The following is a 57,671-nucleotide window of genomic DNA, read 5'->3' as shown; positions in this document are numbered from 1 at the left end:
GTACGCTTCGCACCATCTGCACTCCGATATGAAATTTCTCCGCTCGGTCGAAACTACGATTGTCGACCAGACGAGCGGAATTGACGGTGAACATGCCTGGATCCTGACGAGAACCGAGACGAGCGGGACCTTCGGTAAAAAGACCATTGATCTCACGGGAACCGAGACGATGCTCCTGAGGAAGTCGCCGGAGGGGTGGAAGATCATCCACATCCATTGGTCGTCACGCTCGAGGAGCGCGGATCACTGACGAGTACCATCTCAAAAGGAGCTGCATCATGAACTTCCAGAGCGCGCTTGCACTGCTCGTTGTCGTGTCGATCGGATGCGCACCCGTACAGTCGGCGAACGACGGCGCGGCGGGCACTTCATCCTCGGAAGCGAGCGTCGATTACCAGTCGCTGATTACGCATCTCCGTGACTCGGGGTTGGGCGTCGAACCAGCCGGAGAGGTCGAGCAACCGTTCTTCACACCGAAGGCAAAGGTCATCCGTATCGAAGACTCAGGTGAGGCACAGGTCTACCAGTACGCGCCGCGCGGCATCATCGATGATGCTTGGATCGAGCGTGGTGTAGTCCCACCACTCGGGAGTGATCTTGCTCACCCGCCGCGTCATCGGACGTCTCCGGGGAGAGGACGAGACGGATCGAGCGCGAAATCGGTGAGCGCCTCGCGCAGCAGATTGTGCTGCGGGTAACCGTGGCCGAGGTGCTGGCGGAACCCTTCGGCGTATTGCACGCCGCATCGAGAACCGTGCTCGCGCGCGAAACTCTCGTTCGTGGCCAAATAGTCATCGATGGCGTGTTGTGCGCGCAGCCACTCGCGTTGACTGGCGTGGCAGGCGAGCGCGCGCTGCCGGACATCGAACGTCGAGGTCACGTCGATCCAGAACGAAGCGACGACGGGATTGCCGTATTTGTCCTTCCCCTCGAACGCGTCGGCGTAGTAGAGCGCGGGAACGCCATTGCGTGTCGGAGGCTCGGCACTGGGAAAAAGCGGAATGCAGGCGCCGAAGCACGCCATCCGGACGAGTTTCGCGGTCTCCTCGTGGTCGATCATGTAGCAGTCCGGCGAGTGGGTGATGACGATGTCGGGAGCGAATTCGCGGAGCGCGTCGGTGACTTTCTCGAGCTGTTCGGGACAGTAGTAGATCGCCAGGTCGCTGAGACCAGCCCACCGATAGCTGCCACCGATCGTCTCCGCCGCGCGTCGCGCTTCTTCGGTGCGCGTCACGCGGACCTCCTCGCGACGTCCCGACGGCGCCCCCATGTCGCCGCCGCTGAGCGTGATGGAGCGAAGCTCCCAGCCGCACTCGGCGAGAAGACGGAGAGTTCCCGCGCAGAGGAACTCCGCGTCGTCAGGATGCGCCATCGCGGCGAGCACTCTCATGCGGCTATCACTCTCGATTGCATGCGGAGCGACCACGACGTGCAAGTTGCGACGACTGTGCCTACAAGTTGAAGGAGCCAATGCTGACAGCGGAACACGCGTCACTCGACAGATTCAGGGACGCGGGTCAGGGAATGCACGTTGCACCGAACTGGGTCGGAGGGAACATACAGCATGAAACGATTCGCGCCTTTTACAGGATTCATTCTCGTTCTGCTCTTTGCCGCCGCAGGATTTGCGAACACCCCGGCGAACGATAGCGCCGGAATGGCGGGCATGCATGGGATGATGCACGGTAGTGATGGGACAGGCGGAATGATGGGTACCTGTCCGATGATGCAGGGCGGCATGGGGATGGGGATGATGATGGTGATGATGCTGCTGATGATCGCATTCTGGATCGCCGCAATCGCCGCGCTCATTGCCCTCACCGTCTTTCTGGTGCGCAAGAGCCGGCAGCTCACACAACCGCCGACTCCATAGAGCTGACGGATGCGATGGGCCGCCTGGATGATCGCTGTCTTCGCGATGCACTTCGCGTGGGAGATGGCGCAGGCGAAGTGGTTTGCGAACATGACGGAGCTGCCGTTCTGGACAGCTACGCTGGTATGCCTTCAGGCCAGCGCCGGGGATGTGGTGATCACCCTGGTGGCTTTCTTCGCCGCGGCCGCAATTGTCGGAACCTCGAAGTGGCCGGTAACACATCTCGCCGCCAGTCCCGTGACGGTCTACCTCACCACGGGTCTCGTCATTACGATCGTGATCGAGATCATCGCCTTGCGTGCCGGCCGCTGGTCGTACGCCGATGACATGCCGACCATTGTCGGCATCGGCGCCCTTCCGCTCGCGCAGTGGATCATCCTCCCGGTCATCGGTCTGGCGCTATTTCGTCTCATCTGGACCCGAGGCCATGAGCAGCTGCTCAGTGGCCGCTGAATGGCGTACGGTTCGCCACGCCCGCACCCCAGACAGCCGACAGTAATTTTGAATCTGGACCGCCGAGACGGAACTGAATCTCATCACAGAGCGGCAGTGGTCGTTCTGTTGTGAATGTCCCGGACCTTACGGAGAGCGTGCGTTGGATCAACTCAGCCAATTTCCGACTGACACACTGGTCAGGGCAGTGGCGCGCGGGAAGGACTACTAGTTGAGTTTTTGACGCGGGTACGCGGCTTCCTGCGCAATCGAGTGATCTTCTATGAGACTACAGACGCAATCGCGGGTCTGAGCCCGGCTCTCCTGTGCTTCGTGCCACAACTGCTGCAGGTCTGCACGGAATAACTGGAGAGCCCGGATCTGCTCATCGACCCAATTGATTTTCTCCTTAGTGAGATTCAGAACGCGATCGCATGGCGACTCGCCTCGGTCGTGCAGGCTCAGGATCTCCCGAATCTCGGCGAGCCTGAGTCCCAGGCCCTTCGCCTTCGTGATGAACCGCAGACGCAGGACTGCCGCGCCGTCGTAAGTCGGTAACCGTTTTCGCTGCGCGGGGGTGGAGGAAGCAGACCACTACTCTCGTAGTATCGTATCGTCACCACTGCGCACGCTTCTGCAAGCTCAGGGCGGTGCCCTGATGCCACGAGCTCGGGGCTGACGAGTATCGGTACGAGTGCGAGAGCGAGAAGAGAAAGAAGCTGGAAACGACGAGCAAGACCCCTGAGTGGTGGGCAAAGACTGGATGGAACGTCAGACCTAGATTTCTGCCGCGTTACGAGCGCCACCATTCACCCAGGCCATGCGCGAAATCACCGGTCGCGAAGACGAGGTTCAGCGCGTCATAAACGGTCCATCGCGGATCAACGATCATACTTCTTCATCTGGCATCGCCCCAGGCTGAGCGGCACGCTCGCGGCGCAGCAACTCCTGCTTGCGCGACGTTCCCCAGCGATATCTTCCGATGCCGCCGCCAGAGGGGACAGCGCGATGGCACGGGATGAGATAGGCAACGCGGTTGCTCGCGCACGCGTTTCCGACGGCCCTAGCGGCGCCCGGCTCGCCGATCTCACTGGCGATCTCGCGGTAGGAACGCGTCGAGCCAGCCGGAATAGCGCGCAGCGCGTTCCAGACGCGCATCTGAAACGTCGTCGCGGCGACTTCCAGGGGAATCCGCTCGGTGCCCGAATCAAACTCGATCGCGCCAATGACGTCGAGCACGAGCTGCCGCATTTCGTCGCCGGCTGCCGGCTGCACATCCGCGTTAGGAAACTCACCGCGGATCATTTCTTCGAGCTCGGCGTCTGTATCACCGAACCAGACAGCGCAGATGCCTCGAACGGTGCCGGCAACGAGAAGGCGTCCGAGCGATGACGCAGCGATGACGTATCGAATACTCAGGTCGGTGCCGCCCCGACGGTAGACTCCGGGAGTCATTCCCAGCGCTTCGCTGCCGCGCTCGTAAATTCTGCTGGTTGATCCGTAGCCCGCCGCGTACGTCGCCGTCAGCACATCGGCCCCGGCCTTGAGGTGCTGCCGCATACTCTCGATCTGTCGCGCTGCCAGATACTGCTTGGGCGACAGACCGAAAGTTTTCTTGAACGTGCGCTGGAGGTGAAATCGGCTCACGCTCAATCTTCTCGCGAGCTGCTCGAGCGACGGTGGGTCGTCGAGGCTCGCCTCGAGCATCTGCCGAGCACGTTCGCTCAGCGAAACTGACTCGTCCCTCGGGTCGCAGCGAAGGCACGGCCGGAAGGCCTCGCTTTCGGCCGCAGCGGGAGTCTCGAAGAAGCGCACATTCTCTCGTCGCGGGCGCCGCGAGGCGCACGACGGCCGGCAATAGATCGAGGTCGTCGTCACGGCGTAAACGAACTCGCCGTCGAAGCGTCTGTCGCGCTCTGCTACAGCCTTCCATGCGAGGTCATGGGTAATCACACTACGATCATAGGGATGCCGGCGCGTCTGGTCCATCCGATTGTTGCGGCGCAATTCGCGAATGAGACAGGCGCTGATGAATTCGACCGCAAGAAGCGGATGGCGACAACTTTTTCGAGCTCTCAAGATGAGTTCAACAAGGAGACAGCCTGTGAATATGCGTATCGTACCGATTCCAACCGCAGTTGCCGAGAGCGTGCGCAGCACGCTTCGCTCTCCGAAATATGGGCATCCCGCGCACACCGAGGTGGCGAAAGGCTACGGGCCCTGCCGTCACTGTCTCCGCTACTTCGATGTCGGAAACGAGGAGCGCATCCTCTTCACCTACGACGCCTTCAGCGATTTGAAGGCGCTGCCGCAGCCCGGCCCTGTGTACATCCATGCGGAACCGTGTCCGCGTTACGAGGAAGACGCCGGCTTCCCGAATCATCTGCTCGCACATCCGCTCACGCTGGTCGCCTATGGCGCGCCACGTGAGCATAGAGAGCAGATCGCGATCGACGGAACAATGCCTGACCTGGCGGTGAAGCGTCTTCTTTCCCGAAATGACGTCGCATATGTTCAAGTGTACGACACGGAAGCGGGATGCTTTGATTTCCGCATTGAACGTGAGGATTCCGAAGGCGCTGGATCGGTCGAGGAGTTCTCTTGTTGATGACACGATTCGACGACGCGCTGGCCGACGACGAATGGCAACAGACCCTGCGGCAGCAGCCATTCGGGCAGCTCATCGCCGTCGGTCCGGATCGGCTTCCGATGGTCGTGCCAGCGCACTTCCGCTATGACGACGCGGGTTTCATCGAGCTTCATCTGCGACGTGACAATCCGATCCTTCCGCTGCTCATGGAGGAGCCGAAGGCGATGTTCACGACGCTCGACGCGCATGTCTACATTCCGTCGACATGGAACGGAGAAGCGGGGCTCCCCAGCGAATGGCGGGCACCAACGAGTTACTACGCATCCGTACAGATAACTGGAAAGGTCGAGGTGATCGGCGATCCTGATGGGATCGCGCAGATTCTTCAGCGGCAGATTGCGCAGATGCAGCCGGAGGGTGGGTACGGCATGATCGCGACCGGAAGCTCACCTTACGGCCGGATGCTGGCCGCGATTCGAGGAGTGCGGCTCGACATCGAGCATGTTCGCTCGAAGTTCAAGTTCGGCGGGAACAAGAGCGACGAGTATGCGGATGCAATCGCGGCGCGGCTTCTCGAGCGAGGAGGCGAGGGAGACGCGCGAGCGCGCGAGCATCTGCTTCGGCGACGCGGCTGACGCACTGGTCAGTGCAGCTGTGTGCGGGAAGGACTACTAGTTGAGTTTTTGACGCGGGTACGCGGCTTCCTGCGCAATCGAGTGATCTTCTATGAGACTACAGACGCAATCGCGGGTCTGAGCCCGGCTCTCCTGTGCTTCGTGCCACAACTGCTGCAGGTCTGTACGGAATAACTGGAGAGCCCGGATCTGCTCATCGACCCAATTGATTTTCTCCTTAGTGAGATTCAGAACGCGATCGCATGGCGACTCGCCTCGGTCGTGCAGGCTCAGGATCTCCCGAATCTCGGCGAGCCTGAGTCCCAGGCCCTTCGCCTTCGTGATGAACCGCAGACGCAGGACTGCCGCGCCGTCGTAACGTCGGTATCCATTTTCGCTGCGCGGTGGTGGAGGAAGCAGCCCGATACTCTCGTAGTACCGTATCGTCTTCGTTCCCACTGCGCACACTTCTGCCAGTTCACCGATCCGAAGCATATGCGCGTCCTTCTGCGTTCGATATGCGTGCAGGGTGCCACTCCTCCTTAAGTCGTAGATCGACGGAACCGCCAGCCACTATCCCGGCTACTGAGCAGCCTTTCTCTGCTCTCTCCGCTCGAACTCTCTCAGATAAAGCGCCCTCGGCTCGTTCACCTTCCGCTCTTCGGGGACGAACCCGCTCACGACGATCTCGTGCTCGGGCGGACGCTTCCGCAGCCGTCGCACCGCGCCTTCCGATTTCGGATCGTCGACGAGAATGTAGATCAAGTCCTGACCCGTCACTCGAAAGGCGACCTGACCGGCTTCCCTGTGAGAGACGATGGTTCCGGCGACCTCGACCTCCGCCCCCCTGGGCGTGAATCCGCTGTCGGTGGCAATTTGCCGGACCTGTTCAATGGTCACCTCGTTGCCTTCCTTCAGCCGGACGTCGGCGATTCCTTCGTTGAGTGAGACTCGTACCGAGTCGACTCCTTCGATCTTCTGCAGGGCCACGCGCACGGCGTGGGCGCAGACCGCTCAGTCCATGCCGAAGATGGTCTGCCGGATCGAGAGAATCTCGGCGCTGGCGCTCAGCGGCGTCAGGATGAGCACGAGTGCCGCAGCAACAATGACTCGTATGATTCGCTTCATGGGAACACTCTCCTCAGAACCAGTAGGTAAAGTTCACGACGAACCGGTAGTTCTCCTCCGGCTGGTCGCCATTCAAATCGCTGTAGACCGGGAAGACCGGTCCCCCGGAGATCCCCCAGGGTCCATAGAGACCGAGCACCGTAGGACCAATGAACACCTGCTCGCCCCCCCGGTTCGCCAATTCAATTCCATTCCGGATGTCCGGCTGACGCCACTCTCCGATCGCTTCCACGAACAGACGCCAGTCGGGATGTGGCAGTTCCTGGCGAAAGACCTGAGGCCTGTACCCCAAGACCAGACTGACCATCCCGAGATCGCCGATGTGATCGGCGGTAGCGCTGCGCGGGCTCATCGATCTCTGGTAGAGTCCGCCAGCCCATGCGTAGATGCTGCGGGATGCATATCCCGTGACCACGCCGCCGAGAACTCCTGGTGACGTTCGCACCCCGGCACGTACCGAGTCGGTCGGATACTCGAGGCCGAAGAAGGCGGTACTCTCGAACCGTGCGCCGACGTCCGTTCCCTCTCGGTGGAATCGCCAGTTGACCATGAACTCCACGTCGGGAGTTCCAGGCATCATCGCCATCGCCCGCTCCGGTTGCAAACCCTCCTCACGGTAAATCGCAACGGGAACCGAGAACGACAGCTGAAGGTCCTCGGTGATCCCGTACCCTACCATCGGTCGCGCCATCACGCTCTCCCGATCCACCTCCTCCGAGCGCACCATGATTGCGGTGTCGAGGCTCCATCCTCCTTTTCCCAGGGTTGGCGTTGCGAGTCCGTAAACGGGGCCGTGTCCTGATGCCATCAGATCGGGGCCGACGGCTATCAATGCGAGTGCGAGAGCGAGAAGAGAAATAACCTGTTTCATCATCCAAACCTCATCAGTAATGGTCCGAGAATGAAGGCCACGAAAAATCCAGCCGCCCACACAGCCGCGGAGATCCAGAGCGTGACGCGGCTGAAACGAGTGGCGACGTCACATGCCTCCGGAGCGGAGGGATCGCAGGAGAGCTGATGAGCCCGAAGACGCGGCCCCACTGAATAGACGTAGAAGAAATTTGCACCGATCATCAGCCCCGAGCCAAGGAACATCCACTCCTTATTGCGCGACAGGGTCACGAGCCACGGGGCTGCCGAGAGTGTCGAGGCAACCGTCGCACCGAGACCGATGAGAACCAGAAGCGAAGGGAGAGCACAACAGAGGAGCGTGCCGACCGATGTAAAAAGAGAAAAGAAACTGCCCACGCTGCTGGTGGTTCTCGAACGGGTGAGACTCGCGTTTCGAACCATATTCACGTTCGGCCTCCATCACTGGCCTGGATTGTCGAAGCGACGAAGCCGACGCCACCATCTCGGGTCTTGCCGATCGAGCCGGTGACCTGGAGGCGCTGTCCGAGCTGGAATGACCGGGCGCTGAGGCCGGTCGGCGCGCGGTCGATTGCCACCACGAGAGAACTGCTGAGCAGGTCCGTGGGACTGAGCTTTCGCGATTTCAGCGTCTGCACGATGTCACTCCTTCGGAGTTTTTACACGACCCTCGAATCCGAGCTCCTCGACGAGCGCGATCAGATCCGCTTTGCTGATCCTCGTCTCGTCGAAGCGAATGCGAGCTTCCTTCGATTCGAAGACCACGTCAGCCGCCAGTACTCCGTCAGTATTGTTCAGGACCGTCATCAGCGATTTCGCACAATTCCCGCAGTGCATGCCCTCGACGTGCAGCACCAGCTCAACCGGAATGGCTTTCGCCTCTTCATTCGGTCGCTTCTTCTGCGGCTCCTGCGTGACGGTCAACGCCGACAAACCGATGGCGCTGAAGAGAACCAGAACTCCCGCGGCGATACGTTTCCCATTCAACATGCTCAGCTCCTCTGCTCCTGATTTTTTGTACGACAGTGAGGGTAACGATCCCTGTACCGCGGTACATATTCCCATCGAGCTGGAGAGCCATCACCGCCCCGGGAAGGGCGCACGAGCACCGGGCATTCGAGCAGGGGCCGCTAAAAGTTCTACCCGACCATCGCGCGGCATGCCTCGGCGCATCGCCGAGACGCTTCGGCGCACTCCCGCAGCGCGTCGCCAAGATCCTGCAACTCATCGCAAAGATCGGCACACCTCTCACACACCTCAGCGCACTCCGGGCATGGGGCGCTTTCGGAACCGCGACTGAGCATTTTTGCGCAGGCGATGCAGAGGTCGAGACAGTCGAGGCAGGCGCGGATGCACTCCGACGCGCGCTTCGCATCCGCCCGCAGACATTCGTCGATGCACCGCGAAACCACCTGAACCATCTCTACACATCGGTCGATACATTCCTGTCGATTCGATTGCTTCGTGGCCGTAGCTGGACTCATGACTCCTCCTTCTGTCGGTTGGTGGCTACGTTTGCTGAGTGAAAAATGCAATTTAATGCTTCCATTCGAGTGGAAGGTCAAGCGGCGATGAACTTTGACCTTTCAGTCGACTCGAAGGTGTATAAGGTGCAGATCCTGATTCGAGCGAAAGATGTTGAAAGGAGGATCGGCGGATGAATAGCACCCGGAGCACCGAAGAAGTTTTCGAGGACCATCTGCGAGAGTCGCAAACGGGCAGCGTAGACGACGATCTGGGTCGAAACTATGCGAGTGATGCGGTCCTGCTGACGAGCTTCGGAACATTTCACGGGCACGACGGCGTGCGCAAGGCGGCCGCTCTGCTGAACCGTCAGCTTCCAGATGCTCGTTTCCGTTACAAAGTGAAGAGAACGGCGGGAGAGGTCGCGCTGCTGGTATGGGACGGAGAATCGGATGCGTCATTCGTTCACGAGGGCGTCGATTCCTTCGTCATCCGTGGCGGAAAGATCCAACAGCAGACAATACACTACCAGGTGAAATCAGGAAGAGCGGGGACGTGATTGACTCCCCGTACACTCCCTCCGCCGCTTGCTTGACCTTCCAGTCGGATGGAAGTGCTACGGTTGGTCGAACATTTTGAATGGAGGAGCGATGAGACGTGCTGCACTGATGGTATTGCTGATCTTGATCCTGGTTACGGTCGATGCAGAGCTGCTGGAGATGCGTCAGACGATCTTCGGCATGGACTGAGCCGTCTGCGCTCACGCCGTGCGCGTGGCACTAGAGAAGATTGATGGCGTCGAATCGGTGGAAGTTTCCCTGAACGAGGGAATTGCCACAATTCAATTCAAGCCGGAGAATGAGGTCACTGTCGACGAGATCCGCCAGGTGGCGATCGACAGCGGCTTCACTCCGAAGCATGCGACCGTCCGCATCGCGGGCACGGCGATTCATCGCGAACTGCCGGCGCTTGAGGTGACCGGCTCCGGCATCGTTTATCTACTCGAAGACCACCCTTCTTCGAAAGGCATCGCAAAGGAGATTCATGATGGCTTTTCCGGCAAACAAATCGTCGTGACGGGGATCATCCGTGAAGACCGAGGCGACGAGCTCCCGCGGATGCTTCATGTGAGGGAGTTCGCTCTGCGCTCGGAGGCGAAAGGGACGCGGGACTGATGAACGCTGACAACGGAAAAGGCTCGATGCCGAGGCTCGTCCGGTGAGCAAAACCACGTTCGACAATTTACCAATCACCTGCGACGGGTGCTCGGAGATGATCCGGAACGAAATGGAGGAGGTTGAGGGGATCGAGATGCTCGAGGTCGACACGGTCGGCCGCAGCGTGACGATCGAGCATGATAAATCGGTCGTCTCGCAGGAGGAGCTCGCGCGGCGACTGAGCGACGCGGGTTTTCCACCGAGGAGCGAACCCTCTCCGGGACCGGTCGCCCGTTCGCGGCCCTACCTCTTCATCATCGGAGCGCTGATACTCCTTGCCCTCGTCGGCTATGCCGGCTATGAGCTCTACCCCCGCTTTGATCTTCCCGCCGTCGATTTTTCGGGTCTGATCGTTCTTTCGATCGGTGCGGGGGTCGCATCGTTTTTTTCTCCGTGCGTGTTCCCGCTGCTGGTGACGCTCCTGGCTCGTGAATCCGGCCGCGGTCCGGGGACGGCCCGCCGCGCTGTCCTTTTTGCCACGTCGCTTTCGATCGGAGCGGCACTCTTCCTGATCCTCGCCGGAGCGGCGATTGCTTTCGGCGCGGGAACGCTGTTCGCCGGCGTTACATTCACCAGCACTGCCGGCCGGACGATCAGGACGACTGTCGGTATCTTTCTGATCGTGCTCGGTCTCGTCCAGATGGGGATCTTGCCGAACCCTCTCCACCGGCTCGGCGTGATGGGTCGTCCGTTCATGCGGGCCCAGGCGCGTAGACGCCGGGATCATCCGGTGCTGTCGTTCGGGCTTTTCGGATTCGGCTATCTTCTTGCGGGGTTTGGCTGAACGGGGCCTATTCTGACCGGTCTGGCCGGACATGCCCTCACAATCGGCAGTGCCGCCTCGGCGCTGGGAGCCTTCGCCGTCGCCGCACTGGCGATCGTCATTCTGATGTTTTCACTTTCCTTCTCCATTGCAAGCGCACAGGAACAGGTTCTCGAGCGGATGCAGGCCCGGGCGAAGGACGTCAAGCGGATCGGAGGCTGGATTCTCGTCACAGTGGGCACGTGGCTCCTCATTCTCGCGATCTTCGCGCAGGAGTTCTCTCGCGTCTTCACCGTTTGATGCAGGAAAAAAGGAGAAATCGATGAATCGTATGAACATGGCATCTCGCCTTCTGATCATCAGTGCGGCCGCGCTGGTCGCCGCGGCATGCGAGAAGCCAGCGGCCGATGCCGGTCCGGACCCGCAGGCACAACGGTGCAGGCTCGTACTGCCCAGGATCTCGGCTTTACTCTCGAGGAAGTTCACGATCTTCTGGAAATGCGATCCGCACGCGGAATCGATCGCGATCAGATCCGTCTGATGGCGCAACAGAAGATCGACAGCGTCAAGGATAAGATCCGGCAGCTCCAGTCGATCCGAAGAGCGCTGGATGCTCTGGTCGTTTCCTGCGCCTGCGCCACCGACGATGTTGAATGTCCGATCCTCGAAGCTCTCGAAGATGAGGAGAACTCTACGTGACTCCACTGTGGAGCGACAGCGGGAAGAGAGAAACCTGATTCGTGGAAGTCACCATGGCCGGCATCCTTCTAGTGTTCGTTATCGCCGTCGCGGTGAATCTCGCGTGGGAGATGCTGCAGTTTCCGCTTTATGGATGCAGCGAGACGGGTCGCGCCGGCTGCGCCGGTGTCTCATTGCATCTCTGGGAGACGGTCTCATGATCGTTTTGATTCTGATCGCCGGCTGGATCGCCTTCGGAACGGTCGCGTGGTTCGTCGTCATGGACTGGATGAGACTGGCGCTTATCCTCGTCACCGGGCTCGTGCTCGCGTTCCTGGTCGAGCTTATCGCCGTGCACCGTCTCCGTCGATGGGAGTACGGCGATCGAATGCCCCGGATCCCCGGGCTTCGTGTCGGATGGATTCCGATTCTGCAGATGCTCGTCCTACCATCCCTGATCTTCTGGACTGCCGGAAGGATTCTGATCCATGTCGCCGGTTGAGCTGATCGCGCGTTTTTCCGATGCGATCGCGGGAGCCCCGGGACTCGCGATTCTGATAGGGCTCGTCGCTGGATTACTCTCGACCGCGACGTGACCATTCACCATTCCCGCAGGTGCGGGAATCGCGGGGTACGTGGGTGCAGACAGCTCCGGAGCCCACAGCCGCAATCGCAGCCTTGTCCTGTCGGCCTCGTTCTTCGCCGCGGTGATCAGTGTTCTCGTGATCCTCGGGACGGTCGCCGCGTATGCCGGACAGGTCCTCAGGCAGTACGACGTCCTATTCACCTTCACCATCGCGGCGATCTCTTTCCTTGCTGGACTGATCGCCGTCATTCCGCGGCGGTCCCGTACGATCCGTCCGCCGCAATGGGGAGTCGCGGGTGCATTCGCATACGGGGCCGTCTACAGCATTGCGGCCGTGACAACCTCGGCCGGCCCGCTGATGCTCCTGTTGACTCTCTCCGCGGCGGTCGGGAAGCCAGCCTGGGGAGCATTTCTCTCGCTCGCGTATGCGATCGGACGAGGCCTTCCCTTCCTCCTCGTCGGCTGGTTCGCCGGTGCGGCATCACGAGCCATCTTCCGCATCCGCCGTTCTCAGCGACCGATCGAGCTCGCCAGCGCCATCATTCTCTTCGCCGTCGCCATCTGGTTCGCATGGTCGGGGCTGGTCATGATGCGCGCGTCCGGCTGAGGAAAGAATGCCGTTCGTCACGGTTGTATCCCCCCTGGGGGGTCCGGTACCAAACGTGCACCCCCGCCAGCTATGAACGCGAGATTCGAGGTCGTGGTGATCGGTACCGGGGCGACAGGACAGACCGCTGCGGTGCGCTGTGCCGCAGCTGGACGGAAGGTACTGATCACGGACGAGCTTCCCTACGGCGGGACCTGTGCACTGCGCGGGTGTGATCCGAAGAAGATCCTCGTCGCGGCAGCCGAAGCGATCGACTGGACCCGGCGGATGCGAGGATCGGGAGTGCGCAGCGAATCCGTGGAGATCGATTGGGCGGAGCTTCAGCGCTTCAAGCGGAGCTTCACTGATCCGGTACCTGAGAAGAGTGAGCGACGGCTGCAGAAGGCTGGCGTGGAGACACGGCATGCACGGGCGCGTTTCAAAGGACCGGGCACACTCGATCTCGAGGGCATCGAGGTACGCGCCGACCAGATCGTGATCGCGACAGGGGCCGAGCCGTTCCCGTTTCCGTTCGAGGGAGCCAGCCATCTGATGACCAGCACCGACTTTCTCGATGTCGAGTCGCTACCGCGAGACGTCACCTTCGTCGGTGGTGGATTCATCAGCTTCGAATTTGCGCACGTCGCCGCCCGCGCTGGATCACGGGTGAGAATCCTGGAGATGGCGCAAAGGCCGCTCGGACCCTTCGAACCAGAGCTGGTCGAGACGCTGGTCGAGGCGACCCGAAGCCTCGGAATCGAAATCCTGACGGAAACAAAGGTGGTCGGGGTGAGCTCGCGCGGGGACGGATTCGATGTAGCGATCGAAGGTCCGGAAGGTTCTGCGACGGTACCGACCGAGCTCGTGGTTCATGGCGGAGGTCGTGTTGCGCGAATCGATCCTCTCGATCTCGAAGCAGGAGGAGTCGAGGCCACTCCTCGAGGCATCACGGTCGATCGCACCCTGCGAAGCGTCTCGAACAGTGCAGTATGGGCTGGTGGGGACGCCGCCGACGCCGGCATTCCACTCACACCCGTTGCCGTCGCTCACGGGCACATCATCGGGTCGAACATCGTGAAGGAGGGAGCGCGGGAAGCCACGCATGAGGTGATTCCCAGTGTCGTCTTCACGATACCCCCCCTCGCCCGCGTCGGCCTGAGCGAGAAGGACGCACGTGACAGCGGTGTCGAGATCGAGGTTCAGATGCAGCAGACCTCCGGCTGGTTCAGCTCGCGCCGCATCGGTGAAGACGCGGCGATGCACAAGGTGCTCGTCGAGCGCGCTACCGGACGCATCGTGGGGGCGCACCTCCTCGGTCACGGCTCCGAAGAGCTGATCAACCTGTTTGCGCTGGCGATGCAGAGCGGGATTCCAGCGGGGGAGCTGAAGCAGGTCATGTGGGCGTATCCCACGAAGGGCTCGGATCTGCCCTACATGGTGTAACCCCACTCGAATGAAATCAGACAGCCAGGATCGCCGTTGTACAGCATGATCCCCCGTGGGGGGATGTGGAGGAGAGACTTCACATGACCGAACATTCAGCGGCACCGGCATCGGCCTCCTCGCGAAGTGTGGGTCTGGCAATCATTACGGCAGTCGGAGCGTCGCTCTGCTGTATAGGGCCTATTCTCGCTGCAACGTTCGGCGTGTCGAGTCTCGCCGCTCTTTCGAAATATGGGTTTCTTCGGCCATGGCTGGCGGTGCTGACTGTGGTGCTGCTGGGAATCTCGTTCTACCTCGCCTATCGCAAACCGAAGGAGTGCAGAACCGGATCGGTCTGCGAGACACACGGCACGGATCGTATCCAGCGCTGGAATCGGGTCGTGTTGTGGACCGCAACGATCATCATTGCGCTGGTGCTGACGTTTCCCGAATGGTCGGTTCTGATTCTGTGAAGCCGAATACTAACGAACGTGAAATGAAAGGAATGACATGAAGCGAATCGCAGTAGTGACAGTTCTGCTCGCAGTCACGGCCGTGCTGGCCGGGCTCTTCGGACCCGAGGCGGCAGGGGTGCATGAGGAGCAGACCGTTCTGAAGATCGAAGGGATGACGTGCGGCGGATGTGCCGTCTCGGTCAAGGCGGTCGTGAAGAAGATCGATGGCGTTCACGATGCGAAGGTCGACTGGAAGAAAGGTCGCGCGATCGTCACGTTCGATCCGGAGCGGGTGACTGCTGAACAGATCGCCAGGACGATTCAGGAAAAGCTCACCTACGAGACTGAAGTCCTCGACGAGGGAAACGACAGTGACTGAGTCCGGAAGCGATCGGACTGCTCCTGGCTCCTGCCCTCGATGTGGTCAGCCAGGGACGGCGGTATCCGACACGATCGTCAGGATCATGGCAACCCCCGAAGCCCTGGCAGAAGGCATGCCCGGAGATCCGCTCTTCTGCCGGACGACAGATTGTTCCGTCGTCTACTTCGACGGCAGCGGCGAGGAGATCGTATCCACCGGTTCAGTTCGCGTGCCCGTCTTCTCGAAAGCTCCCGACAGTGGCAGTACTCCCGTATGCTATTGCTTCGGTCACTCCGTCGGCGCGATCCGGCAGCGTGCCGGAGGAGAGCAGATCGTTTCGGATGAAATCCGCGAGTTGGTTCGGGTCGGGCGATGTGCCTGCGAGCTTCGAAACCCAAAAGGGAGCTGCTGTCTGGGCGACGTGATGAATCTGGAACGAGCCGCGTTCGAAACGGCTCAGGGAGGAAGCAATGCCGAAGAAGCGGAGACCTGTTGCCGAGTCTGATCACTATCTGACGGCGGAATCGCAGAAGGCGCTGGCGGACCGGCTGGCGCGCGCGGAGGGGCACCTGCGGAGCGTGAGGCAGATGGTGATCGATCATCGCTGCGCGGACGAGATTCTTCTGCAGATTTCGGCCGTGAAAGCAGCGATCAATCGCGTCGCCGCGATTCTCGTGGAGGAAGAGATGCGCTCATGCGTCACCTCCTGCATGCCGGGGAGTGAAGAAGAGCGGCTCGACAGGATCACGAGAGCTCTCGGCGCAATACTGAACTCGAAGTGACCTGACCTCTTAGAGACACCCGTCCGAACACGACAACTTACGATCCAAACACGACATGACGCGGGACCGCATCGCCACGGGGACGGCCGCGAACCAGCCGAATCACACCCGCATGGCGCGCAGCCGCAGGGAATTCAGAATCACCGAGACGGAGCTGAAGCTCATGGCAGCGGCGGCGATGATCGGGGTCAGAAGAATCCCGAAGAACGGATACAGAACGCCCGCCGCCACTGGTACTCCGAGTGCATTGTAGGCAAACGCCCAGAAGAGATTCTGGCGGATGTTGCGCATGGTGGCGCGGCTGATCCTTCGTGCCCGGACGATACCGCGCAGGTCGCCTTTCACGAGCGTCACCCCGGCGCTTTCCATCGCGACATCCGTTCCGGTGCCCATCGCGATTCCGACCTGCGCCTGCGCGAGCGCCGGGGCGTCGTTGATCCCGTCCCCGGCCATCGCCACGATCCGCCCTTCCCCCTGCAGCTTCTCGATCGCCGCTGCCTTCTGTTCCGGCAGCACCTCGGCCATGACTTCGTCGATCCCGAGCTTTTTCGCCACGGCCTCTGCCGTCGTTCTGCTGTCGCCGGTCAGCATCACGATCCGCATCCCCTCTTCATGGAGTTGTTGGATCGCCTCGGGTGTCGAATCTTTGATCGGGTCCGCGACGGCGATCACGCCGGCCGCGCGACCGTCGATGACGACGAACATCGCCGTCTGTCCCTCGCCACGCAGCGCTTCCGCGCGGCCCTCGAGGTCGGCAGGATCAATCCCGAGCTCCGTCAGGAGCGCGCGGTTCCCGAGTGCGACATCACGTCCTTCGACGCTCCCTCGTACTCCCTTGCCCGTCACGGACGAGAAGTCCTCGACGCCCGACAGTTTGATACCACGCTCCTGCACTCCCTCGACGATCGCTTCGGCCAGAGGATGCTCGCTCGCGCGTTCGAGTGACGCGGCGAGACGCAGGAGCTCATCCTCCTCCACGGCACCGGAGGCGACGACGCTGACGAGCTTCGGCTCTCCGAGGGTGAGGGTTCCGGTCTTGTCGACGACCAATGTATCGACGGTGCGGAGCGTTTCGATCGCCTCGGCGTCTTTGAAGAGAACTCCCCCGGTTGCCGCTTTCCCGGCGGCGACCATGATCGACATCGGCGTCGCGAGTCCGAGTGCGCAGGGGCAGGCGATGATCAGGACGGCGACCGCGTTGACGATCGCGAACGCGAGCGAAGGAGCTGGTCCGAACATCCACCAGATCACGAACGAGAGGATCGCGATCACGATCACGGCCGGGACGAACCATGCAGAGACGACGTCGGCTAGTCGCTGAATCGGCGCCCGGCTGCGTTGCGCCTTCGCCACCATCTGGACGATCTGCGAGAGCAGCGTGTCGGCACCCACTCTGTCCGCGCGCATGATCAGCGAGCCGGTCCGATTCACCGTTGCTCCGATCAATGGGTCGTCAGCTTCCTTTTCCACGGGCAACGGTTCACCCGACACCATCGACTCGTCAACACTGCTCGTCCCCTCGGTGACGGTGCCGTCGACGGGGATCTTCTCGCCCGGCCGCACGCGCAACATATCTCCAGGCTGAACCTGATCCAGCGGAATGTCGTGCTCGCTTCCGTCCGGCTCGATTCTTCGCGCCGTCTTCGGTGCCAGCCCGAGGAGGGCCTTGATCGCCGCGCCGGTCTGACTGCGCGCTCGCAGCTCCATGACCTGCCCGAGGAGAACGAGCGTTACGATCACCGCGGCCACTTCGAAGTAGACGCCGACGCGCCCGTGCCCGTCACGGAACGACGCGGGAAAGAGGTCCGGAAACAGAGTGGCCACGACACTGTAGATGTACGCGACGCCGACACCGAGGGCAATCAGCGTGAACATGTTGAGACTGCGGTTGACGAGCGAGTACCAGCCGCGCTGGAAAAATGGCCACCCTCCCCAGATGACGACCGGTGTCGCGAGCGCGAGCTCGAGCCACTGGCCCAGTCGCGACTCCGTCATCGCGCCGAAAAACTCGAGCCCCACGTGGGGCCCCATCACGAAGAGAACGAGTGGAACGCTCAGAATCGCACTGACGATGAACTTCCTCCGCATGTCGCGAAGCTCGTGGCTCTCTTCGTCCTCGAGCGAGACGACGCGCGGCTCGAGCGCCATCCCGCAGATCGGACAGCTGCCGGGTGCGTCGCGGATGATCTCCGGGTGCATCGGACAGGTCCATTCGGTTCTCTCCGGCGTGAGCTGCGGGCGCTCCGGCTCGAGGGCCATCCCGCACTTCGGACAGGGGCCCGGCTTCTCCGAACGCACCTCCGGGTCCATCGGGCAGATGTAGGAGCTCGCGCTGCTCGCCGATGACGCATCTGCATCCTCTTCCTCTCCTGCAGCTGCCAGATACTTCTCGGGATCGGCGTCGAACCTCTCCTTACAGTTTACTGAGCAGAAGTAGTACGTCTGGTCGCGGTACCTGGAATCTCCCGCAGCACGGGACGGATCGACTGTCATTCCGCAGACGGGGTCGACGTGACGTGGTTCTGGATCGGAGTCGGGTGATGGTGTCGTTGTACTCATCTCATTCTTCCTTCCTGTCAGATCCACCGCTGCCAGGACCCGTACTGTTCACGAACGAGACCACGCCGGATCGAGAGCGAGATGAGAAGCACACCAGCAACGGCCCCGTTCCACCGATCGGCCGCACCCGAAGGGTCCAGTACAAATGGCGCGATGACGATCCAGGCGCCAAACGCGACATTGAAGAACCTCGCCGCGCGTCCGGCCTCAGCCAGTGCGAGGACGGAGAAGGTCGTCACCATCGCTCCGGTGATGTAGTTGCTGTTCGCCATTGCGCCGCTACTGCCCAGAACCGCCGGAGCGGCGAGTAGCCAGACACCGAGGAGCGCCGCTGCCATGATGTTCCACGGGAGCGTGACTCCCCACGTCATCGCTCGCCACTGATCGCGCAAGGATGCAGTAAACGGGACCGTGCGCTCGTCGCGCTCGCCTTCGATGCTCCCGCCCATCCAGAAGATCGACCAGAGCGGCTTCTTTTCGCGGCGCGCCTGCATCATGAACTGTCCCATTGCGATCACTTCGTCGAGCGCCAGAGGGATCATGATGAGCATCGCCACGGCGGTGACCAGACAGAGAGTGCACCAGGCGCCAACCATCACCGGCTGCATCATGACGAGCACGATACTGGTGACGCCGAGTGGCACGACGAGCAGAAAGAACATCAGCACCATCCAGGGCATGGTTCTCCATCGGTCCCGCCCGCCCATGAACCCGGACAGCGCTTCGAGCATGTACGTCGCAGCGCCGAGACCGGCGTCGGAGACCGGCCACGCCTTCGACACGTCCGAATCGAGCACCCGTACCGTGCCGTTGCCGAAGAACGGGTCCCAGGCCCAGCCGGTGTGACCGAGTTGGTAGGCCGTCAGGTATCGCGCAAGGAAGAACCCGAAAAAGGCCAGCGCGATCATCGGAAATCGCTGCTGCCAGCTCGAGGGGTTGTAGGTCCACCCCGGCGGGATCTCCGCGCCCGGCATCTTCATCATGCCCGGCATGCCCGGAATGAGTACCGAAAGAGCGATCACCAGCGCACCGACGAGTGTGTCGTTCGCGTAGCTCGCGGCGCTGCGAGCCCAGAAGACGAGTGGCGCCATAAGAAGAGCGATGCCGACGAAACAGCTCCCCCATGGCGCCCATAGTCTCCGGCCATTCACGGAGAGAACTCCAAACACCACGAGGAGCAGGCCCGCGAGCATTTGGCTTCCTGCGTAGATGTCGAGCGGCTGCCCGAAAGCGACCGGACTGCTGAGGAGCCACAGTCCCAGGATAGCGATCGCGAAATGGCACCAGAGATACTTCTCATGATGTTTCCGCATCATGTCGTGGTGGCCTTCGGAGTTTTCCATCAGGTCATGGTGTGTCTTCATGTTCATCTCTGCTCCCGAATCATCGCGATCTTCGCGAAGAGAACCCGGCGGCGGGAGGTTGTTCTCCCGATACCACTTTCCGGGATCATCGCGCAATGAAATGATCATCTCGGGAATGGTCTCTCGCAGCGAATGTCGCGGTGTCCAGCCGAGGGTTTTCTGTGCGAGCGATATGTCGAGCGGATAGTGATCATCCGCGCGATCGATCATCCACGGCTTGATGAACGTTTCTTTGACCACGGGCAACTGCTGCTGCAGCCATGCCCCGGCTTTGGCGACCGTTTTCGGCAGACGCATCACTCGCCATGGCTTGCCGTGAAGATGAAGGCCGAACAGCCGCTGTAGTTTCTCGTAGCTGACCGGATCTGGCTCTCCGATGAGCAGCGCCAGCTCGGGCGGCAACGTCTTCCGGCGCTCCACGGCGAGAAGGATCGCCTCGATCACGTCCTCGAGATGAACAAACGACTGCCCGTGTGATGGATTGCCCGGAAAGAAATGACTGAGCGGATCGCGCTCCTCGATCCGCTGCATCTGGTGTGCGAGCGGGATCGAGTGCGTCATGCCGTCATAGACGCCGGCGATGCGCATCAAGAGCACTGGAATGTTTTCACGCTTCCGGCGGATCAGCGCCTCCGTCCTTACCTTCGACTTCGGATAGGGCCAGGAGGGCGCCAAAGAGCTCGTCTCGGAAATCCGCTCGCCAGCGCTGGATGGCGCGTGCACGAGCATCGTGCTCGAGAAGAGAAACTGCTCGACCTCGAACTGCTGAAGGTGACGGAGGAGACGCTCGGTACCGCCGACCGTGATCTCGTCATACTTCGGACTCGGCTCTCCCGAAAAATCGTAGTAAGCGGCCAGGTGAATCACCGATGCGATGCGCTCGCCGTAGGTTCGCCGCACCTCGTCGAACGCGGCCGCGGTCTGCTCCTCCGATGTGATGTCCATCGTTATGCAATGCGCCGAAGGAGGAGGGTGCGGCGGTCCTGCCCGATCGAAACCGACGACCGCGAACTCCTGTGACAGGCGGGCAGCGAGCGGATAGCCGATCAGGCCGCTGCTCCCTGTGACGATGATGACGTCGGTTGCTGTGACTGCCGATTCCATGGGGCTACGACCGTGCGCAGGCGGCGTCACTCGCGGTCTGCCGAACCGTTTCGGTCGACGGGACGTCAGCAAACCACGCGCCGTCCTCGGCTCGGCGAAGTTCCGTCTCGTGACGGCCATGCATGCCATGTCGGATCATCGTCCGCATCATCAGCAGACATCCAATGACAGGAATTGCCAGTAGCAGCAGATAGAACCAGTCCGTCGTTCTCTCCTTTTCGATGCCGGGGGACTCACGAGCTGCACAGTCGAGCTGCCGTGCGGCAGGAGCTCCACACCAAGACCTTCGCGCTCGATGAGTCTTCTGAGTAGAGACGACAGGGGCTCGTCGCTTTCGATGACGAGAACTGTTCTACTGTTGCGCATGGAGGCTCCTCCCTGTCCTGCGTTTCACCCGGTCCTGCCGGGTCAGGCTGGCAAAAATAATCCGGCGGCGGTCGTGCCCGCCGCCGAGATCAAGCTGCTCTACGACTTGGCACTCCTGCGGAGGTACTTCTGCGGGTCCTTCTCGAACTGCGCCTTCTCCTCAGCGGAGCAGAAGTAATACGTCTTTCCCTCGTACGTCGCACTCGGCGCCGTCTCCGGGTCGACCTTCATGCCACAGACAGGATCGACCGCGGCTGCCGCCGCGTCTTCGCCGGAGTGCATCATGCCGTGGCCCATCATCCCTTCACCGCCATGCATGCCGCTCATGCCCTCGCCGTGCATCCCGCTCATGCCCTCGCCGTGCATCATGTCCATCATGTCCATCATCTTCATGCACATCGACATCCGCTCCTGCATCATGCCGAGGGGCGCGTCGGCCTGTTCGATCGCCTCACGCATCTGCGCCGGATCATTGGACTCACGAGCGTCCGCGAGAGACTTCCGAACCTCACCCATCGAAGCTGCGGTCTTCTCGCAGTGCTCACGACACTCGCTCATCATCTCGTGCATTCCGGACATCATTCCGTCATTTTTCTGGTCACTCTTCTTTTCCCCGTGCGCCATCACAGTGACTGGAACTGAGACCGCCAGCAGGGCGGTTAAGATCAGATTCATAGTTCGCTTTTTCATTTTGTTACTCCTTTCACTTTCATCTGCTTCATAGGGGGTGTTGACCCCCGGTTCAATGGCCCGCCGAGCCGAACTTCGCGCCGGGTTGCGGCTCGGCGGGAGCCTCGCCCTCCCGTTTCGCCGAATCCGACAGCTTGGCTCAGGCCATTACTCTCAGTTGCTCTGGACTACGATGGTCCCCTTCATCATCTTCATTCCGCACGTGAAGGTGAGCTCTCCGCTCTTCTTTGGTGTGAATTCCACGATCGTCGTTTCTCCGGCTGGCAGGTCCCGTGCGATCTCGAGCTCCGGAAAGAGCACCTTTCCGCCACAGGTCGGCTTTTCATCGCGGACGAGCTCCATCCGCACCGGAACTCCTTCAGTGACGGTCACCTCGGCCGGCGAGTAGCTCATGCCCGAGACATTCACGGTCACCGTCTGTGTCTCCGCCGCCACGACCGCTCCGGCGAACGCCATCACGACTGCTGCAGTCAAAACAAGAATTTTCGTCTTCATCATTGGGTCTCCTTTTCGATTGTGTTCAGTCAACCACTCTTCCCGTTCACGCGGGGGCTTCAGATTCCTCTGATACCAGGGCTTCCTTTTCAGTTTCCTCGGCTGGAAGTCTCCGACTTTTCCATATGGCGAAGATCGCGGGATAGACAGTCAGCTCCAGAAGGAATGAGGTCACCAGACCCCCGACCATCGGAGCCGCGATCCGCTTCATCACGTCCGCTCCCGACCCGGTGCTCCAGAGAATCGGAATCAGTCCGATCATCATCGCCATCACGGTCATCAGCTTCGGCCGGACACGCTTCGCCGCTCCCTCGACGATCGCCTCGCGCAGATCCGCAAAGCTCCGGAGCCTTCCGCTGTCACGCCAGCGGCCGTGCGCCAGAGTGAGATACAGAAGCATCACGACACCGGTCTCGGCATCGAGTCCCGCGAGGGCGATGATGCCGACCCAGACCGCCACGCTCATGTTGTAATCGAGCAGGTAGATCAGCCATATCGCACCGATCAGCGAAAATGGGACCGCGAGAAGTACGATGCCTGTCTCGATCATAGACTTCGTGTTCATGTACAGCAGGAGAACGACGATCAGAAGTGTGATCGGGACGACGACCTTGAGCTGCGCCTTCGCCCTTTCGAAGTACTTGTACTGGCCGACCCAGGCGAGCCGGACCCCCGCCGGGAGGTCGACATTCTCCTCGACCGCGGCGCGGGCTTCTTCAACGTAGTCGGCAATTGGCCTGTCAGTGTCGACGAAGACGAAGCCGACGAGCTTTCCGTCCTCGCTGCGAATCATCGGCGGCCCGGTCATCATCCGGATGTCGGCCACCTGGTCCAGAGGGACCTGGGCACCCGATGGCGTCGCGATCAGAACCTGTTTCAGTAGCTCCGGATCGTCACGATACTCGCGTCCGTACCGCACGTTGATCGGATAACGCTCGCGGCCCTCGACCGTTTCGTCGATGTTCATCCCACCGATGCCCGACATCACGACCTGGTTGACATCGGCCACAGTCAGCCCGTGCCGCGCCGCTTCTTCACGATCGACCACGATGTCGACGAAGAAACCGCCGGTCGATCGCTCCGCAAATGCACTGCGCGTCCCGGGAACTTCGGACACCGCCTTTTCGATCGCGACCGCGGTTCGCTCGATCTCCGCGATGTCATCGGCGAACACCTGAATGCCGAGAGGACTGCGTACGCCGGTCGAAAGCATCTCGGTACGCGTCTGAATCGGCATCCACCAGATGTTCGGCATCCCCGGATACTGGAGCTCCTGATCCATCTCGCGGATCAGCTTGTCCCACGTCATTCCCTCCCGCCACTGCTCGCGCGGCTTGAGAACGACTGTCGTCTCGACCATGCCGATCGGTGCCGGATCGGTGGCAGAACGCGCCCGCCCGATCTTGCCGAAGACGCTGACGACCTCGGGAAACTGCATCAGCTCCCGATCCATCTGCTGAAGAACGTTCGACGCCTCCGTCAGCGACATTCCCGGAGGTGCCGTCGGCATGTAGAGGATCGCACCTTCGTTGAGTGGCGGCATGAACTCATTGCCGACGCGGAAGAAGGCCGGCACGGTGAAGATCATCAGGATGACAGCGAAGACGATCACCCCCCACCGGTGCTTCACTACGAACCTCACGACCGGTGCGTAGAGCCTGATCAGCCAACGGTTCAACGGGTTGTGCTCCTCACCTTTGATCCGGCCCCGGATCACCAGAACCGCCAGAGCGGGTACCAGCGTGATCGCCAGGATCGCGGAAAAGCCCATCGAATACGTCTTCGTGTAGGCGAGGGGCTTGAAGAGCCGCCCCTCCGTCCCGGTGAGGGTGAAAACCGGCATGAACGAGACGGTGATCACGACCAGCGCGAAGAAGATCGAAGGACCGACCTCCTGCATCGCCCGGATGATCACGTCCCGGCGCTCCCCCTGCTTCCCGCCGGAACCCCACATGGCCAGCTTCTGGTGCACGTTCTCGATGATGATGATCGCGGCATCGACCATCGCGCCGATCGCGACGGCGATACCTCCCAGCGACATGATGTTCGCCGTCAATCCCTGGTAGTACATCGGTATGAACGCCAGGATGACTCCGATCGGGATCGTGATGATCGCTACCAGCGCACTGCGTGCGTGGAGCAGGAAGAGGAAGATGACCAGGGAGACGACGATCATCTCCTCGATCAGCGTGTGCGAGAGCGTCTCGATCGAGTCCTTGATCAGTCCGGACCGATCGTAGGTCACGACAACCTCGACCCCGTCGGGAAGGCTTCGTTCGACTTCCTCTATCCGCTCTTTTACGGCGTCGATCACACGCAGGGCATTCTCCCCATAACGCATGACCACGATGCCTCCGACCACCTCACCCTCACCGTTCAGTTCCGCAATTCCGCGGCGGACATCGGGGCCTATGGTTACCGAAGCCACATCTTTGACGTACACCGGGACGCCGTGATCCGACCTGAGCGGAATATTCTCGAGATCGGCGGTCTCCTTCACGTACCCTCGGCCACGGATCATGAACTCGTGACCTGCCATCTCGAGGGTTCTTCCACCGACGTCCTCATTCGAGCGACGGATTGCCTCTACGACACGACCGATCGGGATTCCGTACGACAGCAGCTTGTTCGGGTCGACGTTCACCTGGTACTGCTTCACGAAGCCGCCGATGGAGGCCACTTCCGCGACGCCGGGGACGCTCTCGAGTGCATAACGGACGTTCCAGTCCTGCATCGAGCGAAGCTGCTGCAGATCGTGTTCGCCGCTGCGGTCGACCAGAGCGTACTCGAAGACCCAGCCCACGCCGGTCGCGTCGGGACCGAGCGTCGGATTCACGTCCTCGGGAAGCTTCGACTGCACCGTGTTGAGATACTCGAGGACGCGGCTCCGCGCCCAATACATATCGGTTCCGTCCTCGAAGATGACGTAGACGAACGAAAGCCCGAAAAACGACTGCCCTCGTACGAATTTGACCTCCGGCGCCGCGAGAAGCGACGACGAGATCGGATAGGTGATCTGATCCTCGACCAGATCAGGACTCCTCCCCGCCCATTCGGTGAAAACAATCACCTGGACGTCGGAGAGGTCTGGAATCGCATCCAGAGGAGCTCGTTTCAGTGCAACAAGTCCCCATACCGCAAATCCGACGACGAGGAGAATGGTCAGAAGAGGATTACGGGCAGAGCCCGCGATCACACGCTGGATCAGACCGTCCTGGTGATCACTCGGCTTCATCGTCACTCCCCCAGAACTGCTCGGCCGATCGGATCCGGCTCTCGGACGAGATCAGGAAGTTCGCGGAAGAGACGATACGGTCTCCTTCGTTCAGCCCGCTCAGCACCTGATACCAGTTGCCCCTCTTATCGCCGACCTGGATGCTCTTCGGCTTGAACCGTCCCTCACCGAGATCGACGAACACGATCTGTCGTCTGCCCGTGTCGAGTACTGCTGATGCCGGGATGGCGAGAGTCGATTCGCCTCCGCCGATCTGAACCTCGACATCGGCGTACATCTCCGGCCGGAGCTCGAGATTCCGGTTCGGAAGCTCGATCCGGATGCGACCGGTGCGTGTGGCCGGATCGAGCCAGGGGTAGATGTAGGAGATTTCGCCCTGGTACGTTTTGCCGGGAACATACGGCAGCTTCACCGTCACAGGCTGACCCGTGCGGACCTTGCCCAGATCTGATTCATACACGTCTGCCTCGACCCAGATGTTGTCGAGCGACGCAATCCGGAGGATTCGCTGGCCCGCCTGAACGGCAGCTCCTTCGTTCACTTCTTTCGACACCACATAGCCGCTATAGGGTGAGTAGATCGGAACCCTTTCGAGCGGTTGGCCTTTGCTGGCGAGCTGGTCGATCTGGCGGTCGGAGAAATCCCACAGCTTCAGCCGCTGCCGGGATGCTCGCACGAGGTAGTCCGCCCGATCCGGAGCTCCTGTTTCTCGAGCCGTCCGCTGACTCTGCAGCGCGAGAAGATACTCCTGCTGCGCCGCATAGAGCTCGGGGCTGTACAGCGCGAGAAGCGCCTGTCCCCGCCGAACCGCCTGTCCGGTCTCGTTGACGTACATCTTTTCGATCCAGCCGCTCAGCTTCAGTGTCACATCGCGGACGTTGCTTTCGTCGTACGTCGTGCGCCCGACGGCACGGACGGTATCAGTGAGCGGCCTTCGACTGACCTCCACGATACGCACCCCGATCTTTTGTGTGCGGACGGGATCGACCCTGATGATGCCGCTCTCGAGCTCCTCGTGTGTGACCGGAGTCAGATCCATGCTGCAGATGGGGCAAGTACCTGGTTGATCCTGCTTGACACTCGGATGCATCGAGCACGTGTAGTAAGCCGCGTCCCCTCCGTGCGCATGCCGATCCGCCACAGCACCGGTGAGCGCGTCGCCCCACTCGGACTCCGAGCCACACGATTCCATCGCGGTTCCCATGTAGGGGTTCGACGTCGACTCGGCTGTCTGCATCCACTTGTTGAATCCACTGATCATGGGGCAGGCGAACACGTGCCACCCCTCCTGAAGCCTTCTGTCGGACGCACCGAGAGACATCAGAAATCGACTCAGCTCAGCGAACTGCGCTCGCGCCTCATCGATCGTCGAGGCCGCGGCCAGACGGTTCGCGGCAATCGCTCCGTCCGCGAGGCACTGGCTCACCTCGGAAGCTGATCCCGGGGTGGTCTGACCGGCCCGCTCGAGAGCTCGTGCAATCGAGTCGGCATGGAGGGCGACTCCGCCAATGCGGTCGGCCGCCAGGAGTGCCCGCGCCTTCTCATACGACGCAAACGCTCGTCGCAACTCCTCGAGTGTTTCCGCAGGGAAGGTGAACGTGGGACCGTTCGACGCTCCCCCGGCTCCATCAAGCGCGACGAGGCCGGCGGTGCCTACCGTTAGGTTATAACGGGCCTGACCCGCCCCCGCTTCAGAGCGGATATCGACCGTCAGCGTCCAGGAGCCACCCATCGGCAGATCGAACGCCGCTTCGTACCGGCCGTCGCCCTTCTCCCGGACATCGGCCTCGCCACGCATTTCAGCCATCGCGCCCATCGCCGGCATCAGATACGTGACCTCGACCTCGGCATCCTCCACCGGCTTCTGTTCCGGATCGAGGATCGTCAGAAGCATTGTGTTTCCCTTCTGGCGAGGTGGATCAGGCCGCAATGCGGCGTCGACGGAGAAATCTCCCGCACGGACTTCGGTCGCTTCCGATGCCTCATCTCCCATCGGCTCGAGGCTGAACCACGAGACGAGTGGTTTTGCGAACAACACGAGAGCGATGGCCAGAGCCAGGACCGAAACGATCGCGATCGTGACTCTTCTCGCGTGCGGCGAGAGCTCCTGATATTTTTCATTCAGTTTCATGGGTGATCTCCCTCGTCAGCTCCGTAGGTTGGAGGCCGACGGCTCTCTCGAGGCGCGAGGTGGCTGTCATCAACGCTGCGATCGCCTCTTCGTATCGGAGCTCGACGCTCCGCAGGTTTTTTTCCGCTTCGACGACGGCGACGAAGCTGTTTCGGTCCGCAATGAATCCGGCATGGGCCGCTGCGACCTGATCGCGAGCAGCAGGCAGCAGCCGATCTGAGTAGAGCTCTATGACGTGGCGGGCCTCAGCGATTTCCAGCCAGGCCCGTTCCACTTCACTCATGATCTCGTCCTTGATGCTCGCGATCTCATTCTCGACGCTCTCGGCCTCCGCCTCGGCTTCGCGCACGGCAGCGCGCCGCTTCTCGCGCCACACCGGGAGGTTGATGCCCACTCCCACCATGTACTGGTGTTCGGTGCTCATCCACATCGAGTTGTAGGAGCCCATCAGATCGAAGTCGGGATAGAAGTCGAGCCGCGCCAGCTCGATACCGGCCCGTTCCGCCTCCAGGCGCGCAGACGCGGCTTCGAGCACCGGCTGCCGCTCCAGCGCCAACGCCTGCAGCATCTCTCTGTCCGGAATTTCAATCTCGGAAGCGAGGAGCTGTCGAGGCGGAGAAGGAAGATCGGCGGCGGGTGCGCGATGAAGAAGCTCATTGAGCCGCGCAATGATCTCTCTACGATCGGTGGCGAGGATGATCTCCTGGTGCACGAGATGAGTCAGCTCGACTTCGGCCTGAAGCGGGTCCTGCTGCGATGCCCGGCCGACGACATACTGTGCTTCCGCACTCTCTTTCAGCTCCCCCAGGAGCGCGATGTGCTCCCTGGTGATCTCCAGCGACCGCTCGACCAGGTAGTACTCGTCGTAGAGCGTCGAGGTGATCAGCGCGAGCTGGAGACGGAGGGATTCCAGATCATTCTGTGCGACGGCTGACTTGGCGCGTGCGATGTCGGTACGAAGTTTTCGTTTTCCTGGAAAAGGAAGACGCTGTCGTCCCTCGATCCTCGCACCGAACCGATCACTGCCCCCGATACTGAGAGGAGCGATGGAGCTCATCAGCATTGGGTCATCGAGGGCCCCGGCCTGAATGATCCTTTGCTCGGCGGCACGGAGCGCCTGCCGCGCGGCTTCGATATCCGGATTCCGTTGCAGCACGGAAAGCACGAGCTCATTTCGCTCGAGAATGTCCCGCGTCGCCAGCATGTCCGGATCGAAGACCGCCTGCTGGGCCTCCGCCGTTGTGAAGATGGCAATCAGGGCCACGAGGGCCGCTGCCATAACTGATCTTTTCATGATTCCCCTGCTGTCTTTTAGGGCAGTCGCATCGACTGTTCCCTTCTCTCCGTGGAAGAAATACACCGATCCCGTTTAATGGGGCCGGGACCGCAGGGGCGATCAGATCAGGAGAATCGAGAGTACCGCGAGACGCTCGCGACAGGAGGGGGGAGAGGCAGATTCACCAGGTAGTACGGCGGCTTGAACGACCCGCGGTCCTGACTCTGCCGGGCTTGCTTCTGATCGGGAGATGAGCATCTTGCTCGCCGGTGTCTTTGCAGACAACGTCGTGACGCTACTGGAAGCGACTGGCTCGGGAGCCTGTCCAATCGTGCAGCAGTCCATCGGCGAGCCCACCATCGGTGCCTCGCAGCAACTCTGCTCGCCGCACATCTCGCCCAGACCGAGGCCCGGGAGGGCGATCAGCATCAGCAAAGCTGTAAGGAAGGCTTTGACTCGCATCTCGAATTGGCAAACTAGGAGAGGCCCCAGGAGATTCCAACAGGCTTCACCAGCGCATCAGGTCGTCTTCGAACTCCTTCGACATTCGCTTGAAGACGAGATTGATCCGTTCGCAGATCTGCTGAATGTCCTTCCGAGCATGCGCCGACGAGAAGAATGCGCTCTCGAACTGGGACGACGGCAGATGAACTCCCTCGCCGAGCATCAGCTGGAAAAAGCGGTCGAAGAACTTGAGATTGGACTTTCTCGCGCTCACGAGGTCGGTCACCGGCTCTTCGGCGAAGAACATCGTCCACATCGAGCCGACGCGGTTCAGGCGGATCGGAATCCCGTAGTTTTCGGCGAGCTTGAGGACGGTTTCCTCGAACTCCTTCGAACGCTGCTCGAGATCCCGGTAGACCGGCCCGTTTTTCAGGATGCTCAAGGTCGAGATGCCGGCGGCAACCGAGAGTCCGTTCCCGGAGAGGGTCCCGGCCTGATAGACGTCCCCCACCGGAGCAACATGGTTCATCAGATCGTTTCGGCCGCCATAGGCTCCGATCGGCAGCCCGCCGCCGATGATCTTCCCGAGTATTGTGAGATCCGGTTGGACCCCATACAGCTCCTGGGCACCTCCCCACGAAACACGGAATCCCGTGGTGCTCTCGTCGAAGATCAGGAGAGTATTTTTCCCATCGCAGACCGAGCGAAGCTTCTCGAGGAACCCCGGCTGTGGAGGAACACAACCCATGTTCCCGGCGACCGGCTCTACGATGACCGCGGCCAGCTGATCTCCGAATCGATCGAACGCGCGGCCCACCTGCTCGGGATCGTTGAAGGGAACCGACACTGCGAGCTCCGCGAATTCCGGCGGAATCCCCGCCGAGTCCGGCAAACCTCGCATGTCATCACCTTCGCTCGACTTCAGAAGGAGCGAATCGAGATGACCGTAGTAGCACCCGTCGAACTTGAGGATCTTCGACCGCCCCGTAATCCCGCGCGCGAGACGAATCGCGCTCATGGTCGCCTCGGTGCCGGAGTTTACGAGCCGGACCATCTCGACCGAAGGGACCGCACCGACGATCATCTCCGCGAGCTCGATCTCCGATTCGGTCGGAGCGCCATAAGCGAATCCGCGAACCGCGGCTTTCTTCACCGCTTCGACGACGTATCGGTGGGCATGCCCGAGGATCATCGCCCCCCAGGCGCCGATACAGTCGATCAGCTGGAGCTTGTCTGCATCGAAGAATCTCGAGCCCTGCCCCGTTTCGATGAAATGAGGGGTGCCGTTGAGAGCTTTGAAGGCGCGAATCGGTGAGTTCACCCCTCCGGGAATCACCTTCTGCGCGCGTTCGAACAGTTGATCCGACTTTTTCGCCATCCCGTCGAGTATACGGGGAGGAGGAGTGAAGGGTGAAGAGTGAAGAGTGAAAGAAGAGTGAAGAGTGAAAGAAAGACCAGACTCGGTGGCGGGGCGAGGCGCCAGCCGAGCCGCACCTTTGCGAACTTGCGCGATGTCCCTCATCACCGGGACTCGCCTCCCGGCGACCCCCTTTCACTCTTCACTCTTCTCTCTTCACTCTTCTCTCTTGCTCACGGCGGCCCAGCTCCCGGCCAGCCCGGCGGCGCTTCCGGCGGCGAGCATCGCGCCGATCACGAGTGGCGGCAGGAAGGTCGAGAACAGCGGAGCCAGCAGCAGAGCGCCCTCCGGATCGAGCCACGCCGGGCCGAAATGAAACAGCAACGCCAGGATCGCCACGGCCAGAGCACCGCCGAGCAACCCCTGAATCAGACCCTCGATGAGAAAAGGAACGCGAACCATCGTCTCGGTCGCACCGACCAGTCGCATGATCCCGATCTCCTGACGATAGAGAACGATCGTCAGCCGGATCACGTTGGCGATCATGAACGCTGCGGCGATACTCAGCGCGAGGCCGAATACGAGCCCGACCACTCGGATCGTCCGCACAAGGCTGCGGAGCCGCGCGATCCACTCCCAGTTGAGCTGCACCTCATCCACCCCCGGTTGCTGCTGGAGCGCCGCCATCTGCTCGTAGTAGCCGCGTGAATCGATCCATTCCTCCGGAATCACCACTTCGAAGGATCCGGGAAACGGATTCTCATCGAGCTCCGCGCTCAGCGCGGCGAGCTGCGGAAAGGATTCGCGGAACCGCTCACTCGCCTGCTCCGGTGACACGAAGGTGAACCGGGAAGTCTCACGAGTCGAGCTCAGCAGCGCGCGCACGGCAGCCTGCTCGGCGGCCGAGGCCTGGGGCTCGAGGTACACCGTGATCTGGGTCGCGCCCGTCTGCCGCTCGACTGCCCGGCCGAGATTTTCCGCCACGAGAAGGAAGAGGCCCAGAAGCGTCAGCGCCACGGCGATCATCCCCGTTGCAGCGATCGTATTTCGTTTCGACAGCCACAGCCGCCTCATCGCCTCGGCGATCATCCAGCGCAACGATCCGAGCGCGCCCGAGCTTTTCTCCCGTTCCAACGGCATGATTCAACGATCCGCCATGAACGGGCTCTGCTGCTCCTGCGCGGGCTCTCTTCTCGTCGTCCGTTGCTCGACCAGATGCCCGTCGTCGAGCCGCAACTGTCTTCGTCCCGTGTGACGGATCAGGGAAGGGTCGTGCGTCGCCACGAGTATCGTGGAACCTCGCAGATTCGCCTCGACGAAAATCTCGATGATCTCGCGCGAGAGCTCCGGATCGAGGTTTCCCGTCGGCTCGTCCGCGATGAGAACTTCCGGGTCATTGACGAGGGCTCTCGCGAGCGCGACGCGCTGCTGCTCGCCGCCCGAGAGCTGCTGCGGAAGCGCGTTCAGCCGATGCTGCAGCCCTACCTGCCGCAGCACCCGGTATGCCCGTTCCCGTTGTTCCTTCCGCGGAACACCGATCACCGTCATGACGAACGCAAGATTCTCGAACACGCTCATCCTGTCGATCAGCTTGAAGTCCTGGAACACCATGCCGATTCCTCGTCGAAAGAACGGCAGCGAGCGTCCTTTGACCGTCGCCAGATTGCGACCGTTGACGATGATCTGCCCCTCGGTCGGATCGAACTGCTTCAGAATGAGCTTCAGAAGTGTCGATTTTCCCGCGCCGCTCGGTCCCGTCAGAAACGCGAACTCTCCCTTGTCGAGCTGGAAGCTGACGTCGCTCAGCGCCGTCCGGTACCGATCGAACCGCTTCGACACATGGTAGAAGTGAATCACCCTGCTGAATGATATTCGGTATGACCGGCAGATGTGCGGGCGCCTCGAGACACCTCGCGCCGCCCCAACTCGGGACTCAACGGGCCCCCTTCGACGACCCGAGCTCCCGATCTCGACTCTTCGCCGTCTGTTATCGTTAGCGCCGCCGAACAGACCTCTCAGGAGAGCCCATGAAAACCATCCGTACCGTTTCCCTTCTCCTCGCATCGATCGCAATCACCGCCGCGGCCCATGCACAGGACGGCGAACTTGCGCGACTCCTCCGCTTTCCCGATATTCATGAGGAAATGGTCACATTCGTGAACGGCGGAGACATCTGGCTGGCAGCCTCGTCAGGGGGCGTTGCCACGAGGCTGACTTCTCACGCCGGTCTGGAGCTTTTTCCGAAGTTCTCGCCCGACGGACGATGGATCGCGTTCAGCGCGCAGTACGACGGAACACGTCAGATTTACGTGATGCCGACAGCTGGTGGAACACCCAGACAGCTGACCTTCTATAACGACATCGGCAACCTTCCTCCCCGAGGAGGCTTCGACTATCAGGTGCTCGACTGGGCTCCCGACGGCAAGTCGATCCTTTTCCTTGCGCATCGACTCCCCTGGGGTGAGCGGATGCGCCGGCACTACACGATTGATTTCGATGGCGGGATGGAGGCGCCCCTCGAGATCCCTCAGGGGAGCGGCGGGATGTACTCTCCCGATGGCACCCAGGTGGTTTATACGCCGATCGAGCGCGAGTATCGGACGTGGAAGCGGTATCGCGGCGGACGTGCACAGGATGTCTGGGTATGGGACATCCCGAGCTCGACCGTCCGTCAGGTGACCTCGAGCCCCGCCACCGACAACCAGCCCGTGTGGGTTCGGAATCGGATTTACTTCACTTCCGATCGTGATGGCCATCTCAATCTCTGGTCCTCGGAGGCCGACGGAGGCGAAACTCAGGTCACGCATCACGACACATGGGACGCGCTCTGGCCCAGCGCCGGACCTGACCAGATCGTCTACGAAAACGGTGGCTACCTTCGAAAGTACGACGTTCGATCCGGCACCGACGAGATCATCCCGATTCGCCTGCGCGGTGATTTCGAGGCGACTCTCCCGCGCGTGGTCGACGTCGGCGATCGAATCCAGAGCGTCTCCCCCTCTCCGACAGGAGTGCGTGCCGTCGTCGAGGCACGAGGGGAAATCTTCACGGTTCCCGCCGAGAAGGGGGAACCGCGAATCCTCACCCGGACACCCGGCGTCCGCGAACACTCCCCCTCGTGGTCGCCCGACGGATCAACGATCATCTATCTCAGCGACCGCTCCGGCGAGTATGAGATCTGGACCCGACCGGCGGACGGTTCCGGCGAGGAAAAACAGCTGACCCGTGACGGGGACACCTGGCGGTACGCCCCGATGTGGTCGCCGGATGGACGCCGGATCGCCTACTCCGACAGACGTGCTCGTCTGAAAGTTCTCGACACGGCGACGGGGCGAACCATCGAGATCGACATGGGTCGCTTTTCCGACATCACCGACTACCAGTGGTCGGGGGACAGCCGCTGGCTGACATGGACCAACGAGTCGGAAAACACGCTCTCGAGCGTCTGGGTTTACTCGATCGCCGCCGGCACGAAGCACCGCCTCACGAGCGAGGACACCGACGAAGCAAATCCCGTCTTCGATCCCGAAGGGCGATATCTCTACTTCCTGTCGAACCGGGACTTCAATCTGACGTTCAGCGATTACGAGTTCACTTACCTCTTCACCGACGCGCGGCGGGTCTACGTCGGCGTGCTCGCCAAGGACGGGCCGGCGCTTCTGCTCCCCGAGAGCGACGAGGAGCCGGTGACGGGCGACGAGCAGGATGATTCCGAGGAATCCGATGAAGAGCCCGATCCCCCGGCTGGCGCGCCGAAACCGGTCCGGATCGATCCCGATGGATTCGAGAATCGGGTCCGCGCCATCCCCGGCTCCCCCTCCAACTATCGCGCTCTCTCCGCGACGACCAAAGGGCCAGTCTACATTCAGGGTGGCGCTCTGAAGCGTTACGACATCGACGTGCGAAAAGAAGAGACGATCCTCGAGGGCATTCAGGCGTACGAGATTTCGCGTGACGGGCAGAAGGTCCTCTACCGAGCGGGTCCGAACTACGGAATCGTCGCGATGGCGCCGGGACAGAAGTCTGCCGATGGGAGGCTCGAGCTCGATGAGCTCGAAACGATGACCGATCCGAGACTCGAATGGCGACAGGAGTATCGCGACGCCTGGCGGACGTTCCGCGACTGGTTCTACGACGAGAACATGCACGGCGTCGACTGGGAAGCGATGTACGACAAATACGAGCCGCTCGTTTCCCACATCGCTCACCGGTCAGACCTCGACTACATCCTCGGTGAGCTCGGGGGCGAGCTGAATGCCGGACATGTTTATGTGCAGAGCGCGCCCTCCGATGCCATCGATCGAACCGATCACGGTCTGCTCGGAGCCGAGATCGTCGCCGACCCTTCCGGCTACTTCCGCATCGAGAAGATCTTCCCGGGCGAGAACTGGCAGGCGGATTTCCGCTCGCCGCTGACCGAGCCGGGGGTCGACGTCAATGAGGGCGACTACATCATCGCGGTTGACGGAGTTTCCACCCGGACGGTGAAGAACTTCTACGAGCTGATGCGGCACACGGCCGATCGGGTCGTCGCGCTCGAGGTGTCCTCACGCCCGTCGCCGGCCGGCGCACGAACCGAACAGGTACGCCCGATCGCTCACGAAACGAATCTCCGCTATCTCGACTGGGTCCAGGGCCGGCGCCGCTACGTCGACGAGCAATCGAACGGACGGATCGGCTACATCCATCTTCCCAATACCGCCGTCGAAGGTACCCGGGAGCTCTTCAAGTACTTCTATCCGCAGGCACGCAAGGATGCCCTCGTCCTCGATGCCCGCTACAACGGCGGCGGGTTCATCCCTGCGCAGATGATCGAGCTGCTCGAGCGCCCGGTGCTCAGCTACTGGGTCCGACGCGACATCGAGCCATTCATGACGCCCGGCTTCGCGCACACGGGTCCGAAAGCCGTCCTCGTCAACGGGTACTCTTCCTCCGGCGGCGACGCATTCCCCTACTACTTCCGCAAGCGCGGGCTCGGCCCGGTCATCGGAACGAGAACCTGGGGAGGCCTGATCGGGATCTCGGGCAATCCTCAACTGATGGATGGCGGCGGCGTGCTGGTACCGACGTTCCGCTTTCTCGATCCTGAAGGTTACTGGGCCGTCGAGAATACGGGCGTCGCTCCCGACATCGAAGTCGTCGACCGTCCCGATCTGGAGGCGCAGGGAATCGATCCGTCTCTCGATACCGCGCTCGAGTACCTGCTGAACGAGCTCGAGGAGAATCCGCCGACCGAGCTCGTCATCCCCGCTCCTCCTGCCGAGCCGGACATGTACCCGGACGGGAGCAGAAGATGACCGGGCAGCCCGGCGGCGCACCTCGCACCCGGGGAGACGCGGCACACGGCTGGATCGGGTGGGATCTGGACGCCTCGGCGGCGAACCCTACCGGCGAGGCTACGGTTTCAGAGATGCGAGGAACTCTTCGATCGGGACGTGATGGGGATTCTCGCGCAGGACGTTGCGGCAGAAGGTCAGCGGGTGAGTTTCGAAAGCGCCATGGACGACGATCTGACCCGACAGAGAACGGACATCGTACATGCATACAACGACACAGGGGAGGTCGCGGATCGCGCCCGTGACCTTGCTTTCGAAAGCGAGCATGTCGGTATCGGTAGGCCAGCCACTCCGGCCCCAGCCGAGGTTGCCGAGAAGTCGGACTGACTTCGCCCCCTGATCGAGGAGGCGTTTGAACTGGCGTCCGATGTTATCGAGAGTAGCCTCGCCCGCGGATTCCCCTCCGATCACGACGAGATTGCCGTGCTCCAGAGCGGTGTCGACGTCGATCTTCCTGCGCAGGATCGCGAGAACCTTTTCGTTTGCCTCTTCGTGGCCGAAAACGACGCACGCGTCTCCCTCTTTCAGTCCCACATCGAGAAATCTGACTCCCCGTTCGAACTCCGCGTCGTTTTCCCAGAGATAGGCGACGTGGTCGCCAGGACGTGCGAAAAGCTCCGGCTCGATTCCCAGTCGAACGCTTCCTTCAGAGGTGCGTGTCTTGACCATGACCGCCAAAGAAGCAATTGTGGTGCCTTGGGTGAAGCAATTGTGGTGCCCCCGGATCTGATCGTCCCGAAGCATCAACGGAGATTCCGACGTTCCGCTGGCTGAAGAAGCTGGAGGAAAATCCGCCGGCGGAGCCTCTGATCCCCGCCTCTCCCGGATCGCAGCCTTTCAGTGTTCACGCCCCGCTCTTCTCGACGACTTTCGTGCCTGATCGCGACACCTCTTCGGCGTAAAGACGGGAGAACCGTTCCGTCATCGGACCGGGCTTTCCCTCGCCGATTGTGCGTCCATCGATTTCCGTGACCGCCGCGAGCTCGCCCATCGTCCCGGTGCAGAACACCTCGTCGGCTCGATAGAGCTCGGCCAGCGACAGATCCTCGACCAGATGGTCGATTGAATTCTCGCCGCAGAGCCGCAGCACCGTAGCTCGTGTGATTCCCTCCGGACACGCGACGGTTCTGGAGGTCTTCACGACACCTCGATTCGTCAGAAAGAGGTGTGTAGCATTCGTCTCCGCCACGAAGCCGCGCAAGTCGAGCATGACCGCGTCGTCCGCGCCGGCGGCATTCGCCTCGATTTTCGCGAGAATCGACTGCAGCAGATTCGCGTGATGAATCTTCGGATCGAGGCAGTCGGGAGGAAAGCGCCGGACCGAGCTCGTAATGAGCTTCAGTCCGTCTCGCTCGTAGACGGGCGGCTTGTACTCGGCGAGAACGATCAGGGTGGGACCCGACTGATTGAGGCGCGGATCCATCCCCGACGTGATCTTTTCCCCGCGCGTCAGGGTAAGACGGATGTGAACGCCGTCCCACATCCGGTTGGCCTCGAGCGTTCGAGTGATCTCGGCGGTCAGGTGCGCATCATCCGGGATCTCCGTGAAAGCGAGCGCTTTCGCCGAGGAGCGGAGACGCGCGAGATGCTCCTCGAGGGCAAAGATGCATCCCTCGTAAAGCCGGAGGCCTTCCCATACGGCGTCGCCGCCCTGAACCGCGCTGTCGAACGGGCTGATCCTGGCCTTCTCCCGATGCTCGAGACGGCCGTTGACATTGATCAGAAGATCGCGGTTTCTCTCGTCGAAGCGTTGCAGCATCGTGGTCGGTTCCCCGGTCAGACTCCGAGTCTCTGCGCCGCCATTGTCTCGTAATACGGCCGGCACGTGGCTTCGAGCTCGCGGAGCGAGGGTGAAAGCTCGATCGTCCGGTTCCTCGCCGGCTGGAACCCGGTGGACTGGTTGACGCTCTCGTACCAGTACTTCGCCCAGATCCCGTCGGTCGGTCGCGGTCCCGGTTCCCATCGCAGCATCGACGGTTCGAACTCGATCTCCAGGGCACGGCACAGCAGCCGGAGCACTCCCTCCGGATCAGCCAGAACATCGTCGGCATCGATCACCGGCGGGATCCGGCCCGCGCGACTCCGTACCCCTTCGAAGATCTCGACCTGCTGCTCGAGACCGATGTCCGATTCGTCCGGATCAGGGATCACCTTCGAGAACGACGCGATGACGGCCGCAGGATCGCGAATGAGAAAGGCGTGATCGAGCTCGTCCATCCACTCTCTCTCCATTCCGGGGAGGATGTGATGCGTCATATGCTTTTGATACCAGATCGCTTTCCCTTGCGGAACCGGACCGGTCAGCCATCGCGCCACCGACTTCCAATCTTCCGGATACGCCTCGAGGATCTCGTCTCTCCCCGGATGATCGACATCGGTATTTCTGAGGTAGGTCGCATAGAACGGTTCGTCGGTCACATGAGTATCGGAGCGCGCGCCGAACGAGCGCATCATTGCGGTTGAAATGTTCCGCGGCCCCGACCACATCGCGATCCGTCTGCTCATTGCAGGCTGAGAATAGCAGCCTGATCATCGTTCGACACGAACATTCGGAAGGGCGGCGTATAGAATCTGCGCATGAAGGAAAGATCAATGAGTATCCGCATCCGAATGGTTCTGCTGGTCGCATTCATTTTTACCGGCACTCCGCTCCTCGCGGCCGACGGCTACATGAAGCCTCCGGAGGAGCTGGCGCGGCTCGTCGACGCTCCGCTGACGCCGATCGTCCAGCTCAGTCCCGACTCCCGGACGCTCCTTCTGATGGAACGACCGAGTCTCGATCCGATCTCGGCGCTTGCGGCCCCCGAGCTTCGACTCGCCGGCATCCGCATCAACCCGAGAAATCAGGGACCGAGTCGCGACCGCTCCTACAAGGGACTTCGGCTCGTCGATGTGGAAACCGGGACCGAGCGGCGCGTCACCGGAATCCCCGACGACTCGCGCATCAGAAACGCCGCCTGGTCTCCCGACAGCAGCCAGGTGGCCTTCACGATCGACGCGGAAGACGCGGTCGAGATCTGGACCCTGAACGCGGTAAACGCGCGTGCCAGCCGTCTCGGGACTCGCCGAGTCGTCGATGTCTTCTCGGGGTCTCCGTTCGCCTGGATGCCCGATTCCGGGTCGATTCTCGTGCGACTCCGCTCCTCGGCCGAAGCGAGCGAGCCGGCGCGAAACGAGATCCCGGAGGGTCCGGTGATTCGGGAAAACATCGGAAAGACGGCCCCCGCCCGTACCTGGCAAGATCTCCTCTCGAATCCCGATGACGAGCGGATCTTCGACTTCCAGACGACGTCGGTAGTTGCGCTGATCGGGCTCGACGGTGCCACCAAAGAGCTGACCGAACCGGGCGTTTACATAGACGCGTCCCCCTCCCCGGACGGACGTTTCATCCTCATTGAATCGATCCATCGGCCATACTCCTATCTGGTTCCGTGGTACCGCTTTCCCAGGCGGATCGAGGTGATCGATCGGGACGGAAATCTGATCGAGGAGATCGCCGACCTTCCGCTTCAGGAGGAAGTCCCGCTCGGTTTCGGATCGGTTCCGACCGGAATCCGCAGCATTTCGTGGCGTGGCGACGCGCCGGCAACGCTCTACTGGGTGGAAGCACTCGACGAAGGCAATGCCCGGAAGGAAGCGGATCAACGCGACCGGCTCTACATGCTTCCGGCGCCTTTCGATGGCCAGCCGGTCGCCGGTCCCATCCTCCCCCTCCGTTTCGGCGGCGTCCAATGGGCCGATGAGGATCAGGCATACATCTCCGAGTGGTGGTGGAGCAACCGAAAATCGCGGCTCTACGAGTTTGACCCCTCGAGGTCGGATCGCCCGGCAAAGGTGATCTTCGACTACTCGTTCGAGGACCGATACAACGACCCCGGCTCGCTTCTGATGACCACCAATGAGCGAGGGTACGACGTCGTTGATCTCGCCAGCGATGATGACTTCTTTCTACGCGGTGCAGGCGCGTCTCCCGAGGGAGATCGCCCGTTTCTCAGGCGCTATGACCGGAGGAGTGGAGCGACCACAGAGCTCTTCCGATCCTCCGCGCCTCACTACGAAAGACCGATCGATTTTCTCGACGCGAGGCGAACTTCGATCCTGACGCAGAGAGAATCCGTCGACACCCCCCCGAACTATTTCGCCCGCAATCTCCGCACCGGCCGGCTGCGTGCTCTCACCTCGTTCCCTCACCCCTACCTCGATCTGAAGGGGATCCAGAAGGAGTTCATCACGTATGAGCGTGAAGACGGGGTGCAACTGAGCGCGATGCTCTACCTGCCGCCCGGATATGACCCGGCAGAGGACGGACCACTGCCCGCGCTCATCTGGGCGTATCCGAATGAATACAAGGATGCCGACGCCGCGGGGCAGGTTCAGGATTCTCCCTACCGCTTCAAGACGGTCAGCTACTGGGGCCCGATCCCATGGGTCACTCGCGGCTACGCCGTCTTCGATGACGCTGCAATGCCGGTCGTCGGAGAAGGTGAGATCGAGCCGAATGACTCGTTCCGCGAACAGCTCGTGATGAACGCGAACGCCGTGATCGAAGAAGGCGCCCGCCGTGGTGTCCTCGATCCGAAACGCGTCGGTGTCGGAGGACACTCCTACGGCGCCTTCATGACGGCGAACCTTCTCGCCCACTCGGATGTTTTCGCGGCCGGAATCGCCAGAAGCGGTGCATACAACCGCTCCCTCACTCCGTTCGGTTTTCAGTCCGAGGAGCGAACCTTCTGGGAAGCCCCGGATGTCTATTTCACGATGTCCCCCTTCATGAACGCGGACAAGATCGACGAACCTCTGCTGATGATTCACGGCGAGGCCGACAACAATTCGGGTACCTTTCCGATGCAGAGCGAGCGGCTCTACAACGCGCTCAAGGGTATGGGTGCCACGACGAGGCTCGTCATGTTCCCGCATGAAAGTCACGGATACCGCTCGTATGAATCGATCATGCACATGCTGTGGGAGATGGATCGCTGGCTCGAGATCTACGTGAAAGAAGCAGGAGCCGAATAAAGGTCGATACCGACATGAAGGTCGAGGCCGAGATCAGGAAGGCGGAGCGCGACGACGTTCCGCACATCGTGCAGTTCCAGCTCGACATGGCGAAGGAAACCGAGGAGATCGATCTCGACCGCGAGACGGTCGAGAAGGGGGTGCTCGCCGTGTTCGATGACCCTTCGCGGGGCACCTACTATGTCGGTGAGATCGACGGCACCGTCGTGTCGTCGGTTCTGATCACATACGAATGGAGCGACTGGCGCAATGGTCCGATCTGGTGGATTCAGAGCGTCTGGGTCGATTCGATCGCGCGGGGTACCGGCGTGTTCCGCGCGATGTTCGAGCTGGTGAAAACCGAGGCGATCGCCGCAGGAGTGAAGGGACTCCGCCTCTACGTCGACCGGCGTAACGAGCGCGCTCAGGAGGTCTATCGCCGCCTCGGAATGAAGGGCGATCATTACCTCGTCTTCGAGGAGATGGATCTGGTTTGAACGATCGGACCACGAACGTCCTCATCGTCGGAGCCGGACCGATCGGGATCGAGCTCGCCGTAGCAATGAAACGTCGCGGCATTGAATACCGTCACGTCGAGGCGAAGCAGATCGGCTCGACGATCGCCTGGTACGCTCCCGGCACGCACTTCTATTCGTCACCTGAACGGATTGCGCTGGCCGGCGTTCCCCTCCAGACCCTCGACCAGACCAAGGCGACCCGCGAGGAGTATCTCGCCTATCTTCGCGGCGTGGTCCAGCAATTCGATCTCGACATCCTCACGGGACACCGCGTGAGCTCACTCGTCCGCCAGGGTGATCACTTCGATGTGTCGATCGAAACCCCGGTCGAGGAGTATGTTCTTCGAGCTTCGAGCGTGGTTTTGGCGATCGGCGACATGCATGGGCCCCGGCTCATCGAGGTCCCCGGTGAAAGCCTTCCACACGTCAGCCACTACTTCGCCGAGCCGCACAACTACTTCCGGAGAGACGTTGTGATCGTCGGAGGGAGAAACTCGGCCGTCGAGGCCGCGATCCGCTGTCAGCGAGTCGGCGCCCGCGTCACGATCGTTCATCGGCGGGAGAAGTTCGGTGAAAGGGTCAAGGCCTGGCTTCTTCCCGAGATCGAGGCGATGATTCGTGATGGTCTCATCGATTTTCTCGGCTCCACACGGGTCGTCGAGATCCGGCCGGGATCTGTGCTGCTCGAGCGCGATGGCAGGACGTTCGAACGTCCGGCCGACGACGTCCTTCTCCTGACCGGTTACCAGCAGGACGCGCAGCTTTTCCGCAAGGCCGGAGTCGCCATCGAGGGGCCCGGACGCGCGCCGCGGGTCGATTCCCGAATGATGGAGTCGAGCGTCCCCGACCTCTACATCGCCGGAACCGCCGTGGCCGGAACACAGCTCGAGGGAGCCCGTGAGTTCATCGAAACGAGCCATGTTCACGTCGGCAGAATCGTCGCCGCCATTTGTGGAGAGTCCTCTCCCGAAGAGCCCGCCCCTTTCAGCGTGCCGGAAACGTGATGAACGATCAGAGATTTTGCTCTTTCCCGGCTGAGGGCCCGCGGGGCTGCCGGTTGAGAATCGGCGCACGACGGAACGGATCGCCAGCTCGCGGGACGTCTCGATGAAACGACTTCCCGCAATCCTCGGCGTCGTCGCCATCTCATTTTCGGCAGTCTTCGTCCGGCTTTCGGAAGTCTCTCCATCGACGGCGGCCGTCTTCCGGGTGGGTTATGCGCTGCCGATCCTCATGATCATCTACTGGTTCCGGCGCCACCGCGACCAGCGCACCAGGCGTGAACGGATGATCGCCGTGATCGCCGGCGTCGCGCTCGCTGTCGACTTCGCCTGCTGGCACCGCTCGATCGCGATGATCGGCGCGGGACTCGCGACGGTTCTCGGAAACACCCAGGTAGTGTTCGTCGCGCTCGCGGCCTGGCTGTTCCATCGTGAACGACCGAACCGGATGGCGCTCGCATTCGTCCCGGTCGTCTTTTTCGGCGTCGTTCTGATATCAGGAGTCTTCGACGAACGCGCCTGGGGCACCGACCCGCTGGGTGGTGCGATCTTCGGCGTCCTCACCGGGCTCACCTATGCGGCATTCCTTCTGATCTTCCGCGTATCGAACACCGCGACCGTAGCTCCTCCGGTGGGTCCGCTGATGGACGCGACCTTCGGGGCGCTCGTCGCGTCGGTTCTGCTGATCCCGACGGACCGTCACTTCTCCTGGGAGATCAGCTGGCCAGCTCACGGATGGTTGTTGGCGCTGGCCGTCACCGCCTCCGTGGTCGGATGGCTGCTGATCTCCTGGGTGCTGCCGCGTCTTCCCGCGCTCGAGACCTCGGTGATCCTTCTCGTTCAGCCGATGCTGACCGTCCTGTGGGGCTGGGCTCTTCTGGGGGAAGACCTCGGGATCGGCCAGTGGATCGGTGTGGCGGTCGTCCTGTCGGGCATCGGGATCCTCTCGACGACCGGATCGGTGATCCCCGGACCAGACACAAAAAAGGCGGCCGAAAGGCCGCCTCCCTCGACATCGCAGGAGCCGGAGCTCAGCGACGGTGCCGGACCAGGCTCTGGAACACGTTGAACGGGAGATTCTCCGATCGAACGATGTTCCGGAGGTGATGCAGCGAGTGCTTCCGCTCCTGCAGGTCCTCGATGGTGATCTGATGACGAGCCATCAGCTCGTTGGTCTTGTTCTCTGACATCGTAAACTCCTGATTGAAAAGATTTTCAGACTTCAGCGATCCGCGAATTCCGGGATCGGGCGATCGCACAAAGAACGAGCCGTCTCATGGGTCTATTTCCGGGGAACGAACGAGCCCGTATGATGCTCAGAATGATCGAACGCGAAACTCACAATGGAATCACGATCGTCCGGATGAATCGCGGCAAGGTCAACGCGCTCGATTTGGAGCTGGTCGACGCGATCAGCGCCACCTTCGATGAGATCGACGGGCCGTCGACCAGCGCAGTCGTTCTGACCGGCAGCGGTTCGTCGTTTTCCGCGGGTGTTGATCTGCGCCGTCTGCTGGCGGGCGGGGTCGCTTACATCAGGGAGTTCTATGGCCCGCTGATTCGGATGTTCGAAAAGCTCTACACTTTCGACCGCCCGGTCGTGGCCGCCGTCAACGGCCACGCGATCGCCGGCGGATGCGTCCTCGTTCAGTGCTGCGATTACCGGCTCATGGTGAGCGGCACCGCCCGGATCGGCGTTCCCGAGCTTCTCGTCGGCGTCCCCTTTCCGACCTTCGTTACCGAGGTGATGCGAGCCAGCGTCAATCGCGGGAACCTCCAGGAGATCCTCTACTCGGGACGTACGCTCCTTCCGGAAGAAGCGCTGCGCGTCGGGTTGATCGACGAGACGATTGACTCCGAGACTCTCCTCGAAGCGGCGACCGAGGCGGCAAGATGGCTCGGCAACCTCTCTCCCCGAGGATTCTCGATCACGAAACGGACTCTTCGCGCGGAGACGATGGAGCGCGTTCGATGCCTCCTCCCCGAGGAAATGGAGGTGCGGGCACTGTGGGAAACGGAGGAAACGCTCGTCCGCATTCAGGATTACCTCGATCGGACGATCGTGAAGAAGAAGAGTGAAGAGTGAAGAGTGAGAAAAAGAGGAGACGGTAAAAGCCCCGCCCAGATCCTTCGCCGTCCTTCCGCGGCTCCTAATGAAACGACGACGAAATTGCGTGGACGTCGACCTTTTGCAGCGCTTCGCTTGGCCTGATGTCCCACCCTGCAAGGTCCCTCGCTTGCCCACCCAACCGCCCGCTCGGGACGACGTCGGTTTGAGTTTGGGGTGCGGAGTTGTGCGGGCTCCGGTTTTCATCCTCGCTTCACCGGCGCAACGCGTCGATCATTTGCTCAGGATGACGAGGGCGATAATCGCGCGACTCCGCCCGCCTGGATGATTGCGGGTTTCAGGTTCGGTTTCGAGGATCGCGGCTCGCCAGAGGCTCGCCTCCCGCTGGCAGATGACTGAGTCTCGCCTTTTTTTCACTCTTCACTCTTCACCCTTCACTCTTCAGAACTACCTCTGCGACCCGGTCGATCTCCGAGGCTTCCAGCTCGCTGAAGATCGGCAGCGCCAGCGAGCTCTTCGCCGCCGCTTCCGACACCGGAAAGGACCTGCGGCTGTGGTCGAGATCCGCGAAGCACTCCTGCTGCGGAAGGGTCAGCGGATAGTAGATCTCGCACCCGATTCCCGAGCTCAGAAGAGTCTGTCTCACTCGCTCGCGGACTGTTTCGCCGCCGGGGAACATCACGACGTACTGGTTGTAGACGTGCCGCCTGTTCCCGATGACCTTCGGCAGCACGATCCTTCCATCATTTGCCGCCTCAGCGAATCGATCATCGTACATTGCCGCGTTCTTCTGTCTCGCTTCGGTCCATGCGTCGAGTTTTGCCAGCTTCACGTCGAGGATCGCGGCCTGGAGCGCGTCGATCCGGAAGTTTCCTCCGACGCTGTGGTGGTAGTACTTCGGCCTCATGCCGTGCACCCGAAAATCGATGAGCTTCTCGTAGGTTGCCGCGTCGCTGGTCGTGATCGCTCCGCCATCCCCGAAACCACCGAGGTTCTTTGACGGAAAGAATGAGAAACATCCGTAGCGGCTGAACGAGCCTGCTCGTTTACCATCGAGCTCGGCTCCCACGGCTTGGGCGGCGTCCTCAATGATCTCGAGCCCGTGCTTCGACGCGATCCTGCTGATCGCTCCCATCTCGGCGACCTGTCCGTAAAGGTGCACCGGCATGATCACCTTCGTCGCGCTGGTGATCCGTTCCTCGATCAGAGAGGGATCGATATTGAACGAGTCGCGATCGATGTCGACGAATACCGGCACCGCCCCGAGCCGAGCAACGACGCCCGCAGTGGCAAAGAACGAGTACGCCGGAACGATCACTTCGTCGCCATGCCCGACCCCGGCGACCATCAGCGCCTCGAGCAGCGCATCGGTCCCGGACGAAACACCCACCGCATGCCGAGTCTGGCAATACCTCGCGAAGTTGTCCTCGAAATCCGAAACCTTCTTTCCCAGGATGAAGACCTGGGATTCGTAGACCTCCTCGGTGACTTTCATCACTTCGTCTCGGATCGTCTGATACTGGCGCTTGAGGTCAAGCAGGGGGATGTTCAATCGGTGGCTCCTGATGGACGTTTCACGCGACCAACCGTCGACTAAACCGCGGGATTCCATTCCGCCTCATGCGGACGCCGGACCGCATCCGACGCCATGATCGAAATCCTCGAGGCCGGATCCCACTCGGACCGACCGACCAACGCAAAACCGTCGAGCTCCGTATCATGAACGGGATCCTCCGCAACATTACCACGCCCCACAAATACGCGCTCCAAAGCGCCTTTTATGCCGTAGACACATCACTGCGAACGTCCGTATCTCCTGTCAGTCCGAGCAACTCAAACCAACCCGGACGCAAAGGAGATGTTCAAATGAAACGAACCATTCCAACCCTTCTACTGATCTCGGCAATGGCGCTCGGCGCTTCGGCAGCCGAACTGATCGTTCCGGTGGCCGGAGCAACCGAAGGCGCGCTCGGCTCGAGCTGGCAGAGCGACCTGGTCTTTCACAACATCGGATCGACGATGGTGAGCGCCGAGGTGACCCTGCACACGTCGCAAGGCGCGAGGGAATCGATTGTCGTGCTCGTCGGCCCCGGACGAACCGTTCTCCTCGAGGACGTCGTCGGCACCGAGATGAATCTGAGCAACGTCACTGGTGCGCTCGTGATCGAAGTCGATGACTTTGCTGCACGGAAGCTGATCGTCAACAGCCGCACTTACACCACAGGCCCCGCCGGCCCATTCGGCCACGACATTCCCGTATACCGCAGCGACGAGCTCTCCCGTGCGGGTGAGACCGCCGTGATCACCGGTCCCGCCGACGTCGACCTCGCCCGCTTCAACTTCGGCATCTACGCGGCAACCGATTCGGAAGTCGAATGGACGCTCGTCCGAAGCGACGGGACCCGTGAAGCGAGTCGCATCGAGGCATACGAGGCCGGCACCCAGTTTCATTACAACGCCGGAATCAGGAACTTTCTCGGATTGACGGCGATGAACGGTGACGTGATCTACGCGAGAGTTCGCAGCGGCGACGTGATCACCTATGGAACGACCATCAACAACCTCTCGAATGACCCGTCGTTCACGCGGGGAATCACGACTCGCGAGAATTTCGACGTCACTCTGCTCGGCGTCGACATGAACGAGGACGGAGTCATCGACATCGCCGATGCCGATGGTGACGGCGTGCTCGATCAGCCGATGGAGATCGCCATCAGCGGATTTCCGACGACGCTGCGGGTGGTCGCCGTCGATCCGGAAGGCGAACAGGTCGAGCTCGTCCTGCTGACAGAGAGCGGCGACATCAGCCTCCGCGACGGTGGCGTCCTTCAGATCTATCCGTTCTCGACCCGCAAGGGAACCTCCGACACGATCGTGCTGCGCGCGAGCGACGGCGTGGCATCGACGGATTTCGTTCTCCCGGTCGTATTTCGCTGATCGCGGAACGATCCGTTCGCGACGAGGGCTCCCGGAAACGGGAGCCCTTTGCTTTGCGCATACTCAAACCGACGTCATCCTGAGCGGGCGGTCGGGCGGGCAGGCGAAGGACCTCGCAGGTTGGGACATCAGACCAAGCGAAGCGCTGCAAAGGGTCGAAGTCCAACAATTTCATGGTGGTTTCATTAGGAGCCGCCGAAGGACGGCGACGGATCTGGACGGGGGCTCCGGTTGTCTCGGGTTTCGGTTTGGGCAACACCATTCACTCCCGACCCGGTTTTTCGCCGATGAGGTCGAGAAACTCCTCTTCGCTGGCGATCGGGACCCCGAGCTCGTTCGCTTTCGCCAGCTTCGACCCGGCATCTTTACCCGCGACGAGCATGGTGGTCTTTTTCGAGACGGACCCGGTCGATCTTCCGCCGTGCGATTCGATCAGCTTCTCGATCTCGTCTCGCCTGAAGTGCTCGAGCGTTCCGGTCACGACGATGATCTCCCCTTCGAGCTTCGAGCTTTTCCGAGTCGACTCGTAGCGAATGACGACGCCTGCGTTTTCGAGTCTCTCGAGTCTTTCGACGTTCGCCGGAACGGTGAAGTAGAACCTCACGGCCTCGGCGACCTTCGGGCCCACTTCCTCCACCTGAATCAGCTCGTCGACCGTCGCCAGACGTAGCGCATCGACCGACCGGAAATGCGACGCGAGGATTCCCGCCACGCGCTCGCCGACGAATCGGATACCGAGCGCGAAGAAGAGTCGCGAGAGCTCGGCGACCTTCGACTTTTCGAGCTCGCTGATGAGATTCTCCGCGGACTTCCTGCCCCACCGCTCCAGATCGACGAGCTGCTCGGCTTTCAGGTCGTAGAGCGAGGCCCAGTCGGTGATCAGCCCGGCTTCGAGAAGCTGGTCGACGACCTTCTCCCCCAGTCCTTCGATGTTCATCGCCTTCCTCGAGGCAAAATGAACGATCGACTCCCGGACGATCGCGGGGCATCCCTGATTCACACAGCGGATCGCCACTTCACCGGCAAACTGGTGGGTCGGCTCGCCGCACACGGGACATTGATCGGGTCTCACGATTGCGCGAGTCTTTTTCGGCCGCTTGTCGAGGATGACGCCCGTGACCTTCGGAATCACGTCGCCCCCCTTCTCGACCATCACCGAGTCGCCGACCCTGACGTCTTTCCGCTCGACCTCCTCGTAGTTGTGCAGCGTGGCGCGCTGAACCGTCGACCCTCCGATGTCGACCGGGTCGAAGATCGCGACCGGCGTGATCGCCCCGGTCCGGCCGACCTGGGCGATGATCTCCCGCACGATGGTCTCGGTGGCTTCCGGCGGGTACTTGAAGGCGATCGCCCACCGCGGTGCCTTCGACGTGCGCCCGAGGGTCTCGCGAGTGGCAAGGCTGTTGATTTTCAGGACGATTCCGTCGATCTCGAAGGGAAGCTCGTGGCGCCTGTCGCGCCATTCCTCGATGAACTCGATCGCCGCATCGAGATCGCTCGCATGCCGCCACTGCGGGTTTGGTGGCAGGCCGGTGCTCTCGATCAGCTCGAACATGTCGACCTGCGACCGGACCTCGACGCTGCTGTCGTCGACGATCGTGTAGACGAAGGCGGAGAGGCACCGGCGCGCCGACTCCTTCGGATCGAGGAGCTTGAGAGCCCCCGCGGCGGTGTTGCGCGGGTTCTTCAGCGGCGGCTCGCCCGCTTCGACCTTTTCCTCGTTGAGCCGCGCGAACCGCGCCTTCTCGAGATAGACCTCGCCCCGCGCGTGAAACCGACCGGGACGGTCGATCCTGAGAGGGAGCTCGCGGATCGTCCGAACGTTCGATGTCACGTCGTCCCCGCGACGGCCGTCGCCACGAGTGGCAGCGCGGACGAGGATCCCCTCCTCCCAGATCAGATCGATCGACACACCGTCGATCTTGAGGTCGCATACGAGATCGATCGGCTCGTCCGCAGCGAGGCCGGCGGTCCGTTCGTACCATTCATGAAGCTCCTCGAGGGAGTAGGCGTTTTCGATCGAGAGCATCGGCGGATCGATCGGGACGGTCTCGAAGCGCGAGACCGGCGCACCCCCGACCCGTTGTGTCGGCGAGTCGGGCGTCCGGAGTGAAGGATCGGACTCCTCGAGCGCGATGAGCTCGCGCATCATCTGGTCGAATTCGTAGTCGCTGATCTCCGGCTCGTTCTCGACGTAGTACAGCCGCTCGTGCCGCTGGATCTCTTTCCGGAGTTTCTCCGCGCGCTTTTTCGGGCTCATCGATGGCAGATTCTACCGCGTGGGATCGAAAATGCGCCTCTTGCTGCTTAGTCACGCGCGCTCACTTATTGGTAGCGCGGTCTTTACTGACTTCCACTGTAGCTACAATTGATACCAACGCCGCGATCACACAGGCTATCGCTCCTGCCCAGGCGTCGCGAAACAAAAGAACACACCACAGGCCAATCGCAACAATCGCGAACACGATCGCGTCGCCTTCCTCGTCTCTGCTCTCCCGCTGTCGATTCAGATCGCCTCCTTCCAGAGAAAAAAGAGCCACAGCCTTGATCGCACGGAGGCATCTTCGATCTGCTACCTCGAACGCGCACAAAAAAGCGACGATAGCAACGCTTATCGCACTCAGGATGGTGGAACTCCGCAGCGTCGCACCCTGAGTAGCCATCGTTGTTACGAACATCACGCCGAACATTCCGAGTTGAAGAAAGAATGATACCTCTCCGTGCATCTTCGACAGAATCTGCCGTTCCTTCACCGCTTCCGCCTTCTCCAATCGTCGAGACACAATCGACACAATGTCCTTTTCTTTACCTCGGAGATATGCAACCAGGTCCTGCACCCAGCCTGACACTCTCGACGACACAGGCTGCGTCACGATCCCAGCAATGTACCCGAAGAAAATTAGGATCAGCAGTTCGGTACTCGACGGTGCTGACACTATTTGAATTGCAAATATCCGAAGAGCTGCGACGAAGCACACACCCGGTAGCAGCCGAGAGTAAAAGTCATACCAAAGATCAGGGATCTGTAAATCCGCCTTTAGATCAGCACCCATCTTCTCCTCCACCTCGTTGGCGACCTTCCCTTTTGGTCTATCTGACGCACCCACACTCGACCTCGGACCATCACCGATTGTATCTCCGGTTGCCCGTGTCCGTGGGCAGACGTTTGCCCAGGGGATCAAGTTCTGGTCGGTGCCCACTGGCTCGCGCATGAGACGAAGTGCTGACATCGCGGATTTTCACGGGCGCACGTTAACGATGGCAGGTTTGGATGGTGGTCCATTGTGGGTTTGTGCAGCCTTGTGTTTGTTTGCATTCTTGGTAGGCGTTGAGGTCTGCGGTGCATCGTTTCGCTCCTATGGTGTTGCAGGTGTTGCCGCAGGTGATGCATGCTGTGCCGTTCCAGTGCAGGCCGGTGTTGCATTGGTAGCAGTTGGCGCCTGAACAGTAGGCGGTCGTGTTCTGGAAGGTGTTTGGTGGCTGGGTCGATTTGCAGAATTGTGGCGTGAGGCATGCTCCGAGGGTGCAGGCGCCGTTGCCGTCGCAGTAGGTGTTTGTGCTGCCTTGGCAAAGGTTGCCTCTTGGGTCTGGTTGGTAGTTGCAGGCGGTTTCCTTCGTTGTTCGACCAGCGGTGCAGCTCGTGCTGTACCGACAGCTTTCTCTTGCGCATGCGTTTTGTTGGTTGCAGTTGTATGTGCAACTTCCCCACTGACCGCCAGTGCACGTCTGGATGAACCCTGTTTGGCAAGAGCCTTGACGGGTGGAGCCATCGATGCAGGTGCATGCGCTCCAACCATTAACCGTGCACTCGCGCTGCATGTCATTGGTGCAGGCTTCCGTGGTGCCGGCAGATGTACAGGTGTTGCCGCAACAGGAGTAACCGAGTGGGCACTGGCTTGAGGAGATACAAGTGTCTCCAGGACAGAGACCACAGTCGCTTGGACAGTGTGTGCTACTGCCGCATATATCCTCTCCCTTTCCAGGATCGCAGGTGCTATCGGTGCAATACGAAGTGGTGCAATCACCGCAAAAGTCAAGACTTTCTCCCGGCTCGCAAATACCATCTCCATCACAAGCATTCACTTCTTGAGCTTGAAACAATAATAGCACTAGGAGAAACGCAGAACTAACTAGGATTCTCCAACTCTTTCCCACCATCGAAAGGTCATAGAAAACGCTATTTAAAAAAGAAACGGTTTATTGTCCGACATACCAAGGGGGTTTTGTGTTCAAATCCGGACCTGCAGAGGGCGATCCACCATATTTTGTTGGGTCTCCTTCTACGTCGCTAATGTAGAACTCGCGCCACGTATTAAAGAGCGCTTCAATGTTTGGAGCGTCAGGCTTGAAATCAACAGGTCCGCAGTTGATGCCGTCACGAGTTCGCAAGCCAAATCCTGCTTGCTGAGTTGCTTTCTCCGATTTGCAGAATTCTGAGTTTGCAGGATTCTGGTCTACTCTGTTGAAGAACCACTGTTTAACGTTTTCTTTTGTCCCAAAGCCGTTTTGTACCCTAGGATCCGCCCATACGGCATCGACGATGTCATTAACGTAACTTCTGTTGATGCTGCTGCCGTTGATGGCGGCAGACATCTCGTCATAGCTGATGAAGAAATGCTGTTCCTTCAAGGGGTCCAACCACTTCGCCACATACTCCTCTCCAGTCACCTTTACGATTTTCTCTGGCGCTTCGTACCTAAACGGTAGTTTTGTCCCGAGCGTGTTTGTTGCGGTGAGTAGTGCTGTTGGTACTCTGTCGGTCGGCTCGTCGTTGTCGTTGAGTTCTAGTGTTATTCTGCCGTTTGCTGGTGCGGTGTAGCTGTTGTTGCCGTATACTGGCAGGTTCACTGCTTGTGTGTGTATTGTTGTTCCTTCGTCGTTGGTTGTGGTCACTGTTCCGGTGATTGGGATGTTGATGATGTTGAGGAGTGTGATGGTGTCTCCCGCGTTCACATCGTTGATGCTGATGTTGTGTCGTACTTTTCCCTCGCCGGGTAGTCCCCAGTCTGCGTTCGCTGCCTGCGCTGGTGTCATTGCTGGGACGATTGTTCCATTGGTGATGGTGTATGCGTGGATTGGTTGGAACTGTTGGACGAAGGCGCTTCCCTTGCTGAATGGTAGGTTGAACGTGTGTGTCTGGAGTGGCGGGATGACTTGGTTGTGCGGGATGAACACGTCCTGATTATCTTGGTTCTCTGGGAATGACGTGTACTGCACCACCAGGGTCTCGTTTTTGCGCGTGCTGTTCTTTAGGATGGCGGTGGTCTGTGGGTTGACGTTTGGGATCCATCCTTCCATGAACTCGCTTTGCATCTCCACCCGTCCTTCTGGGGTGTTGAGGTGTGCCCAGAGGTCGTTGTGGCCTAGTGGCAATAGTTCGATGCTCACGAGTTGGTCTGGGATGGGTGTCTCGAAGAGGTCTTGGATGGTGCTGGTCTGGTGTGTGTAGGCGTTGAGTGTGATGTTCTGTCGTTTGAGTGGGCTGCCGAATTCGTCCCGCAGGACTCCTTCGAACGTGACCGGCTTCTCGAGAGTCGCCAGGGTGATCGTGCTGGTGCTCATGCCTGCGAGGTTGCCGAACTCGTTGTTCTGCAAGAGCTCCTCAAGCCGCTTCGCCACAGTGCCGTCAGCGCGCGCCTCGATGGAGGGGCTTGCGTCGAGGGTGACCATACCGTCGTGATCGAAGAACAGAGTGTTCGCGGTCGTACGGACAGTAGCCGCAGGACTGATGGTGAGAGAACGGCAACTGTAAGAACGGTTCTCAGCAACAAGACAAGCCTTCACTGTCTCATCCTCTACCCCGTGGTTCGTGAATGCAAGATCGCTCTGACCATTGACGCCGGGAAGCACATAATCAATACTCGTCGGCGGGCTAGGGCGACGTACCGCTCGGCGGCGTTCCGCGAATGCGTCGCTCATTACGCTTCCTGAGAGCAATATGGCCCCTGCCAATGTGAGTGCTTTCTTGAGACTTGAGTTCCGTCCGTCGCGCATTTGGGGCCTCTCATCATTTTACCCCTGATGGAGAAGTGGGACGAACGTTTCAAGGTCCGAGGAATGGGTAGGCTTGCTGACGATCCCGAAGGCTCCCGAGGCGAGCTCCGCGTCGCGACGCCCAGTCACGATCGCAGAAAAGGAACCCGCGTCCACCTGGGCTCCCGGGTCACGAGCCGAGGGGACCGCATGTATTTGGTGAATCGTCGCTCCCGTCGACCCACCAGGACAGCTTTCGAACCGCGGCGATCAGGATCATCACCTCGCGCTCGGTCGGGTCCGCGCGCGCGAGGAGTCGCCGGAGCTCGTCATGGATCTCATCCGGGTTCTGCGGATTCAGAAATCCCGATCTCTCGAGCAGCTCCTTCCCTCGCCTGTGAAGCCGCTCGACCATCTCGTGCGGCGCCCGCTTTTCACCCTCCCTCCGGCTTTCGGTCGCACCGCTTTTCGAGATCTCCCAGGCGAAGATGCCGGCGGCCTGCGCGATGTTGAGCGTCGGAAACTCTGCCGACGCCGGGATGGTCGCCGTGCGGCCACAGAGGGCGAGCTCGGAGCTCGTGAGACCGTTCGCCTCCCGTCCGAAAACGATCGCGGCCCGCTCTCCTTCACCGAGGCTGCGCACCTCCTCGGCCAGCGTTTCCGGCTCCAGCGCGGGCATCATCTCCCGGGCGCGGGCCGCCGTCGTTCCGACGACGAGGTGGCAGTCGGCGACCGCGTCCTCCAGCGAATCGAATCGCCTGAGGTTTCGAAGAACCTCACCGCCACCGGTCGCCCACCATTCCGCTTCTCCCTCGAGGCTCGGAACTTCGCCGGCGATCGCGAGATCATCGAGCCCGAAATTCCACATCACGCGGGCAACCGCGCCGACATTGCCGCCGTGCTGAGGCTCGACCAGAACGAAGCGGGCCCGCCGCCCGTTCACGAATCGGGATTCTCGATCCGGTAGTTCGGCGCTTCCTTCGTGATGACGACGTCGTGCGCGTGGCTCTCCCGGTGACCGGCGGTCGTGATCCGGACGAATCGCGACTTCGTTCGGAGGTCTTCGATGTTTTTCGACCCGGTCAGTCCCATACCGGAGCGCAGACCGCCGATGAGCTGCGGGATCATCGCTCCGAGCGATCCCTTGTACGGAACCTTCCCTTCGATTCCTTCCGGAACCAGCTTCGTGGCGTCGTCCTGCTCGTCCTGGAAGTAGCGGTCGCGCGAGCCCGACTGCATCGCTCCGATCGAACCCATTCCCCGATACGCCTTGAAGGTTCTTCCCCGGAAGAGGATCGTTTCCCCGGGCGCTTCATCCGTGCCCGCGAAAAGCGATCCGATCATGACGGTGCTCGCTCCGGCGGCGAGCGCCTTGACGACGTCGCCGGAAAACTTCACACCGCCGTCGCTGATCACGGGAATGTCGAACTCGTCAGCCACCCGTGCGCACTGCATCACAGCGGTCAGCTGAGGAACTCCTGCACCGGCCACGACTCGGGTGGTGCAGATCGAGCCCGGCCCGATCCCGACCTTGACGGCGTCGACGCCCGCTTCGATCAGAGCCCGCGTCCCCTCTCCGGTCGCGACGTTCCCGCCGATCAGCTGAACGTCGGGATGGAGCTTGCGGAACTCGACGATGGTATCGATGACTCCCTTCGAGTGGGCATGGCTCGAGTCGATGACGATGATGTCCGCCTTGGCCGCGATCAGCGCCTCGGCGCGCTCGAGACCGTCCTTCCCGACACCGACGGCGGCGCCACAGATCAGCCGGCCGAGCCTGTCCTTCGCCGCGCTCGGGTACTTCCGCGCCTTCTGGATGTCCTTGACCGTGATCAGACCCTTCAGGTCCCCACCGTCGTCGACGACGAGCAGCTTCTCGATCCGGTGCTGATGGAGAACGTCCTGCGCCTGCTCGAGCGTCGTTCCGACGGGAACGGTGACGAGGTTCTCTCGCGTCATCCGCTCCGAGATCGGAAGATCGAAACGGGTCTCGAACCGAAGGTCCCGGTTGGTCAGGATTCCGACGAGCTTGCCCTGCTCGTCGGTCACGGGTACGCCGGAGATCTTGTATTTCGCCATCACCTCGAGAGCTTCCGAGATCCGCTGGCCGGGGCGCATCGTCACCGGATCGACGATCATCCCGGCTTCCGAGCGCTTGACCTTGTCCACCTCTTCGGCCTGCTGCTCGATCGACATGTTTTTGTGAATCACTCCGAGCCCGCCGTGCTGTGCCATCGCGATCGCGAGCCGCGCCTCGGTTACCGTATCCATCGCGGCGGAGATCACCGGAATGTTCAGATGGATGTCGCGGGTCAGCCGGGTTGTTGTCTCGACGAAATTCGGATGAAGCTCAGAGCGGCCCGGCACGAGCAGGACGTCGTCGAAGGTGAGCGCGAAGCTCGTGTCCTCCGCGAACCGATGGGCAAAGATCCCGAGATCGCCCTGAGAGACTCCGGTCGTGCCTTCCTCTTCGAATCTCGCCACGGTCACCTTGTCGGGGTCTCGGCTCATCAGATCCTCCAGTTGTGAAAACGCAACATCGTCGGCCAGCAGGGTATTCACCAGACCCGATTCTTGCACGCTCAGGGGGAGTTTGGCGAAGCATCAAATGCAATTCAGAATCGAAAGAGTACCGCTGAAATCTTCTGAGAAGGACGAATCGAACCGGATCACCACGCAGAGCGAGGAGGGGGAGAGTGCCGCAGATGCTCTTCGTGCCGTGGTCGAGCGGGAGAGGGCGGAGATGGTCGGAGAGATCCTCGAGCTTCCGGGGCTCGGGGCAGTTCTGACCATCCGGGCGGGTGGGAGCTATCAGACCCTCTCCTGTTATCCCGAGACCGGCCCGCTGCCGATTCCGCCTCGGAAGCGCCCCGAGTGAGCTGACCGGGCAGGAGGGCAATCACACCGTCCGCCGGATCGTATAGACTCCGGGCGAGAAAAAGTGGGCGCGATCAGACGAGGAAGGCGAACAGCGATCCTTCTCTTCCGGGACATCCAGTCTTCGGAGGAGCGGCGGAAATCGCTGCCTCGCGGATTCAGCAGACGGATCTCGCGAGCCGTCGAGCGATGTGCCGCCTCGATTGCGCGAACTGAGCTTTTCACCTCCGATCTCACACCCGACGGCACGCGCGTCACATCCGGGTCGACAGGCCCATTGTTCTCGGCCGCCAGCCGGTCGCTGCCGGACCAGATCGCGTTCACCATCCGCTGCGCCCGACAGGCAGGGTTCGACAGGGTGGTCCTTCTCGCCGGCGATGTCCCCCAGATCACCAGACGGATCATCGAGGACGCCCGCGATCTGGTCGAGACGAACCAGAGCGCTGCGGTCCTCGGCCGCTCACCCGACGGTGGCTTCTATCTCGCCGCTTTCCCCTCAGCGACCGCCGTCCGATGGGAGAATCTGCCGACCTTCACGAGCGAGGCGGGCGACTGGCTTCGTCGCGAGCTCGAGCTCGTCGGCCAAACCTGTCGCGAGACCGAGCCGCTGAGCGACATCGACAGCCTGGCAGACGCCCTCGATCTGTTCATACGCCACGCGACCGGACCCCTCCGGGCGCTCGCAGCGGAGCTGCGCGCCGCGCTCGCACCCGTCGTTTTTCTCACCGGGCAGCAACAGATCCCGCTTCAATCCTTCCTCTCCAGCGTAGTTCTGCGCGGCCCGCCCAGCCGCTGAAGTTCCACTCCCCCGTCCGTCGTCCAATTCCAGATCCGGAGGTTGTCTATGACCGTTCTCAACGAACGCACGCCGCTGTTCCTGCCCAATCTGCACCGCTTCACGAAGGGCGACGTTTACTATGCCGTCGATCACGAAGCTCCGAACTGGATCGCGGTGGAGGCGGCGGGTGCCAGCCTGCTCGATGAGATCGAGCGATCGCAGAACGATCAGCCGGTGACATTCTCGAGGCTCGTCGCGAAGCATGCCAGCGAGACCGGATTCGAGGCGGGGAAGTCGTGGCTGCACGTTCACTCGTTCCTCACGGCGCTCGATCGCTCAGGGATGC

At 61.1% G+C, this 57,671-nt stretch carries 58 protein-coding genes (2 of these 58 cut by a window edge); 28 read left to right on the top strand and 30 right to left on the bottom strand.

The window, feature by feature from the left end:
• Positions 1–250, top strand: partial view of a nuclear transport factor 2 family protein gene (locus tag KY459_07385; GenBank protein MBW3564531.1) — the 3' portion only. The gene continues 200 nt to the left of window position 1, outside the view; only the last 250 of its 450 coding nucleotides appear in the window; its start codon lies beyond the left edge, outside the window; its stop codon occupies positions 248–250.
• Between the two features lie 363 nt (positions 251–613).
• On the opposite strand, the gene KY459_07380 is transcribed toward KY459_07385, so the two are convergent.
• A complete protein-coding gene (locus tag KY459_07380; GenBank protein ID MBW3564530.1) occupies positions 614–1,390 on the bottom strand; it encodes a PIG-L family deacetylase in 777 nt (258 codons plus the stop codon).
• Between the two features lie 174 nt (positions 1,391–1,564).
• On the opposite strand from KY459_07380, the gene KY459_07375 reads away from it, so the two are divergent.
• Together KY459_07375 and KY459_07370 are read left to right on the top strand one after the other, a co-directional pair.
• Positions 1,565–1,873, top strand: coding sequence for a hypothetical protein (locus KY459_07375; protein MBW3564529.1), 309 nt, complete (start codon positions 1,565–1,567; stop codon positions 1,871–1,873).
• Positions 1,874–1,882: 9 nt separating this feature from the next.
• Positions 1,883–2,326: a hypothetical protein gene (locus tag KY459_07370; protein MBW3564528.1), complete on the top strand. Its 444-nt coding sequence runs from the start codon at positions 1,883–1,885 to the stop codon at positions 2,324–2,326.
• Between the two features lie 207 nt (positions 2,327–2,533).
• Here KY459_07370 and KY459_07365 read toward each other — a convergent pair whose 3' ends face one another.
• The 3 genes from KY459_07365 to ada all read right to left on the bottom strand — a co-directional run bounded on the left by KY459_07365 (position 2,534) and on the right by ada (position 4,258).
• Complete coding sequence (locus tag KY459_07365; protein MBW3564527.1) at positions 2,534–2,836, bottom strand: MerR family DNA-binding protein; 303 nt, start codon at positions 2,834–2,836, stop codon at positions 2,534–2,536.
• Positions 2,767–3,114, bottom strand: a complete 348-nt coding sequence (locus KY459_07360) for a MerR family DNA-binding transcriptional regulator (protein ID MBW3564526.1) — start codon at positions 3,112–3,114, stop codon at positions 2,767–2,769. Before KY459_07360 ends, KY459_07365 begins: the two co-directional genes overlap by 70 nt.
• 79 nt (positions 3,115–3,193) lie before the next feature.
• Entirely contained in the window at positions 3,194–4,258 is a 1,065-nt protein-coding gene (ada, locus tag KY459_07355; GenBank protein MBW3564525.1) for a bifunctional DNA-binding transcriptional regulator/O6-methylguanine-DNA methyltransferase Ada, read from the bottom strand.
• Between the two features lie 61 nt (positions 4,259–4,319).
• On the opposite strand from ada, the gene KY459_07350 reads away from it, so the two are divergent.
• The gene (locus KY459_07350; GenBank protein MBW3564524.1) at positions 4,320–4,913 is read left to right on the top strand and encodes a DUF1203 domain-containing protein; all 594 of its coding nucleotides are present in this window, start codon (positions 4,320–4,322) and stop codon (positions 4,911–4,913) included.
• The gene (locus KY459_07345; GenBank protein MBW3564523.1) at positions 4,913–5,530 is read left to right on the top strand and encodes an FMN-binding negative transcriptional regulator; all 618 of its coding nucleotides are present in this window, start codon (positions 4,913–4,915) and stop codon (positions 5,528–5,530) included. Before KY459_07350 ends, KY459_07345 begins: the two co-directional genes overlap by 1 nt.
• 36 nt (positions 5,531–5,566) lie before the next feature.
• Here the strand turns inward: KY459_07345 and KY459_07340 are convergent, their stop codons facing one another.
• The 6 genes from KY459_07340 to KY459_07315 form a co-directional block, all read right to left on the bottom strand.
• Positions 5,567–6,004, bottom strand: coding sequence for a heavy metal-responsive transcriptional regulator (locus tag KY459_07340; protein ID MBW3564522.1), 438 nt, complete (start codon positions 6,002–6,004; stop codon positions 5,567–5,569).
• Between the two features lie 87 nt (positions 6,005–6,091).
• Positions 6,092–6,505, bottom strand: a complete 414-nt coding sequence (locus tag KY459_07335) for a heavy-metal-associated domain-containing protein (protein MBW3564521.1) — start codon at positions 6,503–6,505, stop codon at positions 6,092–6,094.
• Positions 6,506–6,650: 145 nt separating this feature from the next.
• Positions 6,651–7,508, bottom strand: a complete 858-nt coding sequence (locus KY459_07330) for a hypothetical protein (GenBank protein ID MBW3564520.1) — start codon at positions 7,506–7,508, stop codon at positions 6,651–6,653.
• Positions 7,508–7,930, bottom strand: coding sequence for a hypothetical protein (locus KY459_07325; GenBank protein ID MBW3564519.1), 423 nt, complete (start codon positions 7,928–7,930; stop codon positions 7,508–7,510). Before KY459_07325 ends, KY459_07330 begins: the two co-directional genes overlap by 1 nt.
• Positions 7,931–7,932: 2 nt before the next feature.
• Positions 7,933–8,145: a hypothetical protein gene (locus tag KY459_07320; GenBank protein MBW3564518.1), complete on the bottom strand. Its 213-nt coding sequence runs from the start codon at positions 8,143–8,145 to the stop codon at positions 7,933–7,935.
• Between the two features lie 4 nt (positions 8,146–8,149).
• Positions 8,150–8,494, bottom strand: coding sequence for a heavy-metal-associated domain-containing protein (locus KY459_07315; GenBank protein MBW3564517.1), 345 nt, complete (start codon positions 8,492–8,494; stop codon positions 8,150–8,152).
• A gap of 670 nt (positions 8,495–9,164) precedes the next feature.
• Here KY459_07315 and KY459_07310 point away from each other — a divergent pair.
• From KY459_07310 to KY459_07250, 13 genes are all read left to right on the top strand, one after another.
• Positions 9,165–9,530 (top strand): nuclear transport factor 2 family protein, encoded by a 366-nt coding sequence (locus KY459_07310; GenBank protein ID MBW3564516.1) that lies wholly within the window; start codon positions 9,165–9,167, stop codon positions 9,528–9,530.
• A gap of 208 nt (positions 9,531–9,738) precedes the next feature.
• Complete coding sequence (locus KY459_07305) at positions 9,739–10,146, top strand: hypothetical protein (protein MBW3564515.1); 408 nt, start codon at positions 9,739–9,741, stop codon at positions 10,144–10,146.
• A 43-nt stretch (positions 10,147–10,189) separates the two neighbouring features.
• On the top strand, positions 10,190–10,972 hold the full coding sequence (locus tag KY459_07300) for a cation transporter (protein ID MBW3564514.1): 783 nt from the start codon (positions 10,190–10,192) through the stop codon (positions 10,970–10,972).
• 105 nt (positions 10,973–11,077) lie between these two features.
• Positions 11,078–11,251 carry a hypothetical protein gene (locus KY459_07295; GenBank protein ID MBW3564513.1) on the top strand — a complete coding sequence of 58 codons (174 nt, stop codon included), beginning with the start codon at positions 11,078–11,080 and terminating at the stop codon, positions 11,249–11,251.
• Positions 11,252–11,386: 135 nt separating this feature from the next.
• The gene (locus KY459_07290) at positions 11,387–11,650 is read left to right on the top strand and encodes a MerR family DNA-binding protein (protein ID MBW3564512.1); all 264 of its coding nucleotides are present in this window, start codon (positions 11,387–11,389) and stop codon (positions 11,648–11,650) included.
• A gap of 41 nt (positions 11,651–11,691) precedes the next feature.
• Positions 11,692–11,850, top strand: a complete 159-nt coding sequence (locus KY459_07285; protein MBW3564511.1) for a hypothetical protein — start codon at positions 11,692–11,694, stop codon at positions 11,848–11,850.
• Positions 11,847–12,131, top strand: coding sequence for a hypothetical protein (locus KY459_07280; protein MBW3564510.1), 285 nt, complete (start codon positions 11,847–11,849; stop codon positions 12,129–12,131). The genes KY459_07285 and KY459_07280 overlap by 4 nt, the downstream gene beginning before the upstream one ends.
• 133 nt (positions 12,132–12,264) lie before the next feature.
• Positions 12,265–12,822 (top strand): hypothetical protein, encoded by a 558-nt coding sequence (locus KY459_07275; GenBank protein MBW3564509.1) that lies wholly within the window; start codon positions 12,265–12,267, stop codon positions 12,820–12,822.
• A gap of 72 nt (positions 12,823–12,894) precedes the next feature.
• Entirely contained in the window at positions 12,895–14,244 is a 1,350-nt protein-coding gene (locus tag KY459_07270) for an NAD(P)/FAD-dependent oxidoreductase (protein MBW3564508.1), read from the top strand.
• An 83-nt stretch (positions 14,245–14,327) separates the two neighbouring features.
• Positions 14,328–14,696, top strand: a complete 369-nt coding sequence (locus KY459_07265; protein MBW3564507.1) for a hypothetical protein — start codon at positions 14,328–14,330, stop codon at positions 14,694–14,696.
• A gap of 37 nt (positions 14,697–14,733) precedes the next feature.
• Positions 14,734–15,057, top strand: coding sequence for a cation transporter (locus tag KY459_07260; GenBank protein MBW3564506.1), 324 nt, complete (start codon positions 14,734–14,736; stop codon positions 15,055–15,057).
• Entirely contained in the window at positions 15,050–15,544 is a 495-nt protein-coding gene (locus KY459_07255) for a hypothetical protein (GenBank protein MBW3564505.1), read from the top strand. Before KY459_07260 ends, KY459_07255 begins: the two co-directional genes overlap by 8 nt.
• Positions 15,510–15,821, top strand: a complete 312-nt coding sequence (locus tag KY459_07250) for a metal-sensing transcriptional repressor (protein MBW3564504.1) — start codon at positions 15,510–15,512, stop codon at positions 15,819–15,821. The genes KY459_07255 and KY459_07250 overlap by 35 nt, the downstream gene beginning before the upstream one ends.
• A 102-nt stretch (positions 15,822–15,923) precedes the next feature.
• Here KY459_07250 and KY459_07245 read toward each other — a convergent pair whose 3' ends face one another.
• The 10 genes from KY459_07245 to ftsE all read right to left on the bottom strand — a co-directional run bounded on the left by KY459_07245 (position 15,924) and on the right by ftsE (position 32,906).
• Positions 15,924–18,380, bottom strand: coding sequence for a heavy metal translocating P-type ATPase (locus KY459_07245; GenBank protein ID MBW3564503.1), 2,457 nt, complete (start codon positions 18,378–18,380; stop codon positions 15,924–15,926).
• 17 nt (positions 18,381–18,397) lie between these two features.
• On the bottom strand, positions 18,398–20,848 hold the full coding sequence (locus KY459_07240; GenBank protein ID MBW3564502.1) for an NAD-dependent epimerase/dehydratase family protein: 2,451 nt from the start codon (positions 20,846–20,848) through the stop codon (positions 18,398–18,400).
• Positions 20,849–21,313: 465 nt separating this feature from the next.
• The gene (locus tag KY459_07235) at positions 21,314–21,514 is read right to left on the bottom strand and encodes a YHS domain-containing protein (protein ID MBW3564501.1); all 201 of its coding nucleotides are present in this window, start codon (positions 21,512–21,514) and stop codon (positions 21,314–21,316) included.
• A 543-nt stretch (positions 21,515–22,057) separates the two neighbouring features.
• A complete protein-coding gene (locus KY459_07230; protein MBW3564500.1) occupies positions 22,058–22,399 on the bottom strand; it encodes a cupredoxin domain-containing protein in 342 nt (113 codons plus the stop codon).
• Between the two features lie 46 nt (positions 22,400–22,445).
• The gene (locus KY459_07225) at positions 22,446–25,634 is read right to left on the bottom strand and encodes a CusA/CzcA family heavy metal efflux RND transporter (protein MBW3564499.1); all 3,189 of its coding nucleotides are present in this window, start codon (positions 25,632–25,634) and stop codon (positions 22,446–22,448) included.
• On the bottom strand, positions 25,621–27,765 hold the full coding sequence (locus tag KY459_07220) for an efflux RND transporter periplasmic adaptor subunit (protein MBW3564498.1): 2,145 nt from the start codon (positions 27,763–27,765) through the stop codon (positions 25,621–25,623). The genes KY459_07225 and KY459_07220 overlap by 14 nt, the downstream gene beginning before the upstream one ends.
• The gene (locus KY459_07215; GenBank protein ID MBW3564497.1) at positions 27,752–29,059 is read right to left on the bottom strand and encodes a TolC family protein; all 1,308 of its coding nucleotides are present in this window, start codon (positions 29,057–29,059) and stop codon (positions 27,752–27,754) included. The genes KY459_07220 and KY459_07215 overlap by 14 nt, the downstream gene beginning before the upstream one ends.
• Before the next feature lie 490 nt (positions 29,060–29,549).
• Positions 29,550–30,863: a glutamate-1-semialdehyde 2,1-aminomutase gene (gene hemL / locus KY459_07210; GenBank protein MBW3564496.1), complete on the bottom strand. Its 1,314-nt coding sequence runs from the start codon at positions 30,861–30,863 to the stop codon at positions 29,550–29,552.
• A 195-nt stretch (positions 30,864–31,058) separates the two neighbouring features.
• Entirely contained in the window at positions 31,059–31,976 is a 918-nt protein-coding gene (locus KY459_07205) for a permease-like cell division protein FtsX (GenBank protein MBW3564495.1), read from the bottom strand.
• A 9-nt stretch (positions 31,977–31,985) separates the two neighbouring features.
• Positions 31,986–32,906 (bottom strand): cell division ATP-binding protein FtsE, encoded by a 921-nt coding sequence (gene ftsE, locus KY459_07200; GenBank protein MBW3564494.1) that lies wholly within the window; start codon positions 32,904–32,906, stop codon positions 31,986–31,988.
• On the opposite strand from ftsE, the gene KY459_07195 reads away from it, so the two are divergent.
• Complete coding sequence (locus tag KY459_07195; GenBank protein MBW3564493.1) at positions 32,870–36,139, top strand: PDZ domain-containing protein; 3,270 nt, start codon at positions 32,870–32,872, stop codon at positions 36,137–36,139. The genes ftsE and KY459_07195 overlap by 37 nt on opposite strands.
• Before the next feature lie 99 nt (positions 36,140–36,238).
• Here the strand turns inward: KY459_07195 and KY459_07190 are convergent, their stop codons facing one another.
• The 3 genes from KY459_07190 to KY459_07180 all read right to left on the bottom strand — a co-directional run bounded on the left by KY459_07190 (position 36,239) and on the right by KY459_07180 (position 38,683).
• A complete protein-coding gene (locus KY459_07190) occupies positions 36,239–36,847 on the bottom strand; it encodes an MEDS domain-containing protein (protein ID MBW3564492.1) in 609 nt (202 codons plus the stop codon).
• A 175-nt stretch (positions 36,848–37,022) separates the two neighbouring features.
• The gene (locus tag KY459_07185) at positions 37,023–37,937 is read right to left on the bottom strand and encodes an aminotransferase class IV (protein MBW3564491.1); all 915 of its coding nucleotides are present in this window, start codon (positions 37,935–37,937) and stop codon (positions 37,023–37,025) included.
• Positions 37,938–37,954: 17 nt separating this feature from the next.
• Complete coding sequence (locus tag KY459_07180; protein ID MBW3564490.1) at positions 37,955–38,683, bottom strand: sulfotransferase; 729 nt, start codon at positions 38,681–38,683, stop codon at positions 37,955–37,957.
• A 72-nt stretch (positions 38,684–38,755) separates the two neighbouring features.
• Here KY459_07180 and KY459_07175 point away from each other — a divergent pair, with 72 nt between their 5' ends.
• From KY459_07175 to KY459_07160, 4 genes are all read left to right on the top strand, one after another.
• Positions 38,756–41,194: a prolyl oligopeptidase family serine peptidase gene (locus tag KY459_07175; protein MBW3564489.1), complete on the top strand. Its 2,439-nt coding sequence runs from the start codon at positions 38,756–38,758 to the stop codon at positions 41,192–41,194.
• Positions 41,195–41,208: 14 nt separating this feature from the next.
• Positions 41,209–41,670, top strand: coding sequence for a GNAT family N-acetyltransferase (locus KY459_07170; protein MBW3564488.1), 462 nt, complete (start codon positions 41,209–41,211; stop codon positions 41,668–41,670).
• The gene (locus KY459_07165) at positions 41,667–42,695 is read left to right on the top strand and encodes an NAD(P)-binding domain-containing protein (protein ID MBW3564487.1); all 1,029 of its coding nucleotides are present in this window, start codon (positions 41,667–41,669) and stop codon (positions 42,693–42,695) included. Before KY459_07170 ends, KY459_07165 begins: the two co-directional genes overlap by 4 nt.
• 103 nt (positions 42,696–42,798) lie before the next feature.
• Positions 42,799–43,761, top strand: a complete 963-nt coding sequence (locus KY459_07160; protein MBW3564486.1) for a DMT family transporter — start codon at positions 42,799–42,801, stop codon at positions 43,759–43,761.
• Here KY459_07160 and KY459_07155 read toward each other — a convergent pair.
• Positions 43,724–43,882, bottom strand: a complete 159-nt coding sequence (locus KY459_07155) for a hypothetical protein (protein ID MBW3564485.1) — start codon at positions 43,880–43,882, stop codon at positions 43,724–43,726. The two genes, KY459_07160 and KY459_07155, sit on opposite strands and share 38 nt — an antisense overlap.
• 131 nt (positions 43,883–44,013) lie before the next feature.
• Between KY459_07155 and KY459_07150 the strand changes: the two genes are divergently transcribed.
• Positions 44,014–44,778 (top strand): enoyl-CoA hydratase/isomerase family protein, encoded by a 765-nt coding sequence (locus KY459_07150; GenBank protein MBW3564484.1) that lies wholly within the window; start codon positions 44,014–44,016, stop codon positions 44,776–44,778.
• A 409-nt stretch (positions 44,779–45,187) separates the two neighbouring features.
• Here KY459_07150 and KY459_07145 read toward each other — a convergent pair whose 3' ends face one another.
• The gene (locus KY459_07145; GenBank protein ID MBW3564483.1) at positions 45,188–46,312 is read right to left on the bottom strand and encodes a DegT/DnrJ/EryC1/StrS family aminotransferase; all 1,125 of its coding nucleotides are present in this window, start codon (positions 46,310–46,312) and stop codon (positions 45,188–45,190) included.
• Positions 46,313–46,626: 314 nt separating this feature from the next.
• On the opposite strand from KY459_07145, the gene KY459_07140 reads away from it, so the two are divergent.
• Positions 46,627–47,697: a hypothetical protein gene (locus KY459_07140; protein ID MBW3564482.1), complete on the top strand. Its 1,071-nt coding sequence runs from the start codon at positions 46,627–46,629 to the stop codon at positions 47,695–47,697.
• A gap of 262 nt (positions 47,698–47,959) precedes the next feature.
• Here KY459_07140 and ligA read toward each other — a convergent pair whose 3' ends face one another.
• The 5 genes from ligA to guaB form a co-directional block, all read right to left on the bottom strand.
• On the bottom strand, positions 47,960–49,957 hold the full coding sequence (gene ligA / locus KY459_07135) for an NAD-dependent DNA ligase LigA (protein MBW3564481.1): 1,998 nt from the start codon (positions 49,955–49,957) through the stop codon (positions 47,960–47,962).
• Between the two features lie 61 nt (positions 49,958–50,018).
• Entirely contained in the window at positions 50,019–50,750 is a 732-nt protein-coding gene (locus KY459_07130) for a hypothetical protein (protein ID MBW3564480.1), read from the bottom strand.
• 1,144 nt (positions 50,751–51,894) lie between these two features.
• Positions 51,895–53,616 carry a hypothetical protein gene (locus KY459_07125; GenBank protein MBW3564479.1) on the bottom strand — a complete coding sequence of 574 codons (1,722 nt, stop codon included), beginning with the start codon at positions 53,614–53,616 and terminating at the stop codon, positions 51,895–51,897.
• Between the two features lie 244 nt (positions 53,617–53,860).
• Positions 53,861–54,613: an RNA methyltransferase gene (locus KY459_07120; protein ID MBW3564478.1), complete on the bottom strand. Its 753-nt coding sequence runs from the start codon at positions 54,611–54,613 to the stop codon at positions 53,861–53,863.
• Positions 54,610–56,181, bottom strand: coding sequence for an IMP dehydrogenase (gene guaB, locus KY459_07115; protein MBW3564477.1), 1,572 nt, complete (start codon positions 56,179–56,181; stop codon positions 54,610–54,612). The genes KY459_07120 and guaB overlap by 4 nt, the downstream gene beginning before the upstream one ends.
• A gap of 97 nt (positions 56,182–56,278) precedes the next feature.
• Here guaB and KY459_07110 point away from each other — a divergent pair, with 97 nt between their 5' ends.
• From KY459_07110 to KY459_07100, 3 genes are all read left to right on the top strand, one after another.
• Entirely contained in the window at positions 56,279–56,548 is a 270-nt protein-coding gene (locus KY459_07110) for a hypothetical protein (protein MBW3564476.1), read from the top strand.
• 63 nt (positions 56,549–56,611) lie between these two features.
• Entirely contained in the window at positions 56,612–57,343 is a 732-nt protein-coding gene (locus tag KY459_07105; GenBank protein MBW3564475.1) for a DUF2064 domain-containing protein, read from the top strand.
• Between the two features lie 48 nt (positions 57,344–57,391).
• Positions 57,392–57,671 carry the beginning of a methyltransferase domain-containing protein gene (locus KY459_07100; protein ID MBW3564474.1) on the top strand. It continues 2,204 nt past the right edge of the window, so the window shows 280 of its 2,484 coding nt (coding positions 1–280); the start codon lies at positions 57,392–57,394; the stop codon falls past the right edge of the window.

It is taken from the genome of Acidobacteriota bacterium (assembly GCA_019347945.1).
GTDB lineage: Bacteria > Acidobacteriota > Thermoanaerobaculia > Gp7-AA8 > JAHWKK01 > JAHWKK01.
Note: the sequence above shows the minus strand (reverse complement) of the source record. Positions and strands in the feature narration are given on the sequence as shown.

What these genes read in the sequence shown, in the direction of transcription:
- KY459_07230 (MBW3564500.1), bottom strand. Translation starts at nt 22,399, where the DNA reads ATGAAGACGAAAATTCTTGTTTTGACTGCAGCAGTCGTGATGGCGTTC.
- KY459_07110 (MBW3564476.1), top strand. Translation starts at nt 56,279, where the DNA reads ATGCAATTCAGAATCGAAAGAGTACCGCTGAAATCTTCTGAGAAGGAC.
- KY459_07130 (MBW3564480.1), bottom strand. Translation starts at nt 50,750, where the DNA reads ATGGGTGCTGATCTAAAGGCGGATTTACAGATCCCTGATCTTTGGTAT.
- KY459_07375 (MBW3564529.1), top strand. Translation starts at nt 1,565, where the DNA reads ATGAAACGATTCGCGCCTTTTACAGGATTCATTCTCGTTCTGCTCTTT.
- KY459_07370 (MBW3564528.1), top strand. Translation starts at nt 1,883, where the DNA reads ATGCGATGGGCCGCCTGGATGATCGCTGTCTTCGCGATGCACTTCGCG.
- KY459_07225 (MBW3564499.1), bottom strand. Translation starts at nt 25,634, where the DNA reads ATGAAGCCGAGTGATCACCAGGACGGTCTGATCCAGCGTGTGATCGCG.
- KY459_07380 (MBW3564530.1), bottom strand. Translation starts at nt 1,390, where the DNA reads ATGAGAGTGCTCGCCGCGATGGCGCATCCTGACGACGCGGAGTTCCTC.
- KY459_07340 (MBW3564522.1), bottom strand. Translation starts at nt 6,004, where the DNA reads ATGCTTCGGATCGGTGAACTGGCAGAAGTGTGCGCAGTGGGAACGAAG.
- KY459_07220 (MBW3564498.1), bottom strand. Translation starts at nt 27,765, where the DNA reads ATGAAACTGAATGAAAAATATCAGGAGCTCTCGCCGCACGCGAGAAGA.
- KY459_07270 (MBW3564508.1), top strand. Translation starts at nt 12,895, where the DNA reads ATGAACGCGAGATTCGAGGTCGTGGTGATCGGTACCGGGGCGACAGGA.
- KY459_07245 (MBW3564503.1), bottom strand. Translation starts at nt 18,380, where the DNA reads ATGAGTACAACGACACCATCACCCGACTCCGATCCAGAACCACGTCAC.
- KY459_07250 (MBW3564504.1), top strand. Translation starts at nt 15,510, where the DNA reads ATGCCGAAGAAGCGGAGACCTGTTGCCGAGTCTGATCACTATCTGACG.
- hemL (MBW3564496.1), bottom strand. Translation starts at nt 30,863, where the DNA reads ATGGCGAAAAAGTCGGATCAACTGTTCGAACGCGCGCAGAAGGTGATT.
- KY459_07180 (MBW3564490.1), bottom strand. Translation starts at nt 38,683, where the DNA reads ATGAGCAGACGGATCGCGATGTGGTCGGGGCCGCGGAACATTTCAACC.
- KY459_07155 (MBW3564485.1), bottom strand. Translation starts at nt 43,882, where the DNA reads ATGTCAGAGAACAAGACCAACGAGCTGATGGCTCGTCATCAGATCACC.
- KY459_07330 (MBW3564520.1), bottom strand. Translation starts at nt 7,508, where the DNA reads ATGAAACAGGTTATTTCTCTTCTCGCTCTCGCACTCGCATTGATAGCC.
- KY459_07265 (MBW3564507.1), top strand. Translation starts at nt 14,328, where the DNA reads ATGACCGAACATTCAGCGGCACCGGCATCGGCCTCCTCGCGAAGTGTG.
- KY459_07240 (MBW3564502.1), bottom strand. Translation starts at nt 20,848, where the DNA reads ATGGAATCGGCAGTCACAGCAACCGACGTCATCATCGTCACAGGGAGC.
- KY459_07215 (MBW3564497.1), bottom strand. Translation starts at nt 29,059, where the DNA reads ATGAAAAGATCAGTTATGGCAGCGGCCCTCGTGGCCCTGATTGCCATC.
- KY459_07295 (MBW3564513.1), top strand. Translation starts at nt 11,078, where the DNA reads ATGTTTTCACTTTCCTTCTCCATTGCAAGCGCACAGGAACAGGTTCTC.
- KY459_07150 (MBW3564484.1), top strand. Translation starts at nt 44,014, where the DNA reads ATGATCGAACGCGAAACTCACAATGGAATCACGATCGTCCGGATGAAT.
- KY459_07325 (MBW3564519.1), bottom strand. Translation starts at nt 7,930, where the DNA reads ATGGTTCGAAACGCGAGTCTCACCCGTTCGAGAACCACCAGCAGCGTG.
- KY459_07160 (MBW3564486.1), top strand. Translation starts at nt 42,799, where the DNA reads ATGAAACGACTTCCCGCAATCCTCGGCGTCGTCGCCATCTCATTTTCG.
- KY459_07170 (MBW3564488.1), top strand. Translation starts at nt 41,209, where the DNA reads ATGAAGGTCGAGGCCGAGATCAGGAAGGCGGAGCGCGACGACGTTCCG.
- KY459_07125 (MBW3564479.1), bottom strand. Translation starts at nt 53,616, where the DNA reads ATGAGCGACGCATTCGCGGAACGCCGCCGAGCGGTACGTCGCCCTAGC.
- KY459_07190 (MBW3564492.1), bottom strand. Translation starts at nt 36,847, where the DNA reads ATGGTCAAGACACGCACCTCTGAAGGAAGCGTTCGACTGGGAATCGAG.
- KY459_07350 (MBW3564524.1), top strand. Translation starts at nt 4,320, where the DNA reads ATGAGACAGGCGCTGATGAATTCGACCGCAAGAAGCGGATGGCGACAA.
- KY459_07195 (MBW3564493.1), top strand. Translation starts at nt 32,870, where the DNA reads ATGAAAACCATCCGTACCGTTTCCCTTCTCCTCGCATCGATCGCAATC.
- KY459_07360 (MBW3564526.1), bottom strand. Translation starts at nt 3,114, where the DNA reads ATGGTGGCGCTCGTAACGCGGCAGAAATCTAGGTCTGACGTTCCATCC.
- KY459_07260 (MBW3564506.1), top strand. Translation starts at nt 14,734, where the DNA reads ATGAAGCGAATCGCAGTAGTGACAGTTCTGCTCGCAGTCACGGCCGTG.
- KY459_07235 (MBW3564501.1), bottom strand. Translation starts at nt 21,514, where the DNA reads ATGATGGGCCACGGCATGATGCACTCCGGCGAAGACGCGGCGGCAGCC.
- KY459_07280 (MBW3564510.1), top strand. Translation starts at nt 11,847, where the DNA reads ATGATCGTTTTGATTCTGATCGCCGGCTGGATCGCCTTCGGAACGGTC.
- KY459_07185 (MBW3564491.1), bottom strand. Translation starts at nt 37,937, where the DNA reads ATGCTGCAACGCTTCGACGAGAGAAACCGCGATCTTCTGATCAATGTC.
- KY459_07310 (MBW3564516.1), top strand. Translation starts at nt 9,165, where the DNA reads ATGAATAGCACCCGGAGCACCGAAGAAGTTTTCGAGGACCATCTGCGA.
- KY459_07175 (MBW3564489.1), top strand. Translation starts at nt 38,756, where the DNA reads ATGAAGGAAAGATCAATGAGTATCCGCATCCGAATGGTTCTGCTGGTC.
- guaB (MBW3564477.1), bottom strand. Translation starts at nt 56,181, where the DNA reads ATGAGCCGAGACCCCGACAAGGTGACCGTGGCGAGATTCGAAGAGGAA.
- ftsE (MBW3564494.1), bottom strand. Translation starts at nt 32,906, where the DNA reads ATGCGAGGAGAAGGGAAACGGTACGGATGGTTTTCATGGGCTCTCCTG.
- KY459_07345 (MBW3564523.1), top strand. Translation starts at nt 4,913, where the DNA reads ATGACACGATTCGACGACGCGCTGGCCGACGACGAATGGCAACAGACC.
- KY459_07140 (MBW3564482.1), top strand. Translation starts at nt 46,627, where the DNA reads ATGAAACGAACCATTCCAACCCTTCTACTGATCTCGGCAATGGCGCTC.
- ligA (MBW3564481.1), bottom strand. Translation starts at nt 49,957, where the DNA reads ATGAGCCCGAAAAAGCGCGCGGAGAAACTCCGGAAAGAGATCCAGCGG.